General features: G+C 68.0%; 48 protein-coding genes (2 of these 48 running past the window's edge). 24 read left to right on the forward strand and 24 right to left on the reverse strand.

All coding sequences use genetic code 11. The features are described 5' to 3' along the window. The 6 genes in view from AC10V3_RS05075 to ureG are tightly spaced (at most 30 nt apart) and all read left to right on the forward strand, a layout consistent with a single transcriptional unit that may run on beyond the window. On the forward strand, positions 1–344 hold the 3' portion of the coding sequence (locus tag AC10V3_RS05075) for a HupE/UreJ family protein (RefSeq protein WP_022534091.1). The gene continues 268 nt to the left of window position 1, outside the view; 344 of the gene's 612 nt are visible here — the last part of the coding sequence; its start codon lies off the left edge, out of view; its stop codon occupies positions 342–344. A gap of 11 nt (positions 345–355) precedes the next feature. After that, complete coding sequence (locus AC10V3_RS05080) at positions 356–661, forward strand: urease subunit beta (protein WP_022534092.1); 306 nt, start codon at positions 356–358, stop codon at positions 659–661. Further along, positions 658–2,376, forward strand: coding sequence for an urease subunit alpha (ureC, locus tag AC10V3_RS05085; protein WP_349609464.1), 1,719 nt, complete (start codon positions 658–660; stop codon positions 2,374–2,376). Before AC10V3_RS05080 ends, ureC begins: the two co-directional genes overlap by 4 nt. Before the next feature lie 28 nt (positions 2,377–2,404). Then, a complete protein-coding gene (gene ureE / locus AC10V3_RS05090) occupies positions 2,405–3,070 on the forward strand; it encodes an urease accessory protein UreE (RefSeq protein WP_022534094.1) in 666 nt (221 codons plus the stop codon). A 30-nt stretch (positions 3,071–3,100) separates the two neighbouring features. After that, positions 3,101–3,793, forward strand: a complete 693-nt coding sequence (locus AC10V3_RS05095) for an urease accessory protein UreF (protein WP_490923198.1) — start codon at positions 3,101–3,103, stop codon at positions 3,791–3,793. A 14-nt stretch (positions 3,794–3,807) separates the two neighbouring features. After that, a complete protein-coding gene (ureG, locus tag AC10V3_RS05100) occupies positions 3,808–4,437 on the forward strand; it encodes an urease accessory protein UreG (RefSeq protein ID WP_022534096.1) in 630 nt (209 codons plus the stop codon). On the opposite strand, the gene AC10V3_RS05105 is transcribed toward ureG, so the two are convergent. Next, complete coding sequence (locus tag AC10V3_RS05105) at positions 4,434–4,892, reverse strand: helix-turn-helix domain-containing protein (RefSeq protein WP_022534097.1); 459 nt, start codon at positions 4,890–4,892, stop codon at positions 4,434–4,436. The genes ureG and AC10V3_RS05105 overlap by 4 nt on opposite strands. Before the next feature lie 115 nt (positions 4,893–5,007). Continuing rightward, positions 5,008–6,744, reverse strand: a complete 1,737-nt coding sequence (locus tag AC10V3_RS05110) for an IS1634 family transposase (protein ID WP_022537088.1) — start codon at positions 6,742–6,744, stop codon at positions 5,008–5,010. Positions 6,745–7,450: 706 nt separating this feature from the next. Between AC10V3_RS05110 and AC10V3_RS05115 the strand changes: the two genes are divergently transcribed. After that, the gene (locus AC10V3_RS05115; protein WP_022534098.1) at positions 7,451–7,960 is read left to right on the forward strand and encodes a hypothetical protein; all 510 of its coding nucleotides are present in this window, start codon (positions 7,451–7,453) and stop codon (positions 7,958–7,960) included. A 38-nt stretch (positions 7,961–7,998) separates the two neighbouring features. Here AC10V3_RS05115 and AC10V3_RS05120 read toward each other — a convergent pair whose 3' ends face one another. Both AC10V3_RS05120 and AC10V3_RS05125 read right to left on the reverse strand, forming a co-directional pair. Further along, positions 7,999–8,691, reverse strand: coding sequence for a glutathione binding-like protein (locus AC10V3_RS05120; protein ID WP_022534099.1), 693 nt, complete (start codon positions 8,689–8,691; stop codon positions 7,999–8,001). Positions 8,692–8,844: 153 nt separating this feature from the next. After that, a complete protein-coding gene (locus AC10V3_RS05125; protein ID WP_022534100.1) occupies positions 8,845–10,107 on the reverse strand; it encodes an acyl-CoA dehydrogenase family protein in 1,263 nt (420 codons plus the stop codon). Positions 10,108–10,283: 176 nt separating this feature from the next. Here AC10V3_RS05125 and AC10V3_RS05130 point away from each other — a divergent pair, with 176 nt between their 5' ends. Together AC10V3_RS05130 and AC10V3_RS05135 are read left to right on the forward strand one after the other, a co-directional pair. Continuing rightward, positions 10,284–11,219 carry a LysR family transcriptional regulator gene (locus tag AC10V3_RS05130; RefSeq protein WP_022534101.1) on the forward strand — a complete coding sequence of 312 codons (936 nt, stop codon included), beginning with the start codon at positions 10,284–10,286 and terminating at the stop codon, positions 11,217–11,219. 263 nt (positions 11,220–11,482) lie between these two features. Then, positions 11,483–12,673, forward strand: a complete 1,191-nt coding sequence (locus tag AC10V3_RS05135; protein WP_490923199.1) for a CAP domain-containing protein — start codon at positions 11,483–11,485, stop codon at positions 12,671–12,673. Between the two features lie 47 nt (positions 12,674–12,720). On the opposite strand, the gene AC10V3_RS05140 is transcribed toward AC10V3_RS05135, so the two are convergent. From AC10V3_RS05140 to AC10V3_RS05150, 3 genes are all read right to left on the reverse strand, one after another. After that, positions 12,721–13,965 carry a hypothetical protein gene (locus AC10V3_RS05140; RefSeq protein ID WP_490923200.1) on the reverse strand — a complete coding sequence of 415 codons (1,245 nt, stop codon included), beginning with the start codon at positions 13,963–13,965 and terminating at the stop codon, positions 12,721–12,723. Further along, positions 13,962–14,603 (reverse strand): sigma-70 family RNA polymerase sigma factor, encoded by a 642-nt coding sequence (locus AC10V3_RS05145; RefSeq protein WP_041680968.1) that lies wholly within the window; start codon positions 14,601–14,603, stop codon positions 13,962–13,964. Before AC10V3_RS05145 ends, AC10V3_RS05140 begins: the two co-directional genes overlap by 4 nt. Positions 14,604–14,682: 79 nt before the next feature. Continuing rightward, positions 14,683–16,440, reverse strand: coding sequence for a vWA domain-containing protein (locus AC10V3_RS05150; protein ID WP_490923201.1), 1,758 nt, complete (start codon positions 16,438–16,440; stop codon positions 14,683–14,685). A 205-nt stretch (positions 16,441–16,645) separates the two neighbouring features. Here AC10V3_RS05150 and ggt point away from each other — a divergent pair, with 205 nt between their 5' ends. Beyond that, positions 16,646–18,538, forward strand: coding sequence for a gamma-glutamyltransferase (gene ggt, locus AC10V3_RS05155; RefSeq protein ID WP_490923202.1), 1,893 nt, complete (start codon positions 16,646–16,648; stop codon positions 18,536–18,538). Positions 18,539–18,621: 83 nt separating this feature from the next. Here the strand turns inward: ggt and AC10V3_RS05160 are convergent, their stop codons facing one another. From AC10V3_RS05160 to AC10V3_RS05175, 4 genes are all read right to left on the reverse strand, one after another. Continuing rightward, positions 18,622–19,698, reverse strand: a complete 1,077-nt coding sequence (locus AC10V3_RS05160) for a phosphotransferase (protein ID WP_022534107.1) — start codon at positions 19,696–19,698, stop codon at positions 18,622–18,624. A gap of 60 nt (positions 19,699–19,758) precedes the next feature. Beyond that, positions 19,759–20,484: a histidine phosphatase family protein gene (locus tag AC10V3_RS05165; RefSeq protein WP_490923203.1), complete on the reverse strand. Its 726-nt coding sequence runs from the start codon at positions 20,482–20,484 to the stop codon at positions 19,759–19,761. 98 nt (positions 20,485–20,582) lie between these two features. Further along, positions 20,583–21,362, reverse strand: a complete 780-nt coding sequence (locus tag AC10V3_RS05170) for an oxepin-CoA hydrolase, alternative type (RefSeq protein ID WP_490923204.1) — start codon at positions 21,360–21,362, stop codon at positions 20,583–20,585. A 36-nt stretch (positions 21,363–21,398) separates the two neighbouring features. Further along, positions 21,399–22,922 carry a 3-hydroxyacyl-CoA dehydrogenase gene (locus AC10V3_RS05175; RefSeq protein ID WP_022534110.1) on the reverse strand — a complete coding sequence of 508 codons (1,524 nt, stop codon included), beginning with the start codon at positions 22,920–22,922 and terminating at the stop codon, positions 21,399–21,401. 193 nt (positions 22,923–23,115) lie between these two features. Here AC10V3_RS05175 and AC10V3_RS05180 point away from each other — a divergent pair, with 193 nt between their 5' ends. Then, the gene (locus tag AC10V3_RS05180; RefSeq protein ID WP_022534111.1) at positions 23,116–23,757 is read left to right on the forward strand and encodes a glutathione S-transferase; all 642 of its coding nucleotides are present in this window, start codon (positions 23,116–23,118) and stop codon (positions 23,755–23,757) included. A 75-nt stretch (positions 23,758–23,832) separates the two neighbouring features. On the opposite strand, the gene AC10V3_RS05185 is transcribed toward AC10V3_RS05180, so the two are convergent. After that, on the reverse strand, positions 23,833–25,005 hold the full coding sequence (locus AC10V3_RS05185) for a pyridoxal phosphate-dependent aminotransferase (protein WP_022534112.1): 1,173 nt from the start codon (positions 25,003–25,005) through the stop codon (positions 23,833–23,835). A gap of 79 nt (positions 25,006–25,084) precedes the next feature. After that, complete coding sequence (locus tag AC10V3_RS05190; protein WP_022534113.1) at positions 25,085–25,627, reverse strand: PIN domain-containing protein; 543 nt, start codon at positions 25,625–25,627, stop codon at positions 25,085–25,087. 49 nt (positions 25,628–25,676) lie between these two features. Between AC10V3_RS05190 and yaaA the strand changes: the two genes are divergently transcribed. Together yaaA and AC10V3_RS05200 are read left to right on the forward strand one after the other, a co-directional pair. Beyond that, the gene (gene yaaA, locus AC10V3_RS05195) at positions 25,677–26,462 is read left to right on the forward strand and encodes a peroxide stress protein YaaA (protein WP_349609454.1); all 786 of its coding nucleotides are present in this window, start codon (positions 25,677–25,679) and stop codon (positions 26,460–26,462) included. A 38-nt stretch (positions 26,463–26,500) separates the two neighbouring features. Then, positions 26,501–27,643, forward strand: a complete 1,143-nt coding sequence (locus AC10V3_RS05200) for a M14 family metallopeptidase (RefSeq protein ID WP_022534115.1) — start codon at positions 26,501–26,503, stop codon at positions 27,641–27,643. Between the two features lie 71 nt (positions 27,644–27,714). Here AC10V3_RS05200 and AC10V3_RS05205 read toward each other — a convergent pair whose 3' ends face one another. The 3 genes from AC10V3_RS05205 to AC10V3_RS05215 all read right to left on the reverse strand — a co-directional run bounded on the left by AC10V3_RS05205 (position 27,715) and on the right by AC10V3_RS05215 (position 30,602). Next, entirely contained in the window at positions 27,715–28,464 is a 750-nt protein-coding gene (locus tag AC10V3_RS05205) for a BspC domain-containing protein (RefSeq protein ID WP_374063647.1), read from the reverse strand. A 251-nt stretch (positions 28,465–28,715) separates the two neighbouring features. Next, the gene (locus AC10V3_RS05210) at positions 28,716–29,603 is read right to left on the reverse strand and encodes an N-formylglutamate amidohydrolase (protein WP_022534117.1); all 888 of its coding nucleotides are present in this window, start codon (positions 29,601–29,603) and stop codon (positions 28,716–28,718) included. Positions 29,604–29,615: 12 nt separating this feature from the next. Further along, positions 29,616–30,602 carry a Bug family tripartite tricarboxylate transporter substrate binding protein gene (locus AC10V3_RS05215; RefSeq protein WP_022534118.1) on the reverse strand — a complete coding sequence of 329 codons (987 nt, stop codon included), beginning with the start codon at positions 30,600–30,602 and terminating at the stop codon, positions 29,616–29,618. Between the two features lie 147 nt (positions 30,603–30,749). Here AC10V3_RS05215 and AC10V3_RS05220 point away from each other — a divergent pair, with 147 nt between their 5' ends. After that, the gene (locus tag AC10V3_RS05220; protein ID WP_022534119.1) at positions 30,750–31,694 is read left to right on the forward strand and encodes a LysR substrate-binding domain-containing protein; all 945 of its coding nucleotides are present in this window, start codon (positions 30,750–30,752) and stop codon (positions 31,692–31,694) included. Positions 31,695–31,736: 42 nt separating this feature from the next. On the opposite strand, the gene AC10V3_RS05225 is transcribed toward AC10V3_RS05220, so the two are convergent. From AC10V3_RS05225 to AC10V3_RS05235, 3 genes are read right to left on the reverse strand one after another with little or no spacing between them, the layout of a single operon-like run. Then, positions 31,737–32,912 carry a vWA domain-containing protein gene (locus AC10V3_RS05225; RefSeq protein WP_022534120.1) on the reverse strand — a complete coding sequence of 392 codons (1,176 nt, stop codon included), beginning with the start codon at positions 32,910–32,912 and terminating at the stop codon, positions 31,737–31,739. 9 nt (positions 32,913–32,921) lie between these two features. Further along, positions 32,922–33,530, reverse strand: a complete 609-nt coding sequence (locus AC10V3_RS05230) for a GNAT family N-acetyltransferase (RefSeq protein ID WP_022534121.1) — start codon at positions 33,528–33,530, stop codon at positions 32,922–32,924. 13 nt (positions 33,531–33,543) lie between these two features. Further along, on the reverse strand, positions 33,544–34,434 hold the full coding sequence (locus tag AC10V3_RS05235; protein ID WP_490923207.1) for an AAA family ATPase: 891 nt from the start codon (positions 34,432–34,434) through the stop codon (positions 33,544–33,546). 532 nt (positions 34,435–34,966) lie between these two features. On the opposite strand from AC10V3_RS05235, the gene AC10V3_RS05240 reads away from it, so the two are divergent. Both AC10V3_RS05240 and AC10V3_RS05245 read left to right on the forward strand, forming a co-directional pair. Beyond that, positions 34,967–35,314, forward strand: a complete 348-nt coding sequence (locus tag AC10V3_RS05240) for a c-type cytochrome (protein ID WP_022534123.1) — start codon at positions 34,967–34,969, stop codon at positions 35,312–35,314. An 8-nt stretch (positions 35,315–35,322) separates the two neighbouring features. After that, the gene (locus AC10V3_RS05245) at positions 35,323–35,721 is read left to right on the forward strand and encodes a c-type cytochrome (RefSeq protein ID WP_022534124.1); all 399 of its coding nucleotides are present in this window, start codon (positions 35,323–35,325) and stop codon (positions 35,719–35,721) included. Between the two features lie 99 nt (positions 35,722–35,820). Here AC10V3_RS05245 and AC10V3_RS05250 read toward each other — a convergent pair whose 3' ends face one another. Next, positions 35,821–36,810: an FAD:protein FMN transferase gene (locus AC10V3_RS05250; protein WP_041681281.1), complete on the reverse strand. Its 990-nt coding sequence runs from the start codon at positions 36,808–36,810 to the stop codon at positions 35,821–35,823. Positions 36,811–37,121: 311 nt separating this feature from the next. Here AC10V3_RS05250 and nosZ point away from each other — a divergent pair, with 311 nt between their 5' ends. The 6 genes from nosZ to AC10V3_RS05280 all read left to right on the forward strand — a co-directional run bounded on the left by nosZ (position 37,122) and on the right by AC10V3_RS05280 (position 45,329). Further along, entirely contained in the window at positions 37,122–39,053 is a 1,932-nt protein-coding gene (gene nosZ / locus AC10V3_RS05255) for a TAT-dependent nitrous-oxide reductase (RefSeq protein WP_490923209.1), read from the forward strand. Positions 39,054–39,136: 83 nt separating this feature from the next. Then, positions 39,137–41,752 carry a 4Fe-4S binding protein gene (locus tag AC10V3_RS05260; RefSeq protein WP_490923210.1) on the forward strand — a complete coding sequence of 872 codons (2,616 nt, stop codon included), beginning with the start codon at positions 39,137–39,139 and terminating at the stop codon, positions 41,750–41,752. Between the two features lie 20 nt (positions 41,753–41,772). Next, positions 41,773–43,032 (forward strand): nitrous oxide reductase family maturation protein NosD, encoded by a 1,260-nt coding sequence (locus tag AC10V3_RS05265; protein ID WP_490923661.1) that lies wholly within the window; start codon positions 41,773–41,775, stop codon positions 43,030–43,032. Continuing rightward, positions 43,007–43,957, forward strand: coding sequence for an ABC transporter ATP-binding protein (locus AC10V3_RS05270; RefSeq protein WP_454751746.1), 951 nt, complete (start codon positions 43,007–43,009; stop codon positions 43,955–43,957). The genes AC10V3_RS05265 and AC10V3_RS05270 overlap by 26 nt, the downstream gene beginning before the upstream one ends. 2 nt (positions 43,958–43,959) lie before the next feature. Further along, positions 43,960–44,796: an ABC transporter permease gene (locus tag AC10V3_RS05275; protein WP_022534130.1), complete on the forward strand. Its 837-nt coding sequence runs from the start codon at positions 43,960–43,962 to the stop codon at positions 44,794–44,796. Next, positions 44,796–45,329 carry a nitrous oxide reductase accessory protein NosL gene (locus AC10V3_RS05280; RefSeq protein WP_454751747.1) on the forward strand — a complete coding sequence of 178 codons (534 nt, stop codon included), beginning with the start codon at positions 44,796–44,798 and terminating at the stop codon, positions 45,327–45,329. The genes AC10V3_RS05275 and AC10V3_RS05280 overlap by 1 nt, the downstream gene beginning before the upstream one ends. Before the next feature lie 43 nt (positions 45,330–45,372). Here AC10V3_RS05280 and aroG read toward each other — a convergent pair whose 3' ends face one another. From aroG to AC10V3_RS05300, 4 genes are all read right to left on the reverse strand, one after another. After that, positions 45,373–46,452 carry a 3-deoxy-7-phosphoheptulonate synthase AroG gene (gene aroG / locus AC10V3_RS05285; protein WP_022534132.1) on the reverse strand — a complete coding sequence of 360 codons (1,080 nt, stop codon included), beginning with the start codon at positions 46,450–46,452 and terminating at the stop codon, positions 45,373–45,375. A 486-nt stretch (positions 46,453–46,938) separates the two neighbouring features. Next, on the reverse strand, positions 46,939–48,399 hold the full coding sequence (tldD, locus tag AC10V3_RS05290; RefSeq protein WP_022534133.1) for a metalloprotease TldD: 1,461 nt from the start codon (positions 48,397–48,399) through the stop codon (positions 46,939–46,941). A gap of 103 nt (positions 48,400–48,502) precedes the next feature. Then, the gene (locus tag AC10V3_RS05295; protein ID WP_022534134.1) at positions 48,503–49,324 is read right to left on the reverse strand and encodes a carbon-nitrogen hydrolase family protein; all 822 of its coding nucleotides are present in this window, start codon (positions 49,322–49,324) and stop codon (positions 48,503–48,505) included. Positions 49,325–49,386: 62 nt separating this feature from the next. Next, positions 49,387–53,709, reverse strand: coding sequence for a YhdP family protein (locus AC10V3_RS05300; protein ID WP_490923212.1), 4,323 nt, complete (start codon positions 53,707–53,709; stop codon positions 49,387–49,389). 287 nt (positions 53,710–53,996) lie between these two features. On the opposite strand from AC10V3_RS05300, the gene glnE reads away from it, so the two are divergent. Continuing rightward, positions 53,997–56,870: a bifunctional [glutamate--ammonia ligase]-adenylyl-L-tyrosine phosphorylase/[glutamate--ammonia-ligase] adenylyltransferase gene (gene glnE / locus AC10V3_RS05305; protein ID WP_454752567.1), complete on the forward strand. Its 2,874-nt coding sequence runs from the start codon at positions 53,997–53,999 to the stop codon at positions 56,868–56,870. Then, positions 56,860–57,098: the 5' end (the start) of a rhombosortase gene (gene rrtA / locus AC10V3_RS05310; protein ID WP_454751748.1), read on the forward strand. It continues 412 nt past the right edge of the window; only the first 239 of its 651 coding nucleotides appear in the window; its start codon is at positions 56,860–56,862; the stop codon falls past the right edge of the window. Before glnE ends, rrtA begins: the two co-directional genes overlap by 11 nt.

Here is a 57,098-nt window from a genome sequence, read left to right on the forward strand (position 1 = left end):
TGTCCGGGGTGGCGTTGCCGGCGGTCGAGCCGATGATCGCTGCCTCGTTGCTGGTGATCGGCCTGCTGGTGGCTCTGCGTGCCAAGCTGCCGGCGTGGGCTGGCACGCTGCTGGTCGGCGGTTTCGCCGTGTTTCATGGCTATGCGCACGGCGCCGAGTTGCCAGGCACCGCGGGCGCACTGCCGGCCGTGCTGGCTTATGTTGGCGGCTTTGCTGTGTCGACCATGGCGCTGCACCTGCTCGGTATCGGCGCCGGCACGCTGCTGCGCCGCCGCGCCGGCTGGCTGGCGCGCCTGGCGGGCGCCGGCGTGGCGCTGTACGGCGCCGGCCTGCTGGTCGCCTGAGGAGGACTGCCATGATCCCCGGTGAACTGATGCCCGCCGACGGCGAGATCGAACTCAACGCCGGCCGCGCCACGGTCAGCGTGACGGTGGCCAATACCGGCGACCGTCCGATCCAGGTCGGCTCGCACTTCCACTTCTACGAGACCAACATCGCGCTCGCGTTCGACCGCGAGGCCACCCGCGGCTTCCGGCTGAATATCGCGGCCGGCACTGCGGTGCGCTTCGAGCCCGGCCAGACCCGAACCGTCGAACTGGTGGCGCTGGATGGCGACCGCATCGTCTTCGGCTTCAACGGCAAGATCATGGGAGCGCTGTGATGGCAAAGATTTCCAGGCAGGCCTATGCCGAGATGTTCGGCCCGACCACCGGCGACCGCGTGCGGCTGGCCGACACCGGGCTCATCATCGAGGTCGAGAAGGACTTCACCATCTACGGCGAGGAAGTGAAGTTCGGCGGCGGGAAGGTGATCCGCGATGGCATGGGCCAGAGCCAGCGCATGGCGAAGGACTGCGTCGATACCGTCATCACCAATGCGCTGATCGTCGACCACTGGGGCATCGTCAAGGCGGATATCGGCCTGAAGGACGGGCGCATCGCGTCGATCGGCAAGGCCGGGAATCCCGATATCCAGCCGGGCGTGACCATCGTGGTCGGGCCGGGCACCGAGGTGATCGCGGGCGAGGGCATGATCGTCACCGCCGGCGGCATCGATAGCCATATCCACTTCATCTGCCCGCAGCAGATCGAAGAGGCACTGATGAGCGGCGTCACCACCATGATCGGCGGTGGCACCGGACCGGCCACCGGCACCTTCGCCACCACCGTGACGCCGGGGCCGTGGTATATGGAGCGCATGCTGCAGGCAGCCGACGCCTACCCGATGAATATCGGCCTGCTGGGCAAGGGCAATGCCAGCCAGCAGGCGCCGCTCCTGGAGCAGGTGGAAGCTGGCGCGATCGGCCTGAAGCTGCATGAGGACTGGGGCACCACGCCGGCGGCGATCGATACCTGCCTGTCGGTGGCGGACGCGACCGACACTCAGGTGGCGATCCACACCGACACGCTTAATGAGGCTGGCTTTGTCGAGGTGACCGTCGCGGCGTTCAAGGGCCGCACCATCCATACGTATCACACCGAAGGCGCCGGCGGCGGCCATGCGCCCGACATCATCAAGGTGTGTGGCGAGGCCAACGTGCTGCCGTCGTCGACCAACCCGACGCGCCCGTACACCGTCAATACGCTGGACGAGCATCTCGACATGCTGATGGTGTGCCATCACCTGGATCCGTCGATTGCCGAGGACATCGCCTTCGCCGAAAGCCGCATCCGCCGCGAGACCATCGCTGCCGAGGATATCCTGCACGACCTGGGCGCGTTCTCGATGATCTCCAGCGATTCGCAGGCGATGGGCCGCGTGGGCGAGGTCATCATCCGCACCTGGCAGACCGCGCACAAGATGGCGCTGCAGCGCGGCAAGCTGCCGGGCGATCCGCACGATGCGCGCGGCGGGCACGACAACTTCCGCGTCAAGCGCTACGTTGCCAAGTACACCATCAATCCGGCGCTGACCCATGGCATCGCCCATGAAGTGGGTTCGGTGGAAGTCGGCAAGTGGGCTGACCTGGTGCTGTGGCGCCCGGCGTTCTTCGGCGTCAAGCCGAGCCTGATCCTGAAGGGCGGCATGATCGCCGCGGCGGCGATGGGCGACCCCAATGCGTCGATCCCGACGCCCCAGCCGGTGCACTACCGCCCGATGTTCGCGACGGCCGGCGGGGCGCTGCACCGCTCGTCGCTGACCTTCGTGTCGCAGGCGGCACTGGCGGCCGGCATCGGCGAGCGCTACGGGTTGGCCAAAACACTGTCGGCGGTGCGCGGCACGCGCACGGTCAGCAAGCGCGACATGGTGCACAATGACTGGCAGCCGCACGTCACGGTCGACCCCGAGACCTACCAGGTGGTCGCCGACGGCCAGTTGCTGACGTGCGAGCCAGCCACCGAGCTGCCCATGGCGCAGCGCTATTTCCTGTTCTGAACCACCGGGGCGGAGCCCCGGATCCCGCATGCTGAAGATCGACAAACTCCTGAGCGCCCCGCACGGCATCGCGCCGGTGCTGGTGCGCCGTGCTACCAAGCTGGTGCTGCCTTTCTCCGAACGTAGCAAGAGTCGCCTGCGGGCGGTGCTCGACAATGGTGAGGAAGCCGCGTTGTTCCTGCCGCGCGGTACCGTGCTGCGGGGTGGCGACTTGCTGGTGGCGGAGAACGGCAGCTTTATTGAGGTGCAGGCCGCCGCTGAAACCGTGCTGGAAGTGCGCTCGGATGATCCGCACGCGCTGATGCGCGCTGCGTATCACCTTGGCAATCGGCACACGCCGGTGGAGATCGGGCGCGATTACCTGCGGCTGGAATACGACCAGGTGCTGGCCGACATGCTGAAGCGGCTGGGCGTGCGCGCCGAGCGTGCGGAGTTGCCATTCGAGCCGGAGGCTGGGGCCTATGGCGGCGGGCACAAGCATGGGCATGATGCGACGTTTGCCGAGGACTATGCGGCCGCGCAGGCGGTGTTTCAGGAGCATCATGGGCATGATCACAGTCATGCGCATGACCATGAGCACGGGCACTCGCATGCGCACTCTCACTCGCATGGGCACGGCCATAGCCATGACCATGCCCACGATCATGGCGATCCGCATCATGTCCATGATGACCACTGTGGTCACAAGCGCTGACCCGCGCTGTCTGCATTGAGTCGCCGTATCATGCCCGGCCTTTCCCAACTCATCTCCCTGCTCCACCTCGCATCCCCCGCGCTGCCCATCGGCGGCTTCAGCTATTCGCAAGGCCTGGAGGCCGCCATCGATTGCGGCAACGTGCATGACGCGCCGACCGCCGAACGCTGGATCCGCGACAACCTGTTGCACGTGCAGGCGCAATGCGAAGCGCCGCTGTGGCTGCTGCTGCATCGCCACTGGCTGTCCGGCGACGCCGCGCAAGTGAAGGCATGGAACGACTGGTTCCACGCCACGCGCGAGACCTCCGAACTGCGGCTGGAGACCGAGCAGATGGGCTGGTCGCTGGCAAAGCTGATTGCGCAGATGGAGTGGGGCACCCCGGCGCTGCGTGACGCGCTGGCGGCGCTGTCGCCGGTCTGCCTGCCGACGGCCTTCACCGCGGCATGCGTGGCGCTGCAGGTCGATACGCGCGACGGGCTTGCCGCCTACTGCTTCAACTGGGCCGAGAACCAGGTAGCCGCCGCAATCAAGGCAGTGCCGCTAGGCCAGGTGGCAGGGCAACACATGCTGCGCCGCCTGCACGCAGCGGTGCTCGATACCGTAGAGGAAGCCGTGCGCCGCGCCGATTCCGCGCCGCCACAACTCTCTACTTTTTCACCGATGCTGGGCCTGCTTTCCGCACGCCACGAAACGCAGTACTCCCGGCTGTTCCGATCCTGAATCCACACTTCACCATGACCCAGGCCCGTACCAAGAAGAACCCTCCGCTGCGCGTCGGCGTCGGCGGCCCGGTCGGCTCCGGCAAGACCACGTTGCTCGAGATGCTGTGCAAGGCGATGCGCGACCGCTATGACCTGGTCGCCATCACCAACGACATCTACACCAAGGAAGACCAGCGCCTGCTGACGATCTCCGGCGCGCTGCCGGCCGAGCGCATCATGGGCGTGGAAACCGGCGGCTGCCCGCACACAGCGATCCGCGAGGACGCGTCGATCAACCTGGAAGCGGTCGACCGCATGCTGGCCAGGTTCCCGGACGCCGACGTGGTGTTCATCGAATCCGGCGGCGACAACCTGGCTGCAACCTTCAGCCCAGAACTTTCTGATTTGACGATCTACGTTATCGACGTCGCCGGCGGTGAGAAAATTCCGAGAAAGGGTGGGCCCGGCATCACCAAGTCCGACCTGCTGGTGATCAACAAGACGGACCTGGCGCCGTACGTGGGCGCCTCGCTGGAAGTAATGGAAAGCGATGCGCGCAAGATGCGCGGCGCCCGGCCGTTCGTGATGGGCAGCATCAAGTCCGGGCAGGGCCTGGACGAGGTCATCCGCTTTATCGAACGGCAGGGCATGCTGGGCGTCTAGCCCCCGGTGTCGTCGGCGGCGCCGGGCTTGGTGGCGTGCCTGACATAGCCCACGGGCGGGCGGAAGCTGCCCTTGCCAGCCAGCGCCCGCGCCACCGCCGCCGCCACGTTCAGCTCGGGCTCGCTCAGTTCGGCCATATGGCGCACGGTGGCCTCGATCGCTGCCTGCTGCCGGTTACCGAAAGGCATGCGCGGCTGTTCCACTTGCAACTGGCTGGCGTTGTGGCGGCTGAAGTCCAGCAGGCTGAAGTCCAGCATTTCGGATGGCGGCACGGCAAGGGTCTCGGCCAGTGTGCAGATATTGATCAGCGCCACATTGCGCTTGCCGCCTTCGATGCCGCTCAGGTACGAGCGCGCCAGACCGCTTTCGAGCGACAGGGTTTCCTGGGACCAGCCCCGCTGCTTGCGTAGCCAGGCAAGATGCAATCCGAATAGTCTGAGATGTCGAGAAGTCATGGGGTCGTGAAGAGTTCGGAGTGGTCTGAGGCTAAGCCGAAGTTCCCCAACCCCCTGGGCGAGTTTCCCCTTGTACGACAGGCACTTGGCGTAATTCCCGGGTTCCGATTTCTGTCTACACGCGGATTTGCTGAAGCAATTCCAGAGCCTGCTTCTGTTTCGCGTTGGCCGTGGTGACGAGTTCGAACGTCGGCACTTCAGCGCCAGCGCTGGGTGTGCGGCAGGTGTTACGCACGATCGTGGCGAGTTCGGCCATCAGGCTCGAGAAGCTGTGCACGGGCGTGCCGTCGTCAAGTGTGTGGCGCGCCGCCTTGGCCAGCGCTGCCGCAGAGCGCACGGCAGGCGCCACCGGATCACGCGTGGCCTTGGCGGCCTGATCCGGGTCGGCGAACATCAGTTCGCGCCAAGCCTCACGCATGTGCCATTCGACGTAGTAGGCCAGCATGCACAGCAGGATATGCGCACGCACCCGATCGGCCGTGCGGTGATGGATTGGCCGCACCTTCAGGTCCACCGTTTTTAGCGAACGGAACGCGCGCTCCACGTTGGCCAGCGCCTTGTAGTTGCGCACGCACTCGGCCGAGTCCATCTGCGCCGCACTCACCGAAGTGCGGATGATGTAGAGGCCGTCGAGCGCCGCCTCGCGGGCGATGCCCTCGCTGTTGCGGCTGAACGTGAAGGCCGCGTCGTCGATGCTTAGCGCAAAGTGCTTGGCCACCTTGTACTTGTCGATCACCTTGCCCACGCGCAGGCCGATCTGATCGCGCCCGGCAAGCTTGCCCGCCTGCACGCGGGCAACGATCGGCTGCAGGCACGCCTCGGTGGCCGCCAGCAACTCTTCTCGCTTGTGGGCACGTAGCCTGGCCAGTTCCGGATTGCGGCACGCCACCAGCCGCTCGCCCGGATAGTCCGGTGAACTCAGCTCCAGCAGATTGCGCTCGTCGAACAGGCCAAGCTGCAGTTGCCCTTGCTCGAGCAGCGGGCGGATCGAGGCGCTCTTGAGCGCGGTGATCCAGCCCAGGTCACCGCCCTCACGCATCTGGTCGATGGCCTTGCTGGAGATCATGCCGCGATCGCCCACCATGACCAATCGGGAGAGACCAAATTCCTCTTGCAGGCGCCGCACCTCGGGCATGAAGGTCTGGCTGTCGGCCACGTTGCCCTCATGCACCGACACCGCCACTGGGCAGCCGCGCGCATCGGTGAGCAAGCCGTAGTTGACCTGTAGCAGCCCCTTCTTGCCATCGCGGCTATAGCCAAGCTTGGCCAGCGGACAGGTGCTGCCCTCGAAGTAGCTGGAGCTCAGGTCATACAGCACCAGGCCACCGTCGCTCAAGTGGCGCGCGGCGAGCTTCTTCTGGATCGTGTCTTGGCGTGCGAGCAGCCAGTCCATCGCCGCGTACAGGTCATCCTCGTTGGCCTCGGCCACACCGAAGTCCTCCGCCAGGGTGCTGGTGTGCCACCAGCGTGTGGTGGCCAGCTTCGTGTGCGGCGCCGCGATGCGCGCGGCCACCATCGCCAGTACCAGGTCGCGCTCGCGCGAAGGCTTGGTGGCGATCAGCGAGGCAAAGCCCAAGCGCTGCATGGCCGTGGTCACCGCCTGCACGTGGCCGTGAGCGCGCGAGCGCGTCACCTCGAATGCCTCGCCCAGCGGCACGAAGGTCTCGCCCTTGAGCGAGCGGCGGATGATCTCGATCAGTGCCTCGGGCAAGTGGGACAGGTTGCCCAGCGTCTCGTTCTTGACCACGCCGTCCTCGCGGTAACTGCGCCGCAACAGGTGGGTGCGATAGACCTGGTCCTTGTACTTGCGGGTCGTCGTAACGACGTGAGCGGTTCCGGTTCGTGCTGGCATAGCCAGAAGAATAGGAGAAAACACGCCTATGTCAAGTATTTTTAGTGACTACAAAATGAAGACATCGAACACCCCCTGATGAGCCGATTCCTCAATCAGGAAAAGGGATTCGCGACGCCGCAGCCGCGGCGTCGGCATGGAACTTCGGGCTAAGGGTTTGACCCTGAGGCCACGACAACTTATTCTCCTCCTCACTATCGGTGCCTGATCCGCGGAATAAGGGATGCGCCAGCCAACTTGGCGCGGCACGATGGCATGATCCGGACGGCCTGCATGGCCGTGCCAAACGGGCCACTGCGCAATGCCGCACGCAACGCTGACAAGCGTGCGGCATGCGTCGACGGGATACTTGCGTCCTGTCGCCCTGCCAGGGGAATTGCCATGCTGATCTTCACGCTGTTCGAGGCGCGGATGCGCGCCCTCCATTCCGGCCGCCATACCCCGGCGGACCTCACTCTCGGATTCCAGTCGCGCGTGCTGACCGCCTCGGCTGGCCTCGGCGATACCTGCGACTACGTCTTCCTCTGCGCCGGCGAGACACAGGACGCCTTTGTGGCAGACCGCAATGAGTGGTGGGGCTGCCTGCGCGGCGGCCTGCGCATGTCGGCGCCCGGGCACGACTGCCTGCTGATGGGCGGCGGCGAACTGTTCGCGCCCGCGCGGGGCGTGCCGATGCAGGTGCGGGCGATGGTCGACACCATCTTTTGTGCGCGCAGTGCCGCGGCAGCAGGACAATGCGGCGTGCGCGGTGTCGCTGCCGGAGGGCGCGCGCCGCTGCGCGCTGGGCAGCATCGCCGCGGTCGGGACGGAAGAAGCCGGGGGCAGCCCCGGCCAAGGCACTGGCGGGGCGGGGTATGGCGTGCAGCCGGCGTTCATCCAGCTCGACCCGTCCGTGGAGGACTGGGCCCGGCGCCTGCAGGCGCGCGGCCTGCGCTGGGCGCTGTGCTATCGCGGCGCGATCGGCCTGCATTGGCATGAGGCCCATGCACATGCCGGGGTCGACGTGGCCTTCCTGCAGCCTGGCGCGATCTACGCGCCGGATCCGCACGAGTCATGCCGCCTGGACGTGCTGCTGCCGGGGACCGGACTGCTGTGCTGCTTCGGGCCCGGCGATGGCATCGCCGTGGGCGCAGGCGGAGGTGTGAGCGGAAGCGGGCGCGCCATCCGGCACGCGGACGGGCGTGCCGCCGCGTGCCATGCGCTGGTGGCGGCCTGAGCGCGGAGGCATGGCGCCCGGGCCAGACCCCGGCGGCTTCAGTGCCGCTTGTACTGCGTCGCGCCGAACAGGACCTCGCGCGCCTTGTCGTCCTGCAGCGCCTTGCGCGCGCTGGCCAGCACTTCCACGCCGCGCTTGACCGCGGGACGCTCGGCGATCTCGTTGAACCAGCGCTTCAGGTCGGGATAGTCGTCCAGCTCCACGCCCTGGTTCTGCCAGCTGCGCAACCACGGGAAGGTGGCGATGTCGGCGATGGTGTATTCGTCGCCGGCCAGGTACGCGTGCTTCGACAGCTGCGTGTCGATCACGCCGTACAGGCGCCTGGCTTCGTTGGTGTAGCGGTTGACCGCGTACTCGATCTTCTCGGGCGCGTAGATGCGGAAATGGTGCGTCTGGCCCAGCATCGGGCCGACGCCGCCCATCTGGAACATCAGCCACTGCAGCGCCTGGTACTTGCCGCGCACGTCCTCGGGCAGGAACTTGCCGGTCTTGCCGGCGAGGTAAAGCAGGATGGCGCCCGACTCGAACAGCGAGATCGGCTTGCCGTCCGGGCCGTCCGGATCCACGATCGCCGGGATCTTGTTGTTCGGGCTGATCTTCAGGAAGTCCTCGCCGAACTGGTCTCCGGCGCCGATGTTGATCGGATGGACCTTGTACTCCAGGCCGCATTCCTCCAGCATGATGTGGACTTTGTGGCCGTTGGGCGTTGCCCAGGTGTAGACGTCGATCATCGCAAAAGGTCTCCTGGCTGCGATCAAAGTGGCCACATCAACCACTGACGTGGCGAACCGGGCGATTTAAGCACAGAAGAAAAAAACGCGCAGACGGGCTGCGCGTTTTCCATGCTGCCGGCAGGGGCGGGGCCCCTCGGCATGGCCCGACGGTCAGAAACCGCGTGCCACCGGCATCTTGATGCTGTCCGGGTTCACGTTCATGTGCTTGGCCAGCTCCAGCTTGGCGATGGCGTTGCGGTGCACCTCGTCCGGGCCGTCGGCCAGGCGCAGCGTGCGCTGATGCGCCCACCAGTTGGCCAGCGGGAAGTCGCTGGACACGCCGGCCGCGCCGTGGACCTGGATGGCCCAGTCGATCACTTTCAGCGCGACGTTGGGGGCGATCACCTTGATCATGGCGATCTCGGCCTTGGCCACCTTGTTGCCCACGGTGTCCATCATGTATGCGGCCTTGAGCGTCAGCAGGCGCGCCATCTCGATCTCGCAGCGGGCTTCGGCGATGCGCTCTTGCGTCACACCCTGGCTCGAAACCGGCTTGCCGAAGGCCACGCGCGACAGTGCGCGCTTGCACAGCAGCTCCAGCGCGCGCTCGGCCACGCCGATGCTGCGCATGCAGTGGTGGATGCGGCCCGGGCCGAGGCGGCCCTGCGCGATCTCGAAGCCGCGGCCTTCGCCCAGCAGGATGTTCGAGACCGGCACGCGCACGTCCTTCAGCTCGATCTCCATGTGGCCGTGCGGCGCATCGTCGTAGCCGAATACCGGCAGGAAGCGCTTGATGGTGATGCCCGGGGTATCGGCCGGCACCACCACCATCGACTGCTGCTCATGGCGGCCGGCGTCGGGATTGGTCTTGCCCATCACGATGTAGACCTTGCAGCGCGGGTCGCCCGCGCCCGACGACCACCACTTGGTGCCGTTGATCACATAGTGGTCGCCATCGCGCTCGATGCGGCATTCGATATTGGTCGCGTCCGACGAGGCCACGGCGGGCTCGGTCATCAGGAAGGCCGAGCGGATCTCGCCGGCCAGCAGCGGCTCCAGCCACTTGTCCTTCAGTTCTTCGGACGCGTAGCGCTCCAGCGTTTCCATGTTGCCGGTGTCGGGCGCGGCGCAGTTGAACACCTCGGCCGACCAGGGCACCCGGCCCATGATCTCGCACAGCGTGGCGTATTCCAGGTTCGACAGGCCCTGCGGCGCACGCGGCGAGCGCGGCAGGAACAGGTTCCACAGCCCGGCTTCACGCGCCAGCGGCTTCAGTTCCTCGATCACCTTGGTCGGCACCCAGGCGTTGCCCGCGCGGCGGTTGGCGTCGATTTCCTCCGCGAAACGCTTTTCGTTCGGGTAGATGTGCTGGTCGAAGAAGGCCAGCAGCTTGGCCTGCATTTCCTTGACCTTCGGGCTGTATTCGAAATCCATGTGGTCTCCTCGCTACGGATCAGTGGACGCCAGGGTGGGCGGCGGCGCCGTATTGCCTCGGCATCAGTGCGGCATGGGCCGATGGAATGCACTCTATCTGAAAGTCGATAATTAGAAAAATGAATTTTCTGGATTTGCCAGTATCAATTCCCTGCATTCCATGACAGAATCCACGCATGCAGCTCTCCCGCATCGACCTCAATCTCTTCGTGGTGTTCGACGCCATCTACAGCGAAGGCAGCATCACCGCGGCCGCGCGCCAGCTCAACCTGACGCAGCCGGCGGTCAGCCATGCGCTGGGCCGGCTGCGCACGCTGTTCGACGACCCGCTGTTCGAGCGGCGCGGCCAGGGCATGGCGCCCACGCCGCTGGCGCGCTCGCTGGCGGCCGAGGTGCGCACCGCGCTGCAGTCGTTTGCGCGGACGCTGCAGGACACGCCGCACTTCGACCCCACCAATACCGTGCGGCGCTTCACCATCGGCATGCGGGACGCGCTGGAATCCACGCTGTTGCCGCCGCTGATGGCGCGCGTGACCGCGGTGGCGCCGCATGTGGAGATTGCCGCGATCCGTTTTGACCGGCGCGAGATGGAATCCGAGCTGCTGGCCGGCACCATTGATGCCGCCATCGACATCCTGCTGCCGGTGTCGCCCGCCATCCACCATGCGCCGTTCATGGACGACCCGATGGTGGTACTGGCGCGGCGCGACCATCCGCTGGTCAAGAAGGAGCTGACGCTCGAGCGCTACCTGGCGGCCGAGCATGTGCATGTGTCGTCGCGCCGCCGCGGCGCCGGGCTGGAAGATCAGGCGCTGCACCGCATGGGCCTGACACGGCGCGTGCGCCTGCGCTGCCAGCATTACGCCGCCGCCTGCCGGGTGGTCAGCTGCACCGACCTCCTGGCCACGCTGCCGCTGCGCTATGCGCGTATCGCCAACGAGCCTTATGCCAACCGGCTGCTCTCGCTGCCCTTCAAGGTGCCGACGCTCGAACTGCACCTGTACTGGCATGCGGGCGGCGAGAACGACGGCGCCAATCGCTGGCTGCGGGAGCAGCTGATGGCGGTGATGGCGTCACTCGGCGGCACGGCGGATGTGACGAGCGCTGCCTGAGCGCTCCAGCATACGCATGGAGCCGACGCCAGGCGCCGGATGCGGCGCTCCGGTGCGCCGCGCGCGGGTCACACGTAAGCAATTGTTCACAGGCTAGACCCTCGCGTTTGACGCCAATACCATCGACCGGTCTTTCTGCCCCCGGCGCCTCCGGCGCGAGCCTCGTTCCATCCGGCGCTTGCGCAGGTTGTCTTGCTGGCTGTCCGCCTCGGCGGATCCTCCGGGCAGTCTCCTTCCTCCGACTACCACGACGATTCAGACCGATGACCGGGACACGCTTGCTTGCTGATTGCCAAGAGACTCTGCCGCGACGCGCGCGGCGCACCACGCTCGCCCTGACCACCCTTTGCGCCGCTGCCGCGCTGGCGCTGTCCGCCTGTGGCGGCGGCGGTGGCGATGGCGGCGATGCCGGCACCTCGGCCGGCACCTCGGCCGGCTCTCCGCAGGGCTCCACGCAGACAGCAGGGCAGGGCAGCACGCCGACGGGCGGCCAGACCGGTTCGACTTCCACGGCAGGCGCCTGCTATACCGTCAGCGGTGCCGCACCGGCGCCTGCCGCCGGCAGCGGCATCACGCTGCTGCCGGCACGCGGCAGTGCGGTCAGCAACTACCGCGTGCTGGAAGAGCCGCGCACCGCCGGCCTGTGCTACGCCAACTATCGCCGCGAGCAGGTAGGCCTGCCGCCGCTGGCCGCGCGCGATGGGCTCAACACGGTCGCGCAGAACCACACCGCCTACATGCTGGCCAACAACACGCTGACGCACGACGAAACCAGCGGCCGGCCGGGCTACACCGGCGCTACTCCGAGCGCGCGCATCCAGGCCGCCTACCCGACCAACGCCACCGCCGAAGTCGTGGCGGGCGCCAACCGCTGGACCTCGGCGGCCAATGCGCAGCTGTCGATGTCGCCCAAGGACGCGCTGGTCTCCGACCTGGTCAATGCGCCGTTCCACCGCGCCGCGCTGCTGGGCAGCTACGGCTCGGCCGGCAGCGGCTTTGCCGAGAGCGTGGGCCCGAACGGCAGCGGCACCGCAGCCACCTACTACCAGACCATCGACCTTGCCGACGCCTCCAAGGGCGGCAGCGACAACCAGATGGTGGCCTACCCGTTCAACGGCCAGGCCGACGTGCCGGCCAGCTGGGTCAATACGGAAAGCCCCAACCCGGCGCCGGGCTACGAGGGCAAGACCGTGGGCTACCCGGTGTCGCTGCAGGCGATCAACACCTCGCTGCAGTTCGATGCCGACAACTTCACCATCACCGATGCGCAGGGCAGCAACGTCAACTGCGTCAAGGTCGACAGCCGTTCGTCGGGCTTGACCAGCGCCGCGCGCGGCCTGGCCATCTGCACGCCGGTGGCGCCGCTGGCCAGCCAGCAGCGCTATACCGTACACGTCACCGGCCGGCTGGGTTCGCAGCCGGTGGACCTGAGCTGGTCGTTCACCACGCGCTGATCTTCGCGCGCTGACCTTCACACGTCAGCCACCACGCACCGGCGCGCTCATTGCGGCGCGCGGTGCTGCAGTTCGATGCGCACCTGGCCCGGCGCCAGCGTGCGGTCGGCCTGCACGGCAAATGGCACTGGCGGGCGTTGTCCCGCCGGCAGCGACTGCCACAGCCGTTCTGCCCATTCCCTTATTTCCGTATTGTCCGGCTCGGCTGCCCACAGCGTGAGCGGGGTCAGTGTGTCCAGGCGCGCCGCCGTCGCGGCGGGGTCGTCCTGTGTCGACACGGTCATGGCAAGCGCAGCGGACGCGGCGGCCGCTGCGCGCTCGCGTGCGGCCGCCATCGGCGGTGCGGCCTTGCGGGCGAAATTGGCCTGCGGTGCGGCGGCCGGTGGTGGAGGCGGGGCCGGCGCTGCGGCAGCGGGTGCAGCAGGCGGTGCGGCTTCCGCCATGGCCGAGTAAGCGGGCGCTGGCGGCATGGGCAGGGCGGGCGGTGACGCCGTGATCGCCGGCGCGTGGGTAGAGAGGCCTTCGCTGGCTTGCGCCGCGGGCTCGCTGTCCCTGGCGGATTCGCGCGGTGCGCTGCGTTCGGCCGGCGCGCGGCTGCGCTTGTCTTCATTCGTGGCGGGACGCCGTTGCTCGCGCTGCGGGGGTGGGGCGGCTTGCACGGCTGGCGGTGCCGGGCTTGCCGGCGCCGCGGCTGCGGCTTCCGGTGCGGCTTCTGTTGCGGGCGCAGCCGCGATGTCGGCAGCGGGCGCTGGTGCTGGCGCGGATATCTCGCGCGTGGTCGCCGGCAGCAGCGCGCCATCGTCGATCTGCCTCAGCACGATGCTGGTCGTAAGCCCCGCCACCGCGGCGACGCTCGCGGCCAGTCCCAACGAACGCCACCACTGGCGTGCGCGCACGGCGTGCGAGGTGCGCGCCTGCTCGGCCTTCTGCGCGGCCGCGTTGGCCTGCGTTTGCGCAGCAAGCCAGTCGCGCGTGGCGGCGCTGACCGGTGCGCCGAGCACATCGGCTGCCGGCTGGCCCGCCGCAACGCGATCGAGCAATGCGTCGCGCCGTGCTGCCTGTGCCGCCTGCACGCGCGCGGCCTCCTGCAACACCGCCGCGGCAAGCGTTGGCGGTGCGGGGAAGGGCAACGGCGCCGCACTGGTCCGAAGCCGATCGGCTTCCTGCTGCGCTGTCCGCGCGGCAGCGCGCACGGCCGCTTCCAGCGCGTCCGATGGCGCGTAGGCCGGCAGGCGCTTCAGCAACGCCGAGAGCCGGTCCTCGCCATCGATAAATCGATCCACCGCGCTCACGACCGCGTCTCCTGCGATCCCGGCACGCTGCCGGCCAGCTCGCCGCGCAGGTGCGCGAACGCATAGCGGAGCCGGCTCTTCACCGTCTCGAATTTCTCGCCCAGCATCAGCGCGATATCCTCGACGCTCATATCGCTGAAGAAGCGCAGCACCACCACTTCGCGCTGCGCCACCGGCAAATGCAACAATGCGCGATGCACATGGTGCGCGTGCTGGCGCAGCTGCAGTTCGGCTTCGGGCGAGAGGTCGTCGGCGGGTATCTCCAACGGCTGCTCATCCTGCGACTCACGTTGGCGCGCATCGGCGCTGCGCACCTGGTCGAGCCATGTATTGCGCGCGATCTGAAACAGGAAGGTGCGGAACGCCGCAGTGGGCTGGTAGTCGCCGCAGCGGGTCATCAGCTTGACCCAGGTCTTCTGTGCGATGTCTTCCGCTTCGCCGCTATTGCCCTGGCACAGCCACGCCACATAGTTGTAGAGGCCGGCATTGTGGCGGCGGAACAGCTCGGTGACGGGCTGCTCGATGATGCCGCCGGCCACCAGCAGCATCAGGTCGTGGTCGGGCAGCGAGGCCAGCGCGTCGCCGGACGGGTGGCTTGCGGGAGAAGGGGGCTCGGGTGGGGGCTCGGGTGCCTGCATGCGCCGGAGTATAGGAGAGGCGGAGGCGGCGCGACAGGTCGTCGCCCCGCCTCCCGCTGCCTCGCGGGGCGATGTGGTGTCAGCGTGCCGCACGCTCGGGCGATCCTGCTCCGGTCGTGCCGACGGGAGCGGCCGTGGCCAGGCTCTGCGCCAGGTCCACGAGCTTGAGGAACTCGCCGCGGTAGCCGAAGCGGTCGGCGCCGCGCGCGCCCTGCGCCAGCGCGCGGGCATCGGCGTAGCCCCACGTACCGGTAAACTTGCCGCCGCGCAGCGCCTGGCCGAAACCGGCCACGGCCGCGGCGAAGCGGAAGTCGTCATCGCCTTGCGCCAGCGGCCGGATCGCCTGACGGGCGACGGTGACATCCATCAGCTGGCTGGTGCTGGCCGTGGGCAGCTTGTAGCGCAGCTTGACATGCGCCAGCTCGCCGTCGCGCCCGGGCGCCGGTGCGGGCTGCTGGTAGCGCAGCGGATCGACCAGCCCTGGCTGGCCCGCCAGCGTCAGCTCGTACAGCGCGGTCACGGTATGGCCCGCGCCGATGTCGCCGGCATCGACCTTGTCATTGTTGAAGTCTTCGCGCGCCAGCATGCGGTTCTCATAGCCGATCAGCCGGTACTCCTTCACCGTGGCCGGATTGAATTCCACCTGGATCTTCACGTCGCGCGCGATGGTGGCCAGCGTGGAGCTCATTTCGCTGACCAGCACCTTGTTGCCTTCCATCAGGTTGTCGATATACGAGTACGCGCCGTCGCCGGCATCGGCCAGCTGCTCCATCAGTTGCTCGTTGTAGTTGCCGGTGCCGAAGCCGAGCGTGGACAGCGATACGCCCGACTTGCGCTTCTCTTCGACCATGCTCTTCAGCTGCCTGAAGTCCGTCACGCCCACGTTGAAGTCGCCGTCGGTCGCCAGCAGCACGCGGTTGATGCCGCCGGCGATATAGCTTTGCTGCGCGGCCTGGTAGGCCAGCGCGATGCCGCTGGCGCCGGCGGTGCTGCCGCCTGCCACCAGTTGGTCGATGGCGGCGCCGATGGCGGCCTTGTCGCTGCCCGGCGTGGGTGGCAGCGCCACGCGCGTGCCACTGGCGTAGGTGACCAGCGTGATGCTGTCCTGCGGGCGCAGCTTGTTCACCAGCAGCTTGAGCGAGGACTTCAACAGCGGCAGCTTGTCGGGCGAATTCATCGAGCCGGACACGTCCACCAGGAACACCAGATTGGCGGCCGGCAGCGCGCCGCTGGCCATGTCCTTGCCCTTGATGCCGATGCGCAGCAGCACGCTGGCAGGATGCCACGGGGCGGGCGCCAGCGCGGTATGCACGGCGAATGGCCGCCCATCGGCCGGCTGCGCGTAGTCATAGGGGAAGTAGTTCAGCAATTCCTCAACGCGCACCGCGTCGGCGGGTGGCAGGCGCCCGGCATTGAGCAGGCGGCGCATATTGCTGTAGCTTCCGGTATCGACATCGATGCTGAAGGTGGACACCGGTGCCTGCGCCACCAGCTTGACGCCATTCTCGTCGATCGCGCCGTAGCGCTCGCGGTCTGCCGCCGGAGGCGGAGGCACGTAGTACGGCCGCGGCGCCATGGCGGCACGGGTGTGCATTTCGGCGGCCGGCGCGGCCTTGGCTGCGTTGGCCGAAGGCGCATAAGCCGGCGACGGTGCCGCAAGCTCGGTCGGGGCGGGGGGCGCTGCCGGCGGGACCGGTTGCGACACATCCTGGGAAACCGCCGGCGAACGGCCGCCGCAGGCCGACAGCGCCAGCGCCAGCGCGGCGGCGCAGATGGCGGTGGCGGCCCGGGAACGCCGGGCGCCGACGGTGGAAACGACCGGTGCGCGAAGTTGCATGTTGTTCTCCTTGGGGGCCGCGGCGGAACGCCGGCATGACGGCCTGTCGATGAAACGGGGCAGGCGGGCGTTCGGGGTTAGACGGCTGGTTTTTTTTCACCGGCACGAGGCTGTCGCGCCATGTGGCGGGATTCAGACTTTCCCCCGCCCCCCGGATGCGCCGATCGCCACTACAATCCCTTGATCCTTCCCCCGGAGATATCGCATGGCTCACCTTGACCCCTCTTCGACGGTCTGGCGCGGCGCGCTGGCCCTTGGCCTGACGGCGCTGCTCGGTGCTTGTGGTACGCAAGGCGGAGGGACGGCCGCACCGGCCGCGCCTGCCGCGCCGACCGCTGCCCCGGTAGCAACGACACCTCCGGCCGCCATGCCGCCGGCCCCGGAGGTCTCCTCCGGCTACCGCCCCGGCATGTCGACGGTCTACGCGCAGCGCCACATGGCCGCCGCCGCCAATCCGCTCGCGACCGAGGCGGGACGCACCATCCTGCGCCAGGGCGGCTCGGCCATCGACGCCGCCATCGCCATGCAGGCCGTTCTGACGCTGGTCGAGCCGCAGGCCACCGGCATCGGCGGCGGCGCCTTCATCATGTACTGGGACGGCAAGCGTGTGCAGGCCATTGACGGCCGCGAGACGGCTCCGGCCGGCGCCACCGAAAACCTGTTCCTGCGCCCCGACGGCAAGCCGATGGAGTTCAGCGAGGCGCAGATCGGCGGCCGCTCGGTCGGCACGCCGGGCGTGATGCGCGCGCTGGAGATGGCACACCGCCAGCACGGCCGCCTGCCGTGGGCCAAATTGTTCGAGCCCGCCATCGCGCTGGCGGAGAAGGGCTTCCCGATCTCGGATCGGCTGTACACGCAGGTGGCCGCCGACAAGTTCCTGGCCAATTCGCCCGAGATGGCCGCGTACTTCCTGGATGCGCAGGGCAAGCCCAAGCCGGCCGGAACGGTGCTGAAGAACCCCAGGCTCGCGCAGACGCTGCGCGATGTCGCCCGGCGCGGCGCCGGCGTGCTGTACAGCGGCCCGATCGCGCAGGACATCGTCGCCAAGGTGAACGGCAGCGCCAACGCCGGCTCGCTGTCGCTGGCGGACCTGCGCAACTACAAGGCCAAGGAGCGCGAGCCGGTCTGCACCGACTACAAGCGCTGGAAGATCTGTGGCATGCCGCCGCCGTCGTCAGGCGGCATCGCGATCGCGCAGATCCTGGGCACGCTGCAGGCGCTGGAGACCAAGAATCCCAAGTACGCGCTGGCTGCGCTCAAGCCCCAGGGCGTGAATACGCCCGCGGTGATGGAAGCCAACCCTGACGCCGTCCACGCGATCTCCGAAGCTGACCGCCTGGCCTATGCCGACCGCGGCCTGTACGTCGCCGATGCGGACTTCGTGCCGGTCAACGTGGCCGGCCTGGTCAACTCGTCTTACCTGGCCTCGCGCGCAGAGCTGATCGCCGACAAGAGCATGGGCAAGGCGCAGCCGGGCGTGCCGCCGGGCACTGCGGTGGCCTATGCACCCGACCGTTCGCCGCCGCGCATCTCCACCTCGCAGATCGTTGCCGTCGATGACCGCGGCGGGGCGATTTCAATGACCACCACGATCGAGTCGTACTTCGGTTCGCATCTGATGGTGCGCGGATTCATGCTGAACAACCAGTTGACCGACTTCTCCTTCGCGCCGAGCGAGAACGGCAAGCCGGTGGCCAACCGCGTGCAGCCGGGCAAGCGCCCGCGCTCGTCGATGGCGCCGACGCTGGTGTTCGACCGCCAGACGGGCCAGCTCGTCGCCACGGTCGGCTCGCCCGGTGGCTCGCAGATCATCGAGTACGTATCCAAGACGCTGGTGGGCATGCTCGACTGGAACATGGACGTGCAGGCGGCGATCGGCATGGGCAACTTCGGCAGCCGCAATGGCCCGACCGAGGTGGAGAAGGGGCTGGTATCGCCGGGCCTGGTGCAGGCGCTGCAGCAGCGCGGCCACCAGGTGGCGGAGATCGAGATGACGAGCGGCACGCAGGCGATCATGCGCAAGCAAGGGCCTGACGGGAAGGCGGTGTGGGCTGGTGGCGCGGATCCGCGGCGGGAGGGGGTGGCGCTGGGGGATTGAGCGCCGCACGTGGCTGATGAAATACGGGCGCCGATGGCGCCCGTATTACTTTGCTGCGTTACTTTGCTGCGGCAGTGGCCGTGTCAGCCCTTCGCCTTCTGCGCATACTCCCACCCCATCTCCGCCATCGGCCGCGCACGCTTGCCGGCATCCAGCGCCTGCGCCGACGATGCCGTGCCATCCACCACGCGCTTCATGATCCCCTGCAGGATGCCGGCGATGCGGAACATGCTGAAGGCGAGGTAGAAATTCCAGTCGCCGGTGATCGGGCGGCCGGTGCGCTGCTCGTACAGGCGGCGATAGGCAGCTTCATCGGGAATGCCCAGCGCGGTGAAATCCAGCCCCGCAATGCCGCGGAACTGCCCCGGGGCGATATGCCAGCTCATGCAGTGGTAGCTGAAGTCGGCCATCGGGTGGCCCAGCGTGGACAGTTCCCAGTCCAGCACGGCCAGCACGCGCGGCTCGGTGGGGTGGAACATCAGGTTGTCGAGCCGATAGTCACCGTGCACGATCGAGGTCAGGTCGGCGTCTTCCTGCGGGATATGCTGCGGCAGCCAGTCCATCAGCGCGTCCATGGCCGGGATCGATTCGGTCTCTGACAGCTTGTACTGCTTGGACCAGCGCTCGATCTGGCGCTGGAAGTAGTTGCCCGGCTTGCCGTAATCGCCCAGCCCGATGGCTTTGTAGTCGACCGTGTGCAGCGCAGCGATGACGCGATTCATCTCGTCGTAGATGGCGCCGCGCTCGGCGGGGCTCAGGTCCGGCAGCGACTGGTCCCACAGCACACGGCCGGCGACGAACTCCATGATGTAGAAGGCGCGGCCGATCACGGACTCGTCCTCGCACAGCGCATACATGCGGGCCACCGGCACGTCGCTGCCCGCGAGCGCGGCCATCACGCGGTACTCGCGCTCGATCGCGTGAGCCGACGGCAGCAGCTTGCTCTTGGGGCCGGGCTTGGCGCGCATCACGTAGGTCTGGCCCGGCGTGATCAGCTTGAAGGTCGGGTTGGACTGGCCGCCCTTGAACTGCTCCACGGTCAGCGGACCGGCAAAGCCCTCCACGTGCTGGCGCATCCAGGCTTCCAGCGCGTCGGTGTCGAAGCGCTGCTGGTCCGCCACCGGGCGCGTGCCCTCGAAGTGCGATACGTTGCTCGTCATGCTGTCTCCGTTGGTTTTCTGTTCGGCATCGGTTGGAATTCGATCCATCTCGCGGCGCGCTCAGCCCTGCGGCTGGCGTCCGCGCAAATACTGGTGCAGCAGCACTTCCATGGTGGTGTGGCGCGTGCCGCTGTGAACGGGCGTGGGCGGCGAGTAGTTGGTCATGCGTACCACCCAGTCGAGCGGGTCGTCGCCCATGTCGAGCACGTTGATGCAGCCCGCGGTCTGCAGCAGCGAGCCGAAGAACACGCGTCGCCCGCAGGTGATCGCCTGCGACAGGATGGCGCGGTTGGTGCCGCCGTGCAGCACCATCAGCACGGTGTCCCAGTCGGGATCGGCGCGCAGGCGCTCCAGGGCGGGCAGTACGCGGTCGAGGAACTGGCCGATGGTCTCGCCGTTGAGGAAGCGCTTGTCTTCCGGGACTTCGCCCTCGAAGGCGCCGACAAAGGCGTCGCGCAGGTCCTGGTCGGCGATGGCGGACAGGTCGCCGCCGCGGATCTCCTGCAGCGCGGGCCAGACTTCCGGCACCACGTCGTCCATCCCGGGCAGTTCGGCCAGCACGCGCTCGGCCGTCTCGACGGTGCGCGGCAGGCCGCTGACGATGACGCGGTCGAAGCGGATCTGTTCGGCGGCAAAGGCGCGGCCGGCGGCGGTGGCCTGCACGCGGCCGGTCTCGTTGAGCGGCACCATCTCGGGCAGGGCGGGGCGCCCGGCCTCATCGAAGTAAGAGACGGCGCCATGCCGCATCAGGTAGATGCGGCGACGCGAGGGCGGCGGCAATTCCATGCGTTGTCTCCTTGCTTGGTAGCGGCATGCCCGTCTGTCGCGGGCTGGCCGTAATGATGATCGGCGGGGTGATCAGCCGGGGTGATCAGCCGGGGTGATCAGCGATACTGCGGCTTGCGCTTCTCCAGGAAGGCGCTGATACCTTCGCCACCATCGGTGTGATGCAGCGCGGCCACGAAGCTGTCGCGCTCGGCTACCAGGTGTTCGGCCAGCGAGGCCGTGCCCGCATGGTTGATCAGGCCCTTGATGCGGCCCACCGCATGCGGCGATTGCTTCGCGATGCCCTGCGCCAGGCGCAATGCCTCGGCCAGCGCCTCGCCCGACGGCGTGACGCGATTGACCAGCCCGAACTGCGCCAGCCGCTCGGCGTTGACCGGCTTGCCTTCCATCATCAGTTCGCTTGCGAGCTGGCGCGGCAGTGCGCGCGCCAGCTCGTACGAGCCGCCGCCATCCGGCGTCAGCCCGACCGAGACGTAGGCCATCACGAACTTGGCGTCACTGGCCGCGACTACGAAATCGCACGCCAGCACTACCGAGAAGCCCGCGCCGGCGGCCGCGCCTTCCACTGCCGCGATGATCGGCTTGGGAAAGGCGTGCAGCGACTGGATCCAGCCGTTCAACACCTCGATGCTGGCGGCCTGCACCTCGGGCGGCTGGCTGCGGTTGCCCAGCAGCCGGTTCAGGTTGCCGCCTGCGCAGAACATGCCGTCGGCACCGGTGAAGATCACCGCGCGCACCGAGTCATCCGCGGCGGCCTGTTCCAGCGCCGCTTTCGATGCCGCATAGATGTCCGGGTGCAGCGCATTGCGTGCCTCGGGGTTCGAGATGGTCAGCACCAGCGTCGAATCGACGCGTTCGGATAGCAGCTGTGCGGGCATGGGGGCGGGTCTCGCTGATTGCGGTGCGGGGAGGGATTACTGCTCTTCGGCTAGCAGCGACAGGCCCAGGCCGGCACGGCGCCACAGCCACGGGCTCGGGCGGTAGCGCATGTCGCCGGTGAGCGCTTCCATATTGCGCAGCGTCTCCAGCACCAGCTGCGGGCCGACCGCGTCGCCCAGCGCCAGCGGGCCCTTCGGATAGCCCAGGCCCAGGTTGACGGCCAGGTCGATGTCGGCCGGCGTGGCGATGCGCTGCTGCGCGATATCGCTGGCGATATTGATGATGCAGCAGAGCACGCGCTGCGCGACAAAGCCGGCCGAGTCGCGGATCACCGTGACCGGCACGCCGTCGCTGGCGAACAGGCCGTGCGCGGTGTCACGCGCGGCGGCATTGGTGGCCGGCGTGGTCATCAGCGTGCGGCGCTTGGTGGCCTCGAACGGCAGCAGCGTGTCGATGGCGACGGTACGGGCCGGGTCCAGGCCCTGTTGCAGCGCGCTGGTGGTGGCGTCCAGGCCCAGCGGCGTGACGATGATCAGTGCGTCGGCCGAGGGCTTGTTGCCACCTTCCGGGGTCACGCCCAGCGCGCCCAGCAGCTTGGTCACCATGGCGTGGCCGCGCTCGCTGGCGTGGCTGACCCACACGCTCGACGGGCGCGCGCTCGGAACCACGGCGGCCGCAGGCACCTGCTTCTGGCCGTCGGCGTAGCGGTAGAAACCGGCGCCGGCCTTGCGGCCGACCAGTCCGCCGACCGAGCGGATCGCCGTGATCGGCGACGGGCGGTAGCGCGGCTCCTGGTAGAACTGGTTGTAGATCGATTCCATCACCGGGTGCGACACGTCCAGCCCGGTCAGGTCCATCAGCTCGAACGGGCCCATGCGGAAGCCGGCCTGCTCGCGCATGATGTTGTCGATGTCAACGAACTCGGCCACGCCTTCCTGCGCGGCCTTCAGGCCTTCGATGTTCATGCCGCGGCCGGCATGGTTGACGATAAAGCCCGGCATGTCCTTGCAGCGCACCGGGGTATGGCCCATGCGGCGCGACAGCGCCATCAGCGCATCGCCCACCGCGGGGTTGCCCGACAGGCCGTCGATGACCTCGACCACCTTCATCAGCGGCACCGGGTTGAAGAAGTGGTAGCCGGCGATGCGGCCCGGCTGCTTCGCGCCGACCGCGATCGCGGTGATCGAAAGGGAAGACGTGTTCGAGGCGATGATGGCGTCTTCGCGCAGCACGGCTTCGAGCCTGGCGATCAGGTCGCGCTTGACCTCAAGCTTCTCGACGATGGCTTCCAGCACCATGTCGCAGCCGGCCAGGTCTTCCAGCGCGCCGCAGGGCTTGACGCGGGCCAGCGTGGCCTCGGCGTCGGCGGTGCTGATCTTGCCCTTGTCGGCGAGCTTGGCCAGCGTATCCTGCAGGTACTGGCGCGCGGCGGCGACCGCCTGCGGGTTGGCGTCGTACAGGTTGACGGTGAGGCCTGCCTGCGCGGCAATCTGCGCGATGCCGCGGCCCATGGCGCCGGTGCCGACGATGCCCAGCGTGTCGATGGTGAAAGTGCTCATCGTTCGTCCCAAAAGTTGTGGTTAAATTAGCACGATCGTACGTTTTTTGCACCTTCCCGAACAGATGGGCAGGGCAGGCGGCGTGCGCTGATCGGCCAGGCCGGACACTGCAGGCCCCGGATGGTCCACAATCGCCCACACGCCTGCAGGATCTGCACTGCGGGCGACCATTCCAACAACGGAGAGAGACGACATGCTGAAGCTCTGCGGTTTTGCCGCCAGCAACTACTACAACAAAGTGAAGCTGGCGCTGCTGGAAAAGGAGGTGCCGTTCGAAGAGGTGTTGGCATGGCTCGGTGAAACCGACCCGGCCGCGTCGCCGGCGGGCAAGGTGCCCTACATCATCACCGAATCCGGCTCGCTGTGCGAGTCCGAAGTCATCGTCGAATACCTGGAAGCGGCTTATCCGCAGAAGCCGCTGCTGCCCCAGGATCCCCTGCAGGCCGGCAAGGTGCGCGAGATCGTCACCTTCATGGAGCTGTACCTGGAGCTGACCGCGCGCGAGCTGTACCCCGAGGCCTTCTTCGGCGGCAAGGTCAGCGACAACGTCAAGGAGCGCCAGCACAAGCTGCTGAACCGCTATATCCCCGCGTTCGCCAAGCTGGCGAAGTTCTCGCCCTATATCGCTGGCGACAGCTTCACGCTGGCCGACTGTGCCGCCGCGGTGCACCTGCCGCTGGTGTCGTCGTGCACCAAGATCATCTACGGCACCGACCTGCTGGCAGACCTGCCGGTCAAGGACTACCTGAAGACGCTGTCGCAGCGCGAGACGGTGCAGAAGGTCAATGCCGACCGAAAGGCCAATACCGAGCTGATGCTGAGCCGCAACAAGTAATACTCGGCTGCTTCAACGCAAAACGCCCGCGACTCGTCGCGGGCGTTTTGCGTTTGCCGGCCGATCCGCCAGCGCTTACAGCTTGCCCAGCCGCTCCAGCGCCAGCGCCAGCGTCTCTTCCTTCTTGGCAAAGCAGAAGCGCACCAAGCCCGATTCACGCGGCTGCGTGTAGAACGCCGATACCGGGATCGCGGCCACGCCGAGTTCGCGCGTCAGCCACATCGCAAAATCAGCCTCGCTCAGGTCGGAAATGGCCGAGTAATCGACGCACTGGAAGTAGGTACCGTCCGACGGCAGCAGCTTGAAGCGTGTATTGGCCAGCCCGGCGCGGAAGAAATCGCGCTTGGCCTGGTAGAACGCCGACAGCTGCAGGTAGGGCGCCGGGTCGGCCATATAGTCGGCCAGCCCGTACTGCACCGGCGTGTTGACGGTGAACACGTTGAACTGGTGGACCTTGCGGAATTCGGCCATCAGCGCCACCGGCGCGGCCACGTAGCCGACCTTCCAGCCGGTCACGTGGTAGGTCTTGCCGAAGCTGGAGATCACGAAGCTGCGCCGCGCCAGCTCGGGGTGGCGCGACACCGAGGCGTGCTCCTGGCCGTCGTAGACCATGTGCTCGTAGACCTCGTCCGACAGCAGCAGGATGTCGGTGCCGGCCAGGATCTGCGCCAGCTTGTCCATGTCGCCCGCCCGCCAGATCGTGCCGGTCGGGTTGTGCGGCGTGTTGATCAGGATCATGCGCGTGCGCGGCGTGATCGCGGCGGCCAGCTTGTCGAAGGGCACGCGAAACTCGGGCGCTTCCAGCGTGACCGGCACGGCGGTGGCGCCGGCCAGCTCGATCGCGGGCAGGTAGCTGTCGTAGCAGGGCTCGAGCACGATGACCTCGTCGCCCGGGTGCACGGCGCACAGGATGGTGGTCAGGATGCCCTGGGTGGCGCCGGCGGTGACTGTGATCTCCGTGTCCCAGCTGTACTGGTGGCCGTACAGGTTAGCGATCTTGGCGGCGATGGCCTGGCGCAGGCGCGGCACGCCTGCCATCGGCGGGTACTGGTTATGGCCGGCGCGCATGGCTGCGGTCACGGCGTCGACGATCTTCGGGTCGCAGTCGAAGTCCGGGAAGCCCTGGCCCAGGTTGACGGCGTTCTTCTCGGTAGCGAGCGCCGACATCACGGTAAAGATGGTGGTGCCGACGGCGGGCAGGCGCGACGGCGGCGGGGTCAGGGGAGCGAGCGTGGTGTCTGCGGACATGTTGCGAGCGTGTCGATGCGGTGAGATGGGGAGCGGCCTGCTGCGCGTTCCGGTCAGGCCCGCGCGAGGTGCGGCAATTCTAAAGCGGATCGGCCGCGCTGTCGGCGCCGGCCTGCGTGGCCAGCCACGCGCCGAAACCCGGCGGCGTCAGCACTTCCACACCGCTGGAGCGGCGCAGGCGGGTGCGCAGCTTCAGCACGGCCTTGTCCTTCGACACCAGGCACGCCGCGCCGGCAAAGTGGGCCAGCTCGACGAACTTCTGGTCGTCGGTGTCCTTGCAGCGCGGCAGCCGGATGGCGTCGAAGTCGGCCTGCGGCGGCGCGGCTTCCAGGCTGGCAAGGCGGTCGACCGTGGCCAGCGCGGCGTCGATATCGACGGCAAAGCGGGCAAATTGCGGATAGGCCAGCACCCGGCGCAGCTCTTCGCGGCAATCGGCACGGATCACCGGGGCGATGGTGCCGGCCTCCAGCGCCACGCGGATCGGCTCCACGTGCGGGTCGCGAAAGACCAGCAGGTCGACCCAGATATTGGAGTCGAGCACCACGCGGGGTGCCGCCGGGGGCGTGGATGTGACGCCGGCGATGCTGGCAGGGAGGGTAGTTCCGGTGGTGTCGAGGCGCATTCGCTACAATCTTGGCTTGTTTGTCCTTGGCTACTGCCGCGATTTTGCCATGCTCATCGTTTTGTCTCCCGCCAAGTCGCTTGACTACGAGACACCCCCTCGCATCAAGACCCATACGCTGCCGCGCTTTATCGACCGTTCCGCCACGCTGATCGAGCGCCTGCGCAAGCTGGCGCCGCAGGACGTCGGCGCGCTGATGGACATCTCCGACAAGCTCGCGGTGCTCAATGTGACCCGCTACGCCGACTGGTCGCCCGAGTTCACCGCGGCCAACAGCAAGCAGGCCGTGCTGGCCTTCAACGGCGACGTCTACGACGGCCTCGACGCGAAGACGTTGTCGGCCGACGACCTCGGCTTCGCGCAGAAGCACATCCGCATCCTGTCGGGCCTCTACGGCGTGCTGCGTCCGCTGGACTGGATGCAGCCGTACCGGCTGGAGATGGGCACGCGGCTCGACACGGCCGCCGGCAAGGACCTGTACGCGTACTGGGGCGACGAGGTCACGCAGATGATCAACGGCGACATGGCCGCGCTCAGGCAGGAAGGCGCGCCGGTGCTGGTCAACCTGGCCTCGGAAGAGTATTTCAAGGTGGTTCGGCCCAAGGTGCTGAACGCGCGCATCGTCACGCCCGTGTTCGAGGACTGGAAGGGCGGCCGCTACAAGATCATCTCGTTCCACGCCAAGCGCGCACGCGGCACCATGGCGCGCTACGCGGTCACGCATCGCATTACCGAGCCGGAAAAGCTCAAGCGCTTTGCCGAGGATGGCTACGCCTTCGACGCCGCGGCTTCCGACGCCGCCCGCTGGGTGTTCCGCCGCCGCCTGGAAGACTGAACCGACTGCCCGTACCCACTGCCACGAGACTGCCCGCCATGCCTTCCGCCCTGCATATCTCCTCGCATTTCGATTCCGGCGCCATCGAGGTCGAGGCGCTCGACCGTGCCGACGATATCCGCCTGCGCATCCGTGCCGATTCGCATGCCGACTTCCGCCAGTGGTTCCACTTCCGCCTGCAGGGCGCGGCGGGGCAGGCGTGCCGAATGCATTTCCTCAACGCCGGCGACTGCACCTATCCGGACGGCTGGCGTGACTACCGCGCGGTGGCCTCGTACGACCGCGCGCACTGGTTCCGCGTGCCCACGCGCTTCGACGGCCACGTGATGACGGTGGACTTTACGCCGGAACATGACAGCGTCTGGTTCGCGTATTTCGAGCCATACCCGGACGAGCGCCACCTGTCGCTGCTGGCCACCTGCCAGCGCTCGCCGCTGGCACGCCTGTCGCACCTGGGCAGCACCGTGGACGGGCGCGACATGACCCGTGTCACGCTGGGCCAGCCCGGCCCTGGCAAGAAGACCATCTGGATGATCGCGCGCCAGCACCCGGGTGAGAGCATGGCGGAGTGGTTCGTCGAAGGCGTGCTGCAGCGCCTGACCGGCACCGGGGTGTGGGCCGGCGACCCGGTCGCGCGCAAGCTGCTGGAGCGCGCCGTGTTCCATATCGTGCCGAACATGAACCCGGACGGCTCGGCGCGCGGCAACCTGCGCACCAACGCCGCCGGCGCCAACCTGAATCGCGAGTGGATGGCGCCCAGCCCCGATACCAGCCCCGAGGTCTATCACGTGCGCCGCGCCATCGAGGCCAGCGGCTGCGACATGTTCTTCGATATCCACGGCGACGAGGGGCTGCCGTACAACTTCGTCGCCGGCAGCGAGATGCTGCCCGGCTTCACCGAAGCGCGCCGGCGCGAGCAGCTGCGCTTTATCGGGGCCTTCAAGCGCGCCTCGCCGGATTTCCAGGACGTGCACGGCTATGCGGCCAGCAAGTACAACGCCGATGCGCTCAAGCTGGCGTCCAAGTACATCGGCCATACCTTCGGCTGCCTGGCGCTGACGCTGGAAATGCCGTTCAAGGACAACGCCGACCTGCCCGACCCCGAGGTCGGCTGGAACGGCGCGCGCAGCGCGCTGCTGGGCACGGCGATGCTGCAGGCGATCCTGGACTACCTCGGCTGACCCAACGCCAATGGCCCGCCGCAAGGGCGGGCCCGTCCGGCGTCCACGTGGACGCCGCGCTTATTTCCAGCTTATTGCTTCTTCTTGGTCTTGCTGCTCGTCTGGGCCGAGCCGGACGTCGACCTGGACGACGCGGACTTCGACGACTTCGATGCAGAAGCGCTCGACTTCGACGCCGAGCCCTTGCGGCTCTTGCTGGACGAGGTGCGGGTCACGGCCGGCGCGGCCGGCGGGCCCGAGGCCTCGGTGACAGTGGCGCCGCCGCTGTCCAGCAGTTCGTACGCCAGCATCATCCCATCGTCATAGCCGCAGCGCACCCGCACCGGCTGCCATTCGTTGTCGCCGCGGCGCTTGTGCGCGGTGGCGGCGAACGTGACTACCGAGCTGACCGGCACGGCCTGCTTGCCGGGCGAGAAGCGGCCGCTCCACGGTTCGGTGGTGGCCTGTCCGGCAGCGAGCGCGCCGGTGGGGATCTTCAGCGCGTCGTAGGTGGCCGAGCGCGGCACCACCCAGCTGGCGTGCGCGGCGCAGTCGGCCACGTCACTGGTGGCGTTCTCGGTCTTCATCAGCTGTTCGCGCATGCGCGCGCGGTACTCGGACAGGCTGACGCGGCCGCGGTCAGGCAGGGTGATGGTCTTGGTGGGCGGAGTGGTGGAGGCGGCAGGCGTGGCGGTGGTCGTGGCAGGTGCCGGCACGGTGGCCGGGGCGGCGGCCTCGTCGGCCGGCATGTTGGCGCAGCCTGCCAGCGCGATCGCACCGGCCACTGCGGCAGTCACCATGCGGAGCCCGCTGCCGAGCAGTTCGGAGATTCGTCGGATCACGGTGTTAGCGGTGTGTGCGTGCCAGCCCAGGGGGCTGGGATGCAGAATGGGTCGCAAAGGATTGCCATGATAGAGGAAACCTATCTGACAAAGTTCCTAAATCTTGTTACCCATTCTTCCAACCCATGATGTCGCGCAGGAAGTGACTTGCCTGCTAGCAGGAATCACCCTTGCCGCACAACTGCGGCGAACCCGCAGCCACCGTCGCTGTTGGCCGTGGACGACTGTCCCGGCCAACGGCGCGTTGCCGCTCACGCCACGCGCGAGGGCATCGAGCGCGTGAAGCGCAGCAGCTCGTCGAGCAGCGCGTTCAGGTTATGGCGCAGCTTGGCGAAGCCCGCGGTGTGGGTCAGCCCAACTTCGTCCATATACAGCTTGCGGTTGACCTCCAGCTGCAGGCTGTGGCGCCCGGCCTGCGGCTGGCCCACCACGCGCACGATCTCCACGCCCTTGTATGGGTGGTTGCGCCAGACGTCGTAGCCCATGTCCTTGAGCACGCCTTCGACGCGGTCGGTGAAGCGCTTGTCGCAGGTGGTGCCGTCGCGGTCGCCGACGACAAAGTCCGGATGCTCCAGCCCCGGGAACTCGGTCGCGTATTCGGCGGCGTGGCTCGGCATCGAATGGCAGTTGATGTGCCAGGCGGCGCCGTGGCCGGCGATGGCGCGGTCGGCCAGCTTCTGCAGTTGCGCGTAGTACGGCAGGTAGTAGCAGTTGATGCGCGCCTGCACCTCTTCCACGCTCAGCTTGCGGTCGTAGATCGGCTCGCCGGTATCGAGCACGCGCCAGACCAGGCCCTTGCCGAGCCGTGTCTTGGAGGTCTCCTGCTTTGCGCCGGGCCACGGCACCTCCAGCAGGGTCTCGTCGATCTCGTCCAGCGCGCGGTTGGCATCCAGGTAGCTGCGCGGGAAGCCCGCGCAGAGCAGCGGGATGCCGCGCGCGGGGGCGCCGGCGTAGAGCTCGTCGACAAAGGTATCCTCGGCCTGGCGCAAGAGCGGCAGCGGCAGGGCCGGGTCGGGGCGGAAGTCCGTCGGGTAGGTGGTCGCGCTGTGCGGCGAGTCCAGGAACAGCGCGGAGGGCTCGCCCTCCGGCTGGTACAGGAAGAACGGACTGTCCGCGGTCTTTCGTTCTGTTTCAGTCATGGCGGGGCAAAATCAGTCGAGGGAGATCTTGGCGGTGGCGGCAATGCGCTTGTTCTTGGCCACTTCGCTCCTGACCTGGGCGGCAAAGTGGGCAGGGGTGTCGCCAACCGGGGTGGCGCCGAGCTTCTCCAGCTTGGCCTTCACTTCCGGCATGGCCAGCACCTTGATTGCGGCGGCGTTGAGCTTGCCCTGGATATCGGCCGGCAGGTTGGCCGGCGCGATCAGGCCGAACCAGGCGGCGTCGTTGACTTCGCCCAGGCCCAGCTCGGCAAAGGTCGGCACGTTGGGCAGCGCGGGCACGCGCTTGGGCGCGGCTACGGCCAGTGCGCGCAGCTTGCCGCCTTCGATGAACGGCAGCGACGACGGCAGGTTGTCGAACAGCACCTGCACCTGGTTGGCCAGCGCGTCGTTCAGCGCCGGGCCCACGCCCTTGTACGGCACGTGCAGCAGTTCGGTCTTGCTGCTCATCTTGAACAGTTCCCCCATCATGTGCGAGACGCTGCCGTTGCCGGCCGAGCCATAGGCCAGCTTGTTCGGCTGCGACTGCGCCAGTGCGATGAAGGACTTCATGTCGGTGGCCTTGACCGCCGGGTTGATGCTCATCACGTTGGGCACCGAGGCCAGGTTGGTGATGGTGGTGAAGTCCTTGGTTGCATCGTAGGACAGGCGCGGGTAGACCGCAGGGTTGATACCGTGGGTCGAGGCGGTGGCGATGCCCAGCGTGTAGCCGTCCGGCGCGGCCTTGGACAGGAAGGTGGTGCCGATGCTGCCGCCGGCGCCGCCTCGGTTGTCGACCACCACGGGCTGGCCCAGCTGCTGGCCGAGCTTGTCGGCGACGATGCGCGCGACGATATCGGTCGTGCCGCCGGCCGGGAACGGCACTACCAGCGTGATCGGCTTGTTCGGGTAGCCGGACTGGGCGGCGGCGCTGAAGGAGATGCCGGCGGCGACAGCGGCCGAAGCGGCGGCCAGGACTCGGAGAAGATGGCGACGTTGCATGGAGGCTTTATGAGGAAGAGGGTGAAGGGCGGAAGGAGGAATGGCGGAACAAAGTGGTTTTCACGATTCTGCGCGTCCGGGCAAGCCCATCGCAAACGAAATAAAATCCCTAGCTCATTCCATCTGGTCGTGAAATAGAGGTGATTTATGCGACGCCTATGTCCGTCGCTGACCGAGTTGCAGGCCTTTGAAGCCGCCGCCCGCCACAACAGTTTTACCGTGGCCGCGCGCGAACTGCATGTCACGCAGGGCGCCGTGAGCAAGCAGGTGCGCAGCCTGGAGGCCTACCTGGGGGTGGAGCTGTTCGAGCGCGTGCGCCAGCGCCTGGTGCTGACCACCGCGGGGCAACGCTACCTCGAGCGCATCGGCCCCAGCCTGAACGAGCTGGAGGCGGCCACGGTCGAGCTGATGGCGAGCCAGGGCCGCGGCGGCGTGCTGCATATCGCCAGCATGCCGACGCTGGGCGCCAAGTGGCTGATCCCGCGCCTGCCGCAGTTCTTCGCACGCCATCCGGAAGTCACGCTGGAATTCGTCCCGCATGCGCAGGGCTACGATTTTTCCGAGCCCGACCTGGATGCGGCGATCCGTTTCGGCGACGGCGTCTGGCCGGGCAGCCTGGCCGACTACATGACCGGGCGCGAGGTGCTGCCGGTATGCCGCCCGGGCCTGCTGGCCGACCAGCCCGACGGCGTGGCGCCCACGCCGGCCGCGCTGCTGCGCTATCCGCTGCTGCACCACACCACCGTGCCCGAAGCCTGGCCCGACTGGTTCGCCACGCTGGGCGTGCCGACGCGCCAGGCCTGGAGCGGGGCGCGCTTCGACCAGTTCTCGCTGCTGACCCAGGCGGCGCTGTCGGGACTGGGCATTGCGCTGATCCCGCGCTGCCTGATCGAGGAAGAGTTGGCCACCGGCGCGCTGGTGGTGGCGCACCCGGCGCAGGTGCTGGCCAGGAAGGGCTACTACCTGTGCTATCCGGAGCAGAAGCAGCACCTGCCGGCGCTGCGCACGTTTCGCGAGTGGGTGATGGAGGGCGCCGACCTGGCCGGTGTGCGGCCGGTGTCCGCGCCGGACGCGGGGGGCATCGTCACCTGACGGTGCCCCCCGGAAGGAAGGAGGAAGAAAAGGGTGCTGCCGCTACTTCGACAGCACCTTCATCGCCTGCTCCAGCCCGGCCAGCGTGACCGGGAACATCCGGCCCTTCATCAGCTGGTTGATCACCGTGATCGACTGCCGGTATTGCCACAGCCCTTCCGGCTCGGGGTTGAGCCAGACGAAGTGCGGGAACTGCTCGGTCATGCGGTTCAGCCACACCGCGCCGGCTTCGGCGTTGTTGTACTCGACCGAGCCGCCCGGCTGCAGGATCTCGTACGGGCTCATGGTGGCGTCGCCGACGAAGATGATCTTGTAGTCGGGCGTGTACTTGTGCAGCAGGTCCCACGTGGCCAGCTTTTCGGCGTGGCGGCGGCGGTTGTTCTTCCACACGTAGTCGTACAGGCAGTTGTGGAAGTAGTAGTACTCCAGGTGCTTGAACTCGGTCTTGGTGGCCGAGAACAGTTCCTCCACGCGCTTGATGTGGTCGTCCATCGAGCCGCCCACGTCCATCAGCATCAGCACCTTGACCTTGTTGTGGCGCTCGGGCCGCAGCTTGATGTCGAGCAGGCCCGCGTTGGCCGCGGTGGAGTGGATGGTGTCGTCCAGGTCCAGTTCGGTATCGGCGCCTTCGCGCGCGAAGCGGCGCAGCCGGCGCAGCGCCACCTTGATGTTGCGCGTGCCCAGTTCGACCTGGTCGTCGTAGTCCTTGTAGGCGCGCGTCTCCCACACCTTGATCGCGGTGCGGTTGCCCTTGGAGGGACCGCCGATGCGGATGCCCTCGGGGTTGTAGCCGCCGTGGCCGAACGGCGAGGTGCCACCGGTGCCGATCCACTTGTTGCCGCCTTCGTGCTTTTCCTTCTGCTCTTCGAGCAGTTGCTTGAGGCGCTCCATCAGCTTGTCGAGCCCGCCCATGGCCTCGATCTTGGCCTTTTCCTCGGGCGACAGCTCGCGCTCCAGCGTCTTCTGCAGCCAGTCGAGCGGGATGTCGGACTTCCAGTCGACCAGGCTCTCCACGCCCTTGAAGTAGGCGGCGAAGGTCTGGTCGAACTTGTCGAAGTGCTTCTCGTCCTTGACCAGCGTCATGCGCGACAGGTAGTAGAACTCGTCGATCGACGGCGAGATGACCTGGGCCTTGAGCGCTTCCAGCATGGTCAGGTATTCCTTGACCGAGACCGGCAGCTTGGCGTGGCGCAGCGAGAAGAAGAAATCGATCAGCATGATGCCTCGCTATCGGGGGGGCTCGGCGCGCGGCCGCTCGAGCTGGAATTGCAGATGTTGACGCACCGTCGGCCATTCGCTGGCGATGATCGAAAACACCACGGTGTCGCGCAACGAGCCGTCCGGCATGCGCTGGTGGTTGCGCAGCACGCCGTCCTGCTTGGCGCCCAGGCGCGCGATCGCGGCGCGGCTCTGCTGGTTCATCCAGTGCGTGCGGAACTCCACGGCGATGCATTCGAGGTGGTCGAAGGCATGGCCCAGCAGCATCAGCTTGCATTCGGTGTTCAGCGGCGTGCGCTGGACGCGTCGTGCATACCAGGTCGAGCCGATCTCGACGCGGCGGTTGCCCGAGTCGATATTCATATAGGTGGTCATGCCCGCCAGCTCGCCCGCAGCGTCGCGCACCGCGAAGGGCAGCATCGAGCCTTGCTCCTGCAGGCCCAGGCGCCGCGCGATCTCGGCTTCCATGCGCTCGGGCGCGGGCACGCTGGTGTACCAGAGCTTCCACAGCTCGCCGTCGGCGCAGGCGGCGCGCAGGCCTTCGGCGTGATCGGGGCGCAGCGGCTCCAGCGTGGCGTGGCGGCCGACCAGCGCGACGGGTTTGGCGAACGCGGTCATGACGGGAGTCGCCTCAGCGGTTGGCGCGGTTCATGAACACCAGGCGCTCGAACAGGTGCACGTCCTGCTCGTTCTTCAGCAGCGCGCCATGCAGCGGCGGAATCGCGGCCTTCTTGTCCGGGCTCTTCAGCGCCTCGGGCGGGATGTCCTCGGCCATCAGCAGCTTGAGCCAGTCGATCAGCTCGGAGGTCGAGGGCTTCTTCTTCAGGCCCGGCAGGTTGCGCATCTCATAGAACGATTCCAGCGCGGCGGCGACCAGCTCGCGCTTGATGCCCGGGTAGTGGACGTCGACGATTTGCTGCATGGTGTCAGCGTCCGGGAACTTGATGTAGTGGAAGAAGCAGCGGCGCAGGAAGGCGTCGGGCAGTTCCTTCTCATTGTTGGAGGTGATGATCACCAGCGGGCGGTGCTTTGCCTTGACCAGTTCGCGCGTCTCGTAGACGTAGAACTCCATGCGGTCGAGTTCGCGCAGCAGGTCGTTGGGGAATTCGATATCGGCCTTGTCGATCTCGTCGATCAGCAGCACGACCTGCTCGTCGGCCTCGAAGGCCTGCCACAGCACGCCCTTGATGATGTAGTTGCGGATGTCGTGGACGCGGTCGTCGCCCAGCTGCGAGTCGCGCAGGCGCGAGACAGCGTCGTACTCGTACAGGCCCTGCTGCGCCTTGGTGGTCGACTTGATATGCCATTGCAGCAGCGGCATGCCCAGCGCGGCGGCCACTTCCTCGGCCAGCATGGTCTTGCCGGTGCCGGGCTCGCCCTTGATCAGCAGCGGACGCTGCAGCGTGCGCGCGGCGTTGACGGCCAGCTTGAGGTCGTCGGTGGCGACATACTGGTCACTGCCCTCGAATTTGACCTGCTGGGCGGAGGGTGCTTGGGCGGAAGCGTTGGCGGTGTTTGACATGAGGCAACCTGAGGTGACGGCCGTGGATCGGCCGGGTTGGCGTGTGGCGCAGTCTCTTCGCGCTGTCACGCGCGCTTCATTATTGGAAATAGGGTCCGGAGCCGGGCGCCCGTGGCGGCGCTTCGGCAGCGGCTGCGAACGGTCGTGCGGATTCCCCGAATGGGCCAGTATAAAAGACCTTTGCGGTTCGTGTTGGCACGGTTGACGGGAGGGCCGCGTCCAGCCCCGGTCGCTGGACTGGCAGGTGCCGCCTGCTGTACAATGCGGCGGTTTGACGCGCCCCCACGTCCAGTTCTCCAGTATCCGGCAGTCCGCGTTCAGAAGTCCCAGCGGCCCTTCCGGGTCGCGGCGATTGCGAGAGGTGGTTCCAGAATGGTGTTCCACATCACGGCAAGCAACCGGATGCGACATGTCTGGCGGGTTGCACCTCGGCATTCCCACCGGCTGCCAGGCTTCCCGCAGAAGCATTCTGAAACCGTCTCCGCCCGGCAGGGCAGGTCACGCACGGTTTAACTTCCAATCCGCTAAGACAATGAAAAAGCTCCTCACGATGGTGGTGCTGGGCGCTGCTGCAACGGCAGCGCAGGCACAGGAAGTCAAGGGCAATGGAGACGCTGCCAAGGACAAGGTTGCAATGTGCATCGGATGCCACGGCATTCCGGGCTACCGTGCGTCGTTCCCGGAGATCTATGAAGTGCCGCTGCTGGGCGGCCAGAGCGCCAAGTACATTGAGAACGCGCTCAAGGCCTACCAGAAGGGCGAGCGCAAGCACCCGACCATGCGCAGCATCGCCGCTTCGCTGACCGAGCAGGACATCGCCAACGTAGCTGCCTACTATTCGCAGCAGAAGGCCGGCACGCAGAACAACTCCCTCAAGTAAGAGACCCCATGAAGACGCTCAAGACGCTTTCGTTCGCGCTCGGCGCACTCGTGCTGGGTGCTGCTGCCATGCCGGCTTCGGCCGCCGACCTTGCCAACGGCAAGGCGCTGGTAGAAAAGGGTGCCTGCGTGGCCTGCCACGGTGCTGGCATGAACAAGCCGATCTCGCCGGACTACCCGAAGCTCGCCGGCCAGCATGCCGATTACCTGTACCACGCGCTGCTGTCCTACCAGGTGTCGGGCAGCCCGCTGGTGGGCCGCTCCAACGCGATCATGGCCGGCCAGGTCAACGCCAACCCGGCCGTGACCGGCAAGGATGGCAAGCCGCGTCCGTTCACCCGCAAGGAACTGAAGGACATGGCCGCCTACATCGAGTCGCTGCCTGGCGACCTGGTGCTGAAGAAGTAAGCCGGTGCGCGGCCCTTGCCGCGCCGATGGCCAGGAAGCCGCTTCCCCGGAAGCGGCTTCTTCTTTTGGCGCGCCGAAGTGGCGGGCGCGGCGCTCCCTTCAGGCTTGCAGGCGTTGCGCCATGCCCGGCGACATCCATGGCCGGCCGTCGCCGGCGACCAGCGCATCGACGCCAGCCACCCCGGCCAGCAGCCGGCCCGCCGCAGCCTGGCCGGCCACCATCAGCGCGGCGCCCAGCCCGTTCACCGCCGCCGCCGTCGTCGCGACCAGCGTTACGCCGTGTGGCCCCGCCGAGGGCAGGCCGGTGGCGGGATCCAGCACATGGTGGTAGCGCCTGCCGCCGGCGATGAAGCAGCGCTCGTAGTCGCCGGATGACGCCACCACGGCGTCAGACACCTGCAGCACGCCCAGCAGCCGCGCCGGCGCCAGCGGGTCGCGCACGCCGACGCGCCAGTCGCGCCCTTGCAGCTGGCCGCTGGCCAGCACGTCGCCGCCGCCGTTGACCATTGCATGGCGCAGCCCGTGGCGCCGCAGGACCTGCATGCCCGCGTCAAGGATCGGCAGCTTGGCAATGCCGCCCAGGTCCAGGCGCATACCGGGGCGGGCCAGCATCGCCTCGCCGCGCCGGGCGTCGAGCATGACCTGCCGGTAGCCCACCAGCGGGCGTTCGCGCGCGAGCTCGGCGGCGTCGGGCACGCGGATGCCATCCTCGCCGAAGCGCCAGCCGGTGAAGGCACCGACCGTGATATCGAAGGCGCCGCCGCTACGCGCCGACACCGCGGCAGCGGCCTGCAGCACCGCCATCACTTCCGGCGCCACGCGCACCGGATGCCGGCCCGCCGCACGCTGCAGCGCGCTGACCTGGCTGTCGGGGCGGTAGCGGCTCATCAACTGCTCCAGCCGCGCCATCTCGCCGAAGGCCGCGGCGATGCCTGCCTGCACCGCGGTGTGGCTGGCGCCCTGCACGACGATGTCCACCCGCGTGCCCAGCAGGCGGCGCGACGCGCGCGTGACCGTGGGGTCGGCCAGCGCGGGTCGCACGAACATGCCGGTGGCGAGCAGCGGCACGCCGGCGGCGCCGCGGATCATGGCGCGGCGCGTGGTGTCGATGACAGCGGTGGAAGACAGTGTCTGCAGTAGGGTCTTGAAGCGCATGACGAGGTTCGCGGCGCTAGCCGCATCGGCCGGTGACGTTGCTGTGTCGCCATTCTCTGCGCAGCGCCCCCAAAAAACATGCATCAATAATGAATATTTAAGAGAACCCTGACGATCATCAACCTCGTTCGCGCCAACTGCTTCGAGTATCTGTAGCCGGCAGCACGAGGCCACAGGAAGACACACAACGAAGAAAGCCGGCGGAGCGGACTCCGCCCTTTGCAATGACGGTTCGAGGATCGAAGATGACCAGGCATTCCCAGGATCAACTGCCATACACAGATGCACCGGCCGCGCCGGGACGGCGGCGCTTTATCAATACTGCGGCGCTCGCCGGCCTTGCCGGCGTGGCAGCCTGCACCGACAAGGGCGGCGCGCCGGCCGCAGCCACCCCTGCAAGTGGCGCCGGTGCCCATGCCGCGCATGCCGGCACCTCCGTGCACCTGAAGCCGGGCGAGCTCGATACCTACTATGGCCTGTGGAGCGGCGGCCATGCCGGCGACGTGCGCGTGCTGGGATTGCCCTCCGGGCGCGAGCTGCACCGCATTCCATGCTTCGTGCCGGATGCGCTGACTGGATGGGGTATTACCAATGAATCCAAGCGCGTGATGGGCACGCGTCCCGACGGCAGCCTGCAATACACCGTCGGCGACACGCATCACGTGCATGCCTCGTACAAGGACGGCAACTACGACGGCCGCTATGCGTGGATCAACGACAAGATCAACGCGCGCCTGGCGCGCATCCGGCTCGACTACTTCATCTGCGACAAGATCACCGAGCTGCCCAATGTGCAGGGCTTCCACGGCATCTTCCCGGACAAGCGCGACCCCGTCGACGCGAAGATCAACTACACCACGCGCGTATTCTGCGGCGCCGAGTTTGGCGTGCCGCTGCCCAATACGCCGACCGAGGACGCCGGCAAGTACCGCTCGCTCTTCACCTGCGTCGACGCCGAATCGATGGCGGTGCGCTGGCAGGTGCTGATCGATGGCAACTGCGACCTGGTGGCGACCTCGTACGACGGCAAGCTGGCCGCCACCAACCAGTACAACGTGGAGATGGGCGCACGCTTCGAGGACATGATGTCGGCCGAGCGCGATGCCTGCCTGTTCTTCAACATCGCGCGCATCGAGGCGGCCATCAAGGAAGGCAAGTTCAAGACCATCGGTGCTTCGAAGGTGCCGGTGGTCGACGGCACGCATGCCGCCAACCAGGACCCGAAGACCGCGCTGACCGCCTATGTGTCGGTGCCCAAGAACCCGCACGGCGTCAATGCCAGCCCGGACCAGAAGTACTTCATCTGCGCGGGCAAGCTGTCGCCCACCGGCACGGTGATCGAGCTCGCCAGGGTGCTGGAATGGTTCGACGGCAAGCTGGCGAAGCTCGACGACGCCATCGTCGCCGAGGTCGAGCTGGGCCTGGGGCCGCTGCATACCGCGTTCGACGGCCGCGGCAATGCCTACACCACGCTGTTCCTGGACAGCCAGATCGTCAAGTGGAACATCGAATCGGCGATCCGTTTCCACAAGGGCGACAAGAACGCGAAGTACGTGGTGGACCGGCTCGACGTGCAATACCAGCCCGGCCACCTCAATGCCTCGCAATCGGAGACGGTGGCCGCTGACGGCAAGTTCCTCGCGGTGGGCTGCAAGTTCTCCAAGGACCGCTTCCTGCCGGTGGGTCCGCTGCACGCGGAGAACGAGCAACTGATCGATATCTCCGGCGACAAGATGGTGCTGCTGGCGGACCACCCGGTGCACAGCGAACCGCATGACTTCGTCATCTTCCGCCGCGAGCTGCTGCGGCCCAGGCAGGTGTATGCGCTGGACGATTTCCCGCTGGCGATCAAGGATGCGCAGCAATCCGGCGTGTTCCGCGACGGCAGGAAGGTGACGGTGAAGATCACCTCGCAGGCGCCGGTGTTCAGCCTGCGCGAGATCAAGCTGAAGAAGGGCGACGAGGTCACGCTGATCCTGACCAACCTGGACAAGATCGAGGACCTGACGCACGGTTTCGCCATCCCGAAGTACAACATCAATTTCATCGTCAATCCGCAGGAGACGGCGTCGGTGACCTTTGTCGCCGACAAGCCGGGCGTGTTCTGGTGCTATTGCACCCACTTCTGTCACGCGCTGCACCTGGAGATGCGCAGTCGCATGATCGTCGAGGCCTGAGCCGGCTTGCCCCGACCACTGCGCGCGCCGCCCTTCCCACACGGGAAGGGCGGCGCAACCCGCCTCGACAGCCTGCCATTTCCATGATTTACGCTATCCGCCAACTGTTCGCGGTCCTGCTGGCCGCATGCCTGCTAGGGGGGCTGTCCGCCACGACCACGCACGCCGGCGCCTACGAGGCTGCGCTGCCGCCCGAGCTGGCCACGGCCGCAGACCTGTGCGCGCTGGTGTCGTGCGCCGAGGTGCTGCCCGGCGCCACCCGCTTCTCGCCGCGCAAGGGCCAGCCGCCTTATGTGGAGGGCTACGGCACCGGCGCCGACGGCAAGCCGGTGTTGCTCGGCTACGTGATGCTGTCCACCGATATCACCGATACGCCGGCGTATTCCGGCAAGCCGGTGGTGACGCTGATCGGCCTGGACACGCACGGCCGCTATGCCGGCGTGAAGGTGCTGAAGCATTCGGAGCCGATCCTGCTGCTGGGCATTCCGGAATCGGCCCTGCTGAATTTCAACCGGCAGTACGTGGGCAAGTCCGTCGCCGACAAGATCGAAGTGGGGCAGTCGCGCCCCGATGAAGGCGTGGTCGGGGTCGATGCCATTTCCGGCGCCACCGTGACCGTGATCGCGCAGAACCAGGTGCTGACCACGTCGGGTGCGGCAGTCGCGCGGCAGGTCGGCATCCTGGCGCCGACGCAGCGCGCGCCGGCAAGCTTTGCCCAAAGCGGCAAGCGCTACAGCTGGCAGCAACTGGCGGCGAGCGGCGCGGTGCAGCGGCTGCTGGTGCAGCCGGCGCAGGTTGGCCTGCAAGGTGCTGACGGGCCGTTTATCGAGCTGTGGTTCGGCGACCTCAACCATCCCGATATCGGGCGCAGCGTGCTGGGCGACGCCGGCTGGCAGGGGCTGCGGGCGCAGTTGCAGCCGGACGAGCACGCCATCTTCGTGATCCGCACCGCGGGCGCGGAATCGTTCAAGGGCTCGGGCTTCGTGCGCGGCGGCATCTATGACCGCGTGCAGGTGCGCCAGGGCGCGGACGCGTTCACCTTCCGCGACCTCGACTACCTGAACCTCTATGGCGTGGCAGCGGAGGGCGCGCCGACGCCTACCGAGTCGGCGATCTTCGTGATCCGCTCGCCGGGCTTTTCCGCGGCGTATCCGTGGAAGCTGTCGTTCCTCGGCAATCGCGTGGACCGCGCCACCGGCACGCGCAGCTTTGCCAGCTTCGACGCGCCATACTGGCTGCCCGAGACCATGCTGCAGGGTGGCCGGCCGCATATCGACGAGCCCGAGGCACCGTGGCGCAAGGTCTGGCGCAAGCAGGCGAGCGCCATCGCGCTGTTCGTGGCACTGCTGTGCGCCGTCACGCTGGTCTACGCGCTGCGCGACCGCCTGACGCGGCGCGCCACGCACAAGAACAAGTGGCCGGTGAATGCGTTCAAGTACACGGCCTGGGCGCTCAGCATCATGTTCGTCGGCTTTGGCGCGATGGCGCAGCCATCGGTCACGCAGGTGCTGACGTGGTTCCATGCGCTGCTGCTGCGCTGGGACTGGGCGCTGTTCCTGAGTGATCCCTTTATCTTCTGCTTCTGGATCTTCATTATCGTCACGGTGCTGCTGTTCGGGCGCGGGCTGTTCTGCGGCTGGCTGTGCCCGTTCGGCTCGCTGTCCGAGGCGATCTTCAAGCTGGGCCGCTTCCTCGGCCTCAAACGCTGGCAGCGGCAACTGCCGCGCCGGTGGCATGACCGGCTCAAGTGGGTCAAGTACGGCGTGTTCTTCGGGCTGCTGGCGGTGTCGGTGTTCTCGATGGGGCTGGCCGAAATGCTGGCGGAAGTCGAGCCGTTCAAGACCACGTTCCTGGTCGGTATCGGCAACCGGGCCTGGCCGTATGGGCTCTTCGCCTGCACGCTGCTGGGGCTGTCGCTGTTTATCGAACGGCCGTACTGCAAGTACCTGTGCCCGCTCGGCGCCGCGCTGGCGATGCCGAGCACGTTCCGCTGGTTCGGGCTGCGGCGCAAGGCGGATTGCAACCGCTGCAAGGCGTGCGCGGTGGGCTGTGGCTCCCAGGCGATCGATGCCAACGGTCGTATCGACCAGCGCGAATGCCTGCATTGCCTGGACTGCATGGTGCTTTACACCGACACGCGCGGCTGCCCGCCGCTGGCGCGCGAGCGCAAGCGGCGCGAGCGCGACGGGCTGGCGCTGACGCCGGTGGGCCGCGACGGCTATTTCATTCCGGTGGTGCCAGTTTCGGTGCCGGGTGCGGCGCCGAAACTGGCGGGCCCGGATCCGCGCCTGCCGACCGATCCGGTGGCGCCGCCGTACGCAGCCAAGGCGGGCGCCGCGCGCTGGCTCAGCGCGCTGTGGGATCACCTCTGGCCGTGGAGCGGGCAGGGCTGGCGCTCGGCGCGCGCGCTGCAGGTGGCGGGGCTCGCGATTGCGCTGGCGGCCACCGTGGCCTGGGCGCTGGCCGCCACCGGGCAGCTGCGCGCCGGCGCCGTGATCGGCTGGTGGCTGGGCTGGAGCGTGTACGAGGTGCTGATCCGGCTGTCGGGACGACGCTATGTCAAGGACGGCCCGTGGTGGCGCGGCCGCTACCGGCGCGCCACCGTGATGGACATGCTGTGCTACGTCGGCTTCAAGAACCTGCTGGTGGGCGCCGTGTTGTTCCTAACGCTGAAGGGCATGGGGATGCTGTCCGCATGAAGCCGTTCCTTGCCCTGGCGATGGCGTGCGTGCTTGTCGCCGCACAGGCGCATGCCGCCACCTGGCGCGTGCGCCCGGGCGATCCCTTGCAGCCTGCGATCGAAGCGGCCCGTGCGGGCGACACCATCGACATCGAACGCGGCACCTACACCGGCAACTTTGTCGTCGGCAAGCCGCTGTTGCTGCGCGGCATCGGCCGGCCCACGCTCAGCGGCGCGCTGCGCGGCGACACGCTGCGCATCACCGCCTCCGACGTGGTGGTGGAAGGCCTGATCGTGCGCGATTCCGGCGACAGCCTGAAGGACCAGAACGCCGGTATCTACATCCAGCCCGGCGCGCACCGCGCCGTCGTGCGCCGCTGCGACCTGACCTACAACCTGTTCGGCCTGTGGATCGAAAAGGCCGACGACGTGCGCGTCGAAGCCAACACCATCACCGGCAAGCGCGACTACAACTCGGCGCAGCGCGGCAACGGCGTGCAGCTCTATAACACGCGCGGCGCGCGCATCCTCGACAACAACATCAGCTTCGTGCGCGATGCGCTCTATGTGGACGTATCGCACCAGGCGGTCTTCCGCGGCAACCGGCTGCACTACAGCCGCTACGGCACCCATTACATGAACTCGTACCACAACCTGTGGGAAGACAACGACAGCTACCGCAATCGCGGCGGGCTGGCGCTGATGGAAGTGCGCGACCAGGTCGTGCGCAACAACCGCACCTGGGGCAACGCCGACCACGGCATCATGCTGCGCACGCTGCAGGATTCGGTGATCGAGGGCAACGTGGTCGCGCACAATCAGCGCGGCTTCTTTATCTACGACGTCGAGTATGCGCAGCTGCGCGGCAACCTGGTGCTGGGCAACGCCATCGGCGTGCACCTGTCGGCGGGCTCGACCCGCAACGTGGTGCAGGGCAACGACTTCATCGGCAACCGCGAGCCGGTGCGCTATGTCGGCGCCCGCGACGAGCCCTGGGGCGGGCGCAATCCGTCCGAGCGCCTGCAGGGCAACTACTGGAGCAACTACCTGGGCTGGGACCGCGACGGCGACAGCGTGGGCGACGTCCCATACCAGGCCAACGACCTGGTCGACCGGCTCAGCTGGCGCTACCCGGGCGTGACGCTGCTGCTGGGCAGCCCCGCACTGCAGGCGCTGCGGCTGGCCGGGCGCCAGTTCCCGGTGATCCGGGTGCCGGGCGTGGTCGATGCCTATCCGCGGATGCGTCCGGCCCGCGCCAACTGGAGGAACTGGCATGAGCAGACCGACGCCGGCAACTGATCCGGCCATGGGCGTCATCGTGCTGTCTGGTGTCAGCAAGCACTTTGGCGCGCTGCGTGCCGTCGACGATGTCAGCCTGACCGTCGGGCAGGGCGAGCTACTCGGGCTGATCGGCCATAACGGCGCTGGCAAGAGCACGTTGTTCCGCATGATGCTGGGCCTGTTGCCGCCCACGCAAGGCACGCTGGTTGTCGCCGGTGCCGCCGTGGGCAGTCACGCCTTCCGGGCCGCGCGGCGCGGCATCGGCTACCTGCCCGAGCACCTGGTGCTGTACGACAACCTGAGCGGGCGGGAGACGCTGCGCTTCTTCGCGCGACTGAAAGGCGTGCCCGCCGATGCATGCGTGCCGATGCTGGCGCAGGTGGGCCTGTCCGGCGCCGCCGCGCGCCCGGTGCGCGAGTACTCGAAAGGCATGCGGCAACGGCTCGGGTTTGCGCAGGCGCTGCTGGGCGCGCCGCGCGTGCTGTTTCTCGACGAGCCGACCAACGGGCTGGACCCGGCCGCGATCCGCGACTTCTACGCCATGCTCAACGCGCTGCGCGAGACCGGGGTGACCATCGTCATCACGTCGCACATCCTGGCCGAGCTGCAGCAGCGCATCGACCGCTTTGCCATTCTGTCCGCGGGCCGGCTGCAGGCCACCGGCAGCCTGGAGGCACTACGTGCCCGGGCCGGAATGCCGCTCACGCTGGCACTGCGGGTCGAGCCGGGCGCGCGCGACGAGGCGCTGCGCATGCTGGGCCCGCCGGCGCAGCACGCGCTGGAGATTGTTGAAGGCGCCACGCCCGGCGAGCTGACCGTGCGCTGCCCGGCCGCCGCCAAGATGCCGGTGCTGGCCGCGCTGCAGCCACTCGCAAGCCGGCTGCTGGACCTGCAGATCCGCGAGCCGTCGCTCGAAGACCTGTTCCTTGGCATGAGGGGATAAGCATGTGCGCGTGGATCGATGCAAGGCAGGTTGCCGCGCTCGCGGCCAAGGAATTCCGGGACCGGATGCGCAACCGCTGGGTGCTGGCCGTGGCCGCGGTCTTCACCGCGTTGTCGGTGGCGATCGGCTACTTCGGCGGCGCCGAGCAGGGCGTGCTAGGGCCGCGCTCGCTGGAGTTCGTCATCACCAGCCTGGCCAGCCTGGTGATCTACCTGGTGCCGATGATCGCGCTGCTGCTGGGCTTCGACGCCGTGGTGGGCGAGCGCGAGCGCGGCTCGCTGGACCTGCTGCTGTCCTTGCCGCTGACGCGCGGCGAGCTGCTGCTGGGCAAGTACCTGGGGCTGGCCGCCGCGCTGGTGCTGGCCACCGCCGGCGGCTTTGCGCTGATGGCGGTGCTGCTGGCGCGCCAGTTCGGCTGGCCGGGGCTGTACCACTACCTCGGCTTCGTCGCCAGCGCGGCGCTGCTCGGCCTCGCGTTCCTGAGTCTGGCGCTGTGGCTGTCGGTGTTGAGCCGCGATCGCGCGCAGGCGTCGGGGCTGGCCATCGGCCTGTGGTTCTTCTTCGTGCTGGTGTTCGACCTGTTGCTGCTCGGGGTGCTGGTTGCCGGCGGTGGCGAGGGCAACAGCGTCGCCGCCACCGACTGGATCGCCTGGCTGCTGTTGCTGAACCCGGCCGACCTGTTCCGTATCGTCAATGCCTTTTCATTGGACCAGTTGCGCAGCGCCGGCGGTGTTGCCAGCATTGTGCCGCCCGCGCTGGCCAGCCCCTGGCCGACCGGCGCGGCGCTGCTGGCGTGGATCGCCGTGCCGCTGGTTCTTGCTGCCAGGAGATTCCGCTGATGTGTTCCCCTTTGTCATTACGTCGCCGCAACCTGCTTCTGGCCATGGCCGGCAGCGCCGTCCTGGTCGCCGCCTGCGGTCGCAAGCCGGATGCCGCCGCGCAACCGGAAGAGATCGAGTCCGCCACCGCCTGCGCGCTGGACGGCATGCTGCTGGCCGACTATCCCGGGCCGAAGGCGCAGGTCTTCTACCTGGGCGAGGCGCACCCGCACTGGTTCTGCGATACGGTGGAGATGTTCCACGCGCTGCTGCGGCCGGAGCGGATCAGGCCGGTGCGCGCGGCGTTCGTGCAGGACATGGCCCGCGCCGACTGGGAGCGTCCGCGCGGCCACTGGTTCGATGCCACCACCGGCCTCTATGTTGCCGGCAGCCGGCGCCATGGCTCGATGGGGCCGACGCTGGCCAGCTTCAGGGCCGAAAGCGATGCCGCCGCCTTTATTGCCCGCCATGGTGGGAAACTGCTGCGCTACGCCGAGGTCACGCCGGACCTGGCCGACCTCAGCGGCGGCGCCATGCATGACAGCCGGATGTAGCCGGCCGCCATGCGTGCGGGCATGAGCGCCCGCAGCTTCAGCATCAGTTGCCGCTGCCCGGCACCAGCCGGCGCTGGCGCACCGACTCGGCCAGGCCCTCGAGCACCTTGACCGAGTCGTCCCAGCCGATGCAGGCATCGGTCACGGACTGGCCGTAGGTCAGGTTCTCCACCGGCGTGCCCTGCACGTGGTCCTGTCGCCCCGCCACTAGGTGCGATTCGACCATCACGCCGATGATGCGCTCATCGCCGCCGGCGATCTGGCGGCCGATGTCTTCGCACACCGGGATCTGGTTCTCATGCTTCTTGCTGCTGTTGGCGTGCGAGGCATCGATCATCAGGCGCGAGGCCAGGCCGGCCTTGGCGATGGCGTCGCACGCTTCCTGCACGCTGGCGGCGTCGTAGTTGGGCGCCTTGCCACCGCGCAGGATCACGTGGCAGTCCTCGTTGCCGGAGGTCGAAACGATCGCCGAGTGGCCGCCCTTGGTTACCGACAGGAAATGGTGCGGCTGCGAGGCGGCCTTGATTGCGTCCACTGCGATCTTGACGTTGCCGTCGGTGCCGTTCTTGAAGCCCACCGGGCACGACAGTCCCGATGCCAGCTCGCGGTGCACCTGCGACTCGGTGGTGCGCGCACCGATCGCGCCCCAGCTGACCAGGTCGGCGATGTATTGCGGGCTGATCATGTCCAGGTATTCGGTGCCGGTCGGCACGCCCATCTCACTGATGTTCAGCAGCAGCTCGCGCGCGGTGCGCAGGCCGTCGTTGATCTTGAAGCTGCCGTCCATGTGCGGGTCGTTGATCAGGCCCTTCCAGCCCACCGTGGTGCGCGGCTTCTCGAAGTACACGCGCATCACCACTTCCAGCTCGCCGGCGAAGCGCTCGCGCTGGTCCTTGAGCAGCTTGGCGTAATCCAGCGCGGCATGGGTATCGTGGATCGAGCAGGGGCCGATGATGACGATCAGCCGGTCATCCATGCCGTGCAGGATGCGGTGCATGGCCTGGCGCGCGCCGTAGATCACGTCCGAGGCCTTTTCGGAGCAGGCAAACTCGCGGATCAGGTGCGCGGGCGGCAGCAGTTCCTTGAGTTCGCGAATGCGTAGGTCGTCGGTGTTCTTCAGCATGATGGCTCCGGGATTTCTGTGAGGTCGTGGAGTGGGGAATCGGGTTCTTGGGGTACTTCGGCAAACAGGTATAAAAAAACCGCCAGGGTCGCTGGCGGTTTCTTTTGTATTCGGGGCGCTGCTTACAGCCGTCCCTCCCTATCCGCCAGCGGTGTGAGATCGCTAAAAAAGTAAAAGTAAAACTTAGCGGACATGGCGGAAAAAAACGTTGGCTTGGGTCAGGCTGGGTCGATTTGGTCGGTAGGCGCTGAATTTATGCTGCACTGCGTGGCAGAAAGGCAGGAAATTGCGCGCCGGTGGACGATTTTTCGCGGTGCGTCCGTTGCTTGTCGCACAGCGAAGCATCTTTATAGCGCCTTTTGAAAATGTTGGCAAGTGTCGGCGACGCCGCGTTCTTCCGCAACGGCCGTGGGCTGCGGCCATGGCGCACCGCGCCAATGAAAAACGGGACCGTGCAGGTCCCGTTTTCCGTATCGCGCGGAGGCGTCAGGCGGTGCCACCCACCGTCATGTTCTCGATGCGCAGCGTCGGCTGGCCCACGCCCACCGGCACGCTCTGGCCTTCCTTGCCGCATACGCCGACGCCCGAATCCAGGCGCATGTCGTTGCCGATCATGGTGACGTCCTTCAGCGATTCCGGGCCGTTGCCGATCAGCGTCGCGCCCTTGACCGGGTAGCTGATCTTGCCGTCCTCGATCATGTACGCCTCGCTCGCCGAGAACACGAACTTGCCGTTGGTGATGTCGACCTGGCCGCCGCCGAAGTTGACCGCGTACAGGCCCTTCTTGACGCTGGCGATGATCTCCTGCGGATCCTTGTCGCCATTGAGCATATAGGTGTTGGTCATGCGCGGCATCGGCAGCGCGGCATAGCTTTCGCGGCGTGCGTTGCCGGTGACCGGCATCTTCATCAGGCGCGCGTTGAGCGTGTCCTGGATATAGCCGCGCAGGATGCCGTCCTCGATCAGCGTGGTGCACTGGGTCGGGTTACCTTCATCGTCCAGGTTGAGCGAGCCGCGGCGGTTGGCCAGCGTGCCGTCGTCGACCACGGTCACGCCCCTGGCCGCGACGCGTTCGCCCATGCGGCCGGCAAAGGCCGACGAGCCCTTGCGGTTGAAGTCGCCTTCCAGGCCGTGGCCGACCGCTTCGTGCAGCAGCACGCCGGGCCAGCCCGGGCCGAGCACCACGGTCATGGCGCCGGCCGGGGCGGGGCGCGCATCCAGGTTGACCAGCGCCGACGACACCGCCTCGTTCACGTAGGTCTGCAGCAGGTCGTCGGTGAAGTAGCCGTAGGCATAACGGCCGCCGCCACCGGACGAGCCGATCTCGCGGCGCCCGCCCTGTTCGGCGATGACCGTGACCGAAACGCGCACCAGCGGGCGCACGTCGGCGGCGATCACGCCGTCGCTGCGCGCCACCAGCACCACGTCGTATTCGCCAGCGAGGCCCGCCATCACCTGCACCACGCGCGAGTCCTTGGCGCGTGCCATGCGCTCGATGCGTTCGAGCAGGGCCACCTTTTCGGCCGCGCTCATCGAATCGAGCGGGTCGTTGGGGGCGTACAGGTTGCGCCCGGCGTGCGTGGCCATCTCGCCAGCGACCTTGATGCGGCCGCTGCCGGCCCGGCCGATGGTGCGCGTGGCCGCTGCCGCCTGCGACAGCGCCGGCAGGCTGATGTCATCCGAGTAGGCGAAGGCAGTGCGGTCGCCCGAGATGGCGCGCACGCCCACGCCCTGGTCGATGCTGAAACTGCCCGACTTGACAATGCCTTCTTCCAGGCTCCAGGCCTCGTTGCGGGTGTACTGGAAGTACAGGTCGGCGTAGTCGACCTTGTGCGTGAAGATATCGGCCAGCACGCGCTGGAGCTTGGCTTCATCCAGGCCGTACGGCGCCAGCAGCAGTTGCTGCGCGGTGGCCAGGTTGCGGATTCCGAGATCGCCGGCGTTCATGAAATGTCCTTTCTAACTTTGGATCGTGCCGGCTTGCTCTCTGTCTTGCCGGCGCGGGAAAATCCGTGAGCGGGCGCCCGCAGGCCCCGCGATTGCGTACATGCTACAGCACCCTGTGTCGCAGCGCCGGCAGGTTCTGCCGGACCTCGTCCAGGCGTGCCGGGTCGATGACACCGCCGACCACGCCTTCGCCCTCGGGCAGCATGGCCAGCACTTCGCCCCAGGGATCGACCAGCATCGAATGACCCCAGGTGCGCCGCCCGTTCTCATGCTTGCCGCCCTGTGCGGCGGCCAGCACATAGCACTGGTTCTCGATGGCGCGGGCGCGCAGCAGGATTTCCCAGTGCGCCTGCCCGGTGGTGTAGGTGAAGGCGGCGGGCATCAGAATCACGCTGGTGCCTTCGCCTGCGGCCAGACCGCGGTACAGCTCCGGAAAGCGCAGGTCGTAGCACACTGACATCGCCACCCGGCCGCACGGCGCATCGAAGCTGACCGGCGTGCGGCCGGCCAGGATGGTGCGCGACTCGTCATAGTTCTCGGTGCCGCGGGTGAAGCCGAACAGGTGGATCTTGTCGTAGCGTGCCACGCGCTCGCCGCGCGGGTCGAAGGCGAGCGAGGTGTTGTAGACGCGCTCCGGGTCGTCGCACCACATCGGCAGCGTGCCGCCCACCAGCCAGATGCCGTGGCGGCGCGCCGCGTCGGCCAGGAACTGCTGCACCGGGCCGTCGCCGTCGTGCTCGCGCACGGCGATCTTGTCGGATTCGGACCGGCCCATCATGCAGAAGTACTCGGGCAGCAGCACCAGCTGCGCGCCGCTGGCGGCGGCCTCGGCGATCAGCGCGTCGGCGCGTGCGAGGTTGGCATCGAGCGAAGTGCCGGTGACGGTCTGGACCGCGGCAACGCGAAACGGGGCGGGGGCTGTCATGGGCGTTGGTTTCCTCTGTGGACGGCGAAAGGTTCACCGGTAAAGCAGGTTCACCAAGAAAATCAGCGCGGGAAGGCCGGATCCGCGCCGTTCTGGAAGGTCGTGCCTCGCGCCTTATTGTCCTCCACTTTGCCGATCTGCGGGTTGGCCCAGCTGCCGGTGATGCGGTAGTGCTGGGTGAACATCTTGGAGAATTCGTCGGCGAACAGCAACTGGGCGGCCAGCGTGCCGATGCCCAGCACCGGGTTGATAAACGCGGCGGCGACCGAGGTGGAGGTGGCGTTGATGCGCGGCACCACGTCCACGCGCAGGTCCTGCGTCTCGCGCAGCAGGTTGGCGGTGCCGGCCATGCTGGCGATGATCTGCGGGCTGCGGAGCTGGAATTCCTCGATCGTGCCGACGCCGTTCTCGATGGTGCCGGTGCCGGCAATGCGGTCGAACAGCAGTCCGCGCCCGGACAGGGTGCGGAAATCCAGCGTGGCAAAGCGCAGCAGCCCTTGCAGGCTGAGCACGCCCAGCAGCCGCGCCGCGCCCGGCTCGACGCTCAGGATCTGGCCGTTCTCCAGTTCCAGCGACAGCTTGCCGGACAGCGTCGGATAGTCGATCGACAGCGGCGAGCCGCGCCAGGCCACGCGCCCCTCCAGTTTGCCCTTGCCGTCCTGCAGCGTATGCGCCAGGCCCAGGCGGTCGAGCGTGGCGCCGGCGTCGCGGATATCGATGACAAACGACAGCAGCGTGCGGCGCTCGGCGTTGCCATCGGCGCGCAGGCGGCGCGGCACGCGCCAGCTGCCGCTGCCGGTGAGCGTGGCGCCGGGCTGGTCGATCTGCAGCTTGTCCAGCGTCCAGACCGGGTCGGCGCCGCTCATGCCGGTACGCGCCTTGACCTCGAGCTTGCCGAAGTCTTTCCCGCGCAGCATGAACTGGTCGGCCACCAGGTCGATCGCGGGCAGGTCGTCGATGCTGCTGGCGAGCGCGTCCACCACGTTGTGTTCGTCGCTGGCATCGGGCACGTTCAGGCGCGACAGGCGCAGCTGCAGCGAGCCGGACGCTGACGGCCCGGCCGGGCGCCACTGCACCGCGCCGGCGACCTGGCGCGAGTCGACCTTGGCGTTCCAGCCGTCGCCCTCGCGCGTCGCGTCCAGCGTCACATCATCCAGCGTGCGGCCCATGCCGTGCAGCGTGCGTGCGCGCAGCGCGATGCGGCCGGGCAGGAAGGGCGAGGGTGTCCCCGCGGCGTTGCCGTTGGCGGCGGTCGTGGCGAAGGCGGCGCGCCAGGCGTCGATATCGAGCTGCTCGAAGGTGGCGGCGGCACTGACGCCGGCTGCCGGCGGCGGCGCCGCCTGCTGCACGCCGATGCCGCCGGCGAGCACCTCGATGCCGTTGTTGCCGCTGTCGCCATTCTGGTCGCGGCGCAGCAGGTAGCGCGCGTTCAGCGCATTGCCGAGTTGCACCACCAGTTCGTCAGTGCCGGCGCGGCCCGCGCCGCTGGCCGGGCGCAGGTCCACCCGCAGCGGCAGGTCGGGCGCCGCGGCCTTGGCCAGCGGCGCGGGCAGGCTGATCGCCATGCCGTTGAGTTCGGAGCTGAGCTGCACCTGCAGCTGACGCTGCGGGGCAACGCCGACGGTGCCGATCACCACGCTGTAGCCCGTGCTGCCTTCGAGGCGCGCCGCCAGAGGCGCCAGCGCCGAGCCCGCGGCCGCCTCGCGCAGCCCGGCCGCCGAGGCGTTGCCGCTGGCGCTCACGCGCGTGGCGCCGTCGGGCTGGGTGCCTCCGCCCAGCCGCACCTCGCCGCCCAGGAAGCGCGCGCGCAGGTTTTCCAGCCCGAAGCCGTGCTCGTTGAACGTGATGGTGCCGCTGGCGTTGCCCAGCAGCGGCATCTGCGGGCTCAGCACGACATCGTTGCCCGGGAAGTGGAAGCGGCCCGCGACCTTGGCGGCGTTGGCGTGTTCCAGCGGCATGTCTAGCTTGAGCTTGAGTTCGCCGTTGCCATGCGCGCGCGCCGCATCGGCCACGCGCGCGGTCCATTCGCGCACCGGCGAGGTGGTGATATAGCGCAGGAAGCCCTCCACCGGACCGCTGGCGCCGCCGTCGATCACCAGCCGGCCATGCTCGCTGAGATCGTCGATGCGCCCGCTGACGTCCTGCAGCGTGACGCCGGGGATATCCTGCACCGCCGCTCGCTTCGCCAGGAAGGTCATGCCGCCGCGATCGAACACCACCTGTCCGGCGATATCGCTAAAGTCCGGCCACAGCGGCGCGCCGCCGGCGGCGCCGGTGGCGGTCTCGTGCGGGGCGATCTGGTAGCGCACGTGTTCGATCGGCACCTCGACGCGGAACTCGCCCGCCTTCTCGTGCGGAGCGTGGAACGGGAAGTGCGCCAGGTCGCCCTTGAGCACGAAGCGCACGTTGGCCGCCTCGCCGCCCGCCAGCGCGCCGGCTAGGTAGTGCCGGGTGCCGGCCGGGATCGACAGCGGCAGGTAGCGCGGCACGCGCGCCACCTGGGCCCGGGTCATTTCGCCGCTCAGGTCGGCGATGCCGGAGCCGTCGTCGCCGCCTTCGCGCCAAGTGCCGCGCACCGTGCCCGCCGCGTCGGCATTGGCAAAGCGGATGCCGTCCAGCGTCACCGCCAGCTTGCCGCCGGTATGGGTCCAGCGCACGTCGCCGCCGATCTGGTCGAAGGGCAGGCGCGGCTCTTCAAAGAGGCCGGGCAGCGTCAGCGCCGCGCCACTGCCTTCGAAACGGATACTGCCCTGCTGGTCGTCAAAGGCGAAGGTTCCGGACAGGTTCGAGAAGCCGGGCGTGCCCAGCCGCGGCCTGCCGTCGGCGCCCAGCGCCGGCGCCGCCGGCTGGCCGTTGAGCGAGACGTTGCGCAGCGTGCCCTGCAACTTGTAGTGCGCCTTGCCGTCGCGGCGATCCAGCATGCCGGTGCGCTCGCGGCTCCAGCTGACGTCGAGGTTGTCCAGGTGGCCGGCCGGCTGCAGCGCCCGCAGCCGGCGCAGCAGCGCCGTGTCCAGCGGCATCGAGGTGGCTAGCGCGCGCACTGTGTTCAGGTCCAGCGTGGGCGCCTTGAGTGAGAACTTGCGCAGGCTGCCGTCGTTGTTGCTGGCCCAGCCCAGGGTGACCTTGCGCATGCCTTCGCGCCAGGTGCTGTCGCCGGCAGCGGCCTGCCCGTCGCCCTCGGCCGGCTGCCATAGCAGCGTGTCGACGGTCAGCAGGTTACTGCCGTCTCGCTCGGTGCGGTGCAGCAGGAAGGCCTGCGCGTTGGCCAGCCGCAGCGGCGCGGTGGCGCCGGCCAGCTGCAGGTCGACGCCGCTGGCGCGCAGCCGGGTCTGGCTGCGCACGATGCGGCCCTCGCGGAATTCGATGCTGCCGTCGGTGCTGAAGGTGCCGCTGGCGACGCGCTCGAACATCGCCAGGTAGCGCTGCAGCACCGGCAGCTGCAGCTGGCCGAGGTCCCAGGTGGCCTGGCCGGTCCAGTAGCGCCAGTTGCCGGCGCTGTGCAGGTAGTCGTTGCGGAAGGTGGACTGCACCACCAGCGGGCGCGGGCCCAGCGCCGGAGAGCGCGCTTCCAGCGTCACCGCATGGCGCGCGCCAACGCGGCGGGCGTCGAGGCGGATCTCGCCCACGTCGAGCTGCGGCAGCTTTGCCTTTTCGTCGAGCCAGCGCAGCTTGCCGCCCGACAGTGAGACCCGGCCCTGCGACGTCAGCCAGCCCAGGAAGCGGTCGTCGTCCTGCTGGCCGCCGGTCGCGTCCACCAGCATGCCGCCGACCAGCAGCCGGCCTTCGGGCGTGCGGCGTACCAGCACGTCGGTGCCGGTGGCGCTGAGCGTGACGAACTGCAAGTTCATGCTGAACAGCGAGCGCCACGCCAGCTTGCCGTCGAGCGTGGCGGAGGCGAGCAGCACGCGGCGCTGGGCGTCCACGGCGCGCAAGTCCCCCGCGCGGAAGGCGGGATGCCAGCCGTCCCAGTAGGTATCGAGCGTGCCGATGCTGACCTGTGCCGACAGCGCCGCCGAGGCGCGCTCTTCCAGCCACTGGCGCGCGGTCGATGCCTGCGGCCACAGCACGAAGCGGACCAGCAGGCCCACCACCAGCGCCAGCACAGCCAGCACCAGCGCCAGGCGCACCAGCGCGCGGCCCAGCCCGCGCCAGCACGGATGGCGCACGGCGGCGGCCGTCGCGCGCAGGCCGGCCTGCACGCCCGCGCGGGCCAGTCCGCCGGCGCGCGCAAAGGCGGACGCCTTGCGCGGGGCGCCGGGGGCATCGATCTGAGGGGAAGCCGCAGGATGTGAGGAGGACGAGGCCAGCGTAGCGGCGGCCTCGTGCCCACCCGCGCCGCTATTGGGGGGAGAACCGTCAGCGGGTTGTGGGGCACGGCTGGACATGCGCAGATTATCCGACAATACTAGCCGCTCTCCAATCTGGTGCCCGGCCGGCTAAAACAAGAATGCGTAGGTCGCGCGGGCCAAGCCTGCGCACGTGGCGTGCAGCGTTCACTACGATGGCGCGCCTGATGCGCTTGCAGGATGACACCGGCGCTGGCCGCACCTTTTCTCGCATTTCAAATACTGGAATGACTGCCTCTGACCCGACGAGTTCCGCCGCCGGCGGCGCCACCGACCAACATGGCGCGCTCGCCACACCGGCACCTGCGGGGCAGGGCCCCGGCACCATGGCCACCGGCGCCTTTGCCACCACGGCGGCGCAGGGGCCCGAGCCAGCCGACGGCGGCGGCCAGGTCGGCGGCCACGCATTGTACTCGGCTGCGTATTCGCATTACGCGCGCCGCATCGTCCAGGCCCGCGCGGACCTGCCCGCCATCCTCGCCGATGCCGCCACGCAGCCGCTGACGCGCGCCTGGATGCAGGCGCGCCTGCAAGCGCTGCACGAGCCCTCGGCCGATGCCGAAGAGGCCGCCAAGCGGGCGCTGCGCCGCCTGCGCGCCGAGGTCATGTGCGTGGTGATCGAGCGCGATCTGCGCGGCCTGGCCACGCTGGGCGAAGTCACCGGCGCCATGACCGACCTGGCCGAGCTGGTGATCCAGCATGGCCTGACGATGCTGGGCGACGACCTGGCCGCCACCTTCGGCCGCCCGGTCGGCGCCCACAGCGGCGAGGTGCAGGAACTGGTGGTGGTCGGCATGGGCAAGCTCGGCGGGCGCGAGCTGAACGTATCGTCCGATATCGACCTGATCTTCCTCTATGACGAGGACGGCGAGACCCAGGGCGGTTCGCGCAGCCTGTCCAACCACGAGTACTTCATCAGGCTGGGACGCCGGCTGATCAACCTGCTCGCCGACGTGACCGGCGACGGCTATGTGTTCCGCGTCGACATGCGCCTGCGCCCCAACGGTGACGCCGGCCCGCTGGCGTGCAGCCTGGGCATGCTGGAGGAATACCTGGTGGTGCAGGGCCGCGAGTGGGAACGCTATGCCTGGATCAAGGGCCGCGTAGTGTCGGCACTGGACACGCCGCACGCGCAGCGCACCGCCAGCCTGCTGGCGCGGCTGACCATGCCGTTCGTGTTTCGCCGCTACCTGGACTACGGCGTGATCGCGGCGATCCGCTCGCTGCACGCGCAGATCCGCAGCGAAGCCGCCAAGCGCAGCGGCGGGCTGGCCGGGCACGGCGTCAACCAGCGCTCGTTCAATATCAAGCTGGGCCGCGGAGGCATCCGCGAGATCGAGTTCATGGCGCAGGTGTTCCAGCTGATCCGCGGCGGCCAGGACCCGGCGCTGCGCGTGCGGCCGACGCTGGAAGTGCTCGCGGTCGCGGTCGAGCGCGGCCTGCTGCCCGCCGGCCAGGCCGAGCAGCTCGGCGATGCCTACCGCTTCCTGCGCCAGCTCGAACACCGGCTGCAGTACCGCGACGACGCCCAGACCCACCATCTGCCGACGTCGCCCGACGAGCAGCTGGCGGTGGCGCGGATGATGGGTTGCGCCGACTGGCAGGCACTGCTGGCGCGCCTGGCGGCGCTGCAGGAGCCGGTGGCGCAGCAGTTCGAGGCGACCTTCTCGGATCCCGATGCCGCCCCCTGCGAAGCGCTCTGGCCGGGCATCGTGTTCGACGATAACGCCGCACAAGCGCAGGACAATCCGGAACAGGAACAGGACGACGCAGCCTGCGATGATGTCGCGGCGCCCTGCAATCGCCTGCAGGCCGCCGGCTTCACCGACTGCACCGGACTGCTAGACCGCCTGCGCGCGATCGCGACGTCGCTGCGCTACCGCGCGCTGTCCGAGTCCAGCCGCGCGCGCTTCGACCAGCTGGTGAATCGCGCGCTCGACCTGGCCGCGCGCCAGGAAGACGCCGACAGCACCATCGCCCGCTTTATCGACTTCCTGGAAGCGATCAGCCGCCGCGCCTCGTACCTGTCCCTGCTGTCCGAGTACCCGCAGGCGATGGACCGCGTCGCGCAGACGCTGCATGCCTCGCGCTGGGCCGCGGCCTACCTGACGCGTCATCCGCAGCTGCTCGACGAGCTGCTCGACAGCGACGCGCTCGCCGGCCCGCCGGACTGGGCCGCGTTCCGCAAGCGGCTGCACGAACGGCTGCTCGCCGCCGAGGGCCAGGTCGAGCACCAGATGGATATCCTGCGGCGCGAGCATCATGCCGAGACCTTCCGCGTGCTGCTGCAGGACCTGCAGGGCATGCTGACGGTGGAGCAGGTGGCCGACCGCCTGTCCGACCTGGCCGACGCCATGCTCGAGGCCACGCTGGAGACGGTCTGGCGCCAGCTCGCCACGCGCCACCGCGACACGCCGCGCTTTGCGGTGATCGCCTACGGCCGGCTGGGTGGCAAGGAACTGGGCTACGCCTCGGACCTCGACATCATCTTCCTCTATGACGACGAGCACGAGCGCGCGCCCGATGTCTACGCCACCTACGCGCGCCGGCTGATCACCTGGCTGACCAGCCATACCGCGGCCGGCGCGCTGTTCGACGTCGACACGCGGCTGCGCCCCAACGGCGCCGCGGGCCTGCTGGTGACCAGCTTCGACGCCTTCCGCCGCTACCAGCTGCGCGAGGGCGACAACACCGCATGGGTGTGGGAGCACCAGGCGCTCACGCGCGCGCGCTACTGCGCCGGCGACGCCGTCATCGGCGACCGCTTCGAGGCGCTGCGCGGCGAGGTGCTGTGCCAGCAGCGCGACGCCGCCGCGCTGCGCAACGAGATCGTGCAGATGCGCCGCAAGGTGGCCGAGGGCCATCCCAACCCGACCGACCTGTTCGACCTGAAGCACGACCGCGGCGGCATGGTCGATATCGAGTTCACGGTGCAGTACCTGGTGCTGCTGCACAGCCGCGCCCATCCGCAGCTGACCCGCAACGCCGGCAATATCGCGCTGCTGCGCGAGGCCGGCGAACTGGGGCTGATCGATGCCACGCTGGCGCTGGCGGTGGGCGATGCCTACCGGCTGTTCCGCGCGCGCCAGCACCAGTTGCGGCTCGACGGTCAGGCGCACGCGCGCGTGGCGCCGGCCTCGGTGGCGCCGCAGACCGCGCAGGTGCGCGCGCTGTGGCGGGCCGTGTTCGGTGAGGACTGAGAGCGCGGCAGGCCGGCCCGCGCCCGCGCCCGCCGGCGCATCGTGGCCGGGTTTGCTGGTCGCGATCGCGCTGGTGTGGGCGCTGTCGGCCTGGTTCACCTTCGTGCCGTGGTGGCATGCGCACGGTCTTTACCTGCGCGACGCGGTGCGGATGGAGGGCCAGTGGTGGCGGCTGGCGAGCGCCATGTGGGTGCACCTGGGCTGGCGCCATTGGCTGGCCGACGCGCT

Source organism: Cupriavidus sp. PB-02, from assembly GCF_058252315.1.

Coding starts and splice junctions, on each gene's coding strand:
- AC10V3_RS05080 (WP_022534092.1), top strand. CDS start 356: ATGATCCCCGGTGAACTGATGCCCGCCGACGGCGAGATCGAACTCAAC.
- ureE (WP_022534094.1), top strand. CDS start 2,405: ATGCTGAAGATCGACAAACTCCTGAGCGCCCCGCACGGCATCGCGCCG.
- AC10V3_RS05095 (WP_490923198.1), top strand. CDS start 3,101: ATGCCCGGCCTTTCCCAACTCATCTCCCTGCTCCACCTCGCATCCCCC.
- ureG (WP_022534096.1), top strand. CDS start 3,808: ATGACCCAGGCCCGTACCAAGAAGAACCCTCCGCTGCGCGTCGGCGTC.
- AC10V3_RS05105 (WP_022534097.1), bottom strand. CDS start 4,892: ATGACTTCTCGACATCTCAGACTATTCGGATTGCATCTTGCCTGGCTA.
- AC10V3_RS05110 (WP_022537088.1), bottom strand. CDS start 6,744: ATGCCAGCACGAACCGGAACCGCTCACGTCGTTACGACGACCCGCAAG.
- AC10V3_RS05120 (WP_022534099.1), bottom strand. CDS start 8,691: ATGATCGACGTCTACACCTGGGCAACGCCCAACGGCCACAAAGTCCAC.
- AC10V3_RS05125 (WP_022534100.1), bottom strand. CDS start 10,107: ATGGATTTCGAATACAGCCCGAAGGTCAAGGAAATGCAGGCCAAGCTG.
- AC10V3_RS05130 (WP_022534101.1), top strand. CDS start 10,284: ATGCAGCTCTCCCGCATCGACCTCAATCTCTTCGTGGTGTTCGACGCC.
- AC10V3_RS05135 (WP_490923199.1), top strand. CDS start 11,483: ATGACCGGGACACGCTTGCTTGCTGATTGCCAAGAGACTCTGCCGCGA.
- AC10V3_RS05145 (WP_041680968.1), bottom strand. CDS start 14,603: ATGCAGGCACCCGAGCCCCCACCCGAGCCCCCTTCTCCCGCAAGCCAC.
- AC10V3_RS05150 (WP_490923201.1), bottom strand. CDS start 16,440: ATGCAACTTCGCGCACCGGTCGTTTCCACCGTCGGCGCCCGGCGTTCC.
- ggt (WP_490923202.1), top strand. CDS start 16,646: ATGGCTCACCTTGACCCCTCTTCGACGGTCTGGCGCGGCGCGCTGGCC.
- AC10V3_RS05160 (WP_022534107.1), bottom strand. CDS start 19,698: ATGACGAGCAACGTATCGCACTTCGAGGGCACGCGCCCGGTGGCGGAC.
- AC10V3_RS05165 (WP_490923203.1), bottom strand. CDS start 20,484: ATGGAATTGCCGCCGCCCTCGCGTCGCCGCATCTACCTGATGCGGCAT.
- AC10V3_RS05170 (WP_490923204.1), bottom strand. CDS start 21,362: ATGCCCGCACAGCTGCTATCCGAACGCGTCGATTCGACGCTGGTGCTG.
- AC10V3_RS05175 (WP_022534110.1), bottom strand. CDS start 22,922: ATGAGCACTTTCACCATCGACACGCTGGGCATCGTCGGCACCGGCGCC.
- AC10V3_RS05180 (WP_022534111.1), top strand. CDS start 23,116: ATGCTGAAGCTCTGCGGTTTTGCCGCCAGCAACTACTACAACAAAGTG.
- AC10V3_RS05185 (WP_022534112.1), bottom strand. CDS start 25,005: ATGTCCGCAGACACCACGCTCGCTCCCCTGACCCCGCCGCCGTCGCGC.
- AC10V3_RS05190 (WP_022534113.1), bottom strand. CDS start 25,627: ATGCGCCTCGACACCACCGGAACTACCCTCCCTGCCAGCATCGCCGGC.
- yaaA (WP_349609454.1), top strand. CDS start 25,677: ATGCTCATCGTTTTGTCTCCCGCCAAGTCGCTTGACTACGAGACACCC.
- AC10V3_RS05200 (WP_022534115.1), top strand. CDS start 26,501: ATGCCTTCCGCCCTGCATATCTCCTCGCATTTCGATTCCGGCGCCATC.
- AC10V3_RS05210 (WP_022534117.1), bottom strand. CDS start 29,603: ATGACTGAAACAGAACGAAAGACCGCGGACAGTCCGTTCTTCCTGTAC.
- AC10V3_RS05215 (WP_022534118.1), bottom strand. CDS start 30,602: ATGCAACGTCGCCATCTTCTCCGAGTCCTGGCCGCCGCTTCGGCCGCT.
- AC10V3_RS05220 (WP_022534119.1), top strand. CDS start 30,750: ATGCGACGCCTATGTCCGTCGCTGACCGAGTTGCAGGCCTTTGAAGCC.
- AC10V3_RS05225 (WP_022534120.1), bottom strand. CDS start 32,912: ATGCTGATCGATTTCTTCTTCTCGCTGCGCCACGCCAAGCTGCCGGTC.
- AC10V3_RS05230 (WP_022534121.1), bottom strand. CDS start 33,530: ATGACCGCGTTCGCCAAACCCGTCGCGCTGGTCGGCCGCCACGCCACG.
- AC10V3_RS05235 (WP_490923207.1), bottom strand. CDS start 34,434: ATGTCAAACACCGCCAACGCTTCCGCCCAAGCACCCTCCGCCCAGCAG.
- AC10V3_RS05240 (WP_022534123.1), top strand. CDS start 34,967: ATGAAAAAGCTCCTCACGATGGTGGTGCTGGGCGCTGCTGCAACGGCA.
- AC10V3_RS05245 (WP_022534124.1), top strand. CDS start 35,323: ATGAAGACGCTCAAGACGCTTTCGTTCGCGCTCGGCGCACTCGTGCTG.
- AC10V3_RS05250 (WP_041681281.1), bottom strand. CDS start 36,810: ATGATCCGCGGCGCCGCCGGCGTGCCGCTGCTCGCCACCGGCATGTTC.
- nosZ (WP_490923209.1), top strand. CDS start 37,122: ATGACCAGGCATTCCCAGGATCAACTGCCATACACAGATGCACCGGCC.
- AC10V3_RS05260 (WP_490923210.1), top strand. CDS start 39,137: ATGATTTACGCTATCCGCCAACTGTTCGCGGTCCTGCTGGCCGCATGC.
- AC10V3_RS05265 (WP_490923661.1), top strand. CDS start 41,773: ATGGCGTGCGTGCTTGTCGCCGCACAGGCGCATGCCGCCACCTGGCGC.
- AC10V3_RS05270 (WP_454751746.1), top strand. CDS start 43,007: ATGAGCAGACCGACGCCGGCAACTGATCCGGCCATGGGCGTCATCGTG.
- AC10V3_RS05275 (WP_022534130.1), top strand. CDS start 43,960: ATGTGCGCGTGGATCGATGCAAGGCAGGTTGCCGCGCTCGCGGCCAAG.
- AC10V3_RS05280 (WP_454751747.1), top strand. CDS start 44,796: ATGTGTTCCCCTTTGTCATTACGTCGCCGCAACCTGCTTCTGGCCATG.
- aroG (WP_022534132.1), bottom strand. CDS start 46,452: ATGCTGAAGAACACCGACGACCTACGCATTCGCGAACTCAAGGAACTG.
- tldD (WP_022534133.1), bottom strand. CDS start 48,399: ATGAACGCCGGCGATCTCGGAATCCGCAACCTGGCCACCGCGCAGCAA.
- AC10V3_RS05295 (WP_022534134.1), bottom strand. CDS start 49,324: ATGACAGCCCCCGCCCCGTTTCGCGTTGCCGCGGTCCAGACCGTCACC.
- AC10V3_RS05300 (WP_490923212.1), bottom strand. CDS start 53,709: ATGTCCAGCCGTGCCCCACAACCCGCTGACGGTTCTCCCCCCAATAGC.
- glnE (WP_454752567.1), top strand. CDS start 53,997: ATGGCCACCGGCGCCTTTGCCACCACGGCGGCGCAGGGGCCCGAGCCA.